57 protein-coding genes (2 of these 57 only partly in view) are annotated in these 55,774 nt (G+C 73.8%); 29 read left to right on the forward strand and 28 right to left on the reverse strand.

The annotated features are described in order from the left end of the window. Window positions 1-819: the 5' portion of an acyl-CoA dehydrogenase family protein gene (locus tag ACFSHS_RS00330; RefSeq protein WP_376870361.1), read on the reverse strand. 366 nt of this gene lie to the left of the window's left edge; 819 of the gene's 1,185 nt are visible here — the first part of the coding sequence; its start codon is at window positions 817-819; its stop codon lies off the left edge, out of view. A gap of 105 nt (window positions 820-924) precedes the next feature. On the opposite strand from ACFSHS_RS00330, the gene ACFSHS_RS00335 reads away from it, so the two are divergent. Then, complete coding sequence (locus ACFSHS_RS00335; RefSeq protein WP_376870364.1) at window positions 925-1,632, forward strand: hemerythrin domain-containing protein; 708 nt, start codon at window positions 925-927, stop codon at window positions 1,630-1,632. Between the two features lie 125 nt (window positions 1,633-1,757). Here the strand turns inward: ACFSHS_RS00335 and ACFSHS_RS00340 are convergent, their stop codons facing one another. Both ACFSHS_RS00340 and ACFSHS_RS00345 read right to left on the reverse strand, forming a co-directional pair. Continuing rightward, a complete protein-coding gene (locus ACFSHS_RS00340) occupies window positions 1,758-2,798 on the reverse strand; it encodes a YihY/virulence factor BrkB family protein (RefSeq protein ID WP_376870366.1) in 1,041 nt (346 codons plus the stop codon). Window positions 2,799-2,912: 114 nt separating this feature from the next. Then, window positions 2,913-4,418, reverse strand: a complete 1,506-nt coding sequence (locus ACFSHS_RS00345) for an MFS transporter (protein WP_376870369.1) — start codon at window positions 4,416-4,418, stop codon at window positions 2,913-2,915. Window positions 4,419-4,596: 178 nt separating this feature from the next. Between ACFSHS_RS00345 and ACFSHS_RS00350 the strand changes: the two genes are divergently transcribed. Next, window positions 4,597-4,776, forward strand: coding sequence for a hypothetical protein (locus ACFSHS_RS00350; RefSeq protein WP_376870371.1), 180 nt, complete (start codon window positions 4,597-4,599; stop codon window positions 4,774-4,776). Window positions 4,777-4,950: 174 nt separating this feature from the next. Here the strand turns inward: ACFSHS_RS00350 and ACFSHS_RS00355 are convergent, their stop codons facing one another. Continuing rightward, the gene (locus ACFSHS_RS00355; protein WP_376870374.1) at window positions 4,951-6,744 is read right to left on the reverse strand and encodes an acyl-CoA dehydrogenase; all 1,794 of its coding nucleotides are present in this window, start codon (window positions 6,742-6,744) and stop codon (window positions 4,951-4,953) included. A 20-nt stretch (window positions 6,745-6,764) separates the two neighbouring features. After that, entirely contained in the window at window positions 6,765-7,658 is an 894-nt protein-coding gene (locus tag ACFSHS_RS00360; RefSeq protein WP_376870376.1) for an alpha/beta fold hydrolase, read from the reverse strand. Window positions 7,659-8,004: 346 nt separating this feature from the next. On the opposite strand from ACFSHS_RS00360, the gene ACFSHS_RS00365 reads away from it, so the two are divergent. Next, the gene (locus ACFSHS_RS00365) at window positions 8,005-9,210 is read left to right on the forward strand and encodes an HNH endonuclease (RefSeq protein WP_376870378.1); all 1,206 of its coding nucleotides are present in this window, start codon (window positions 8,005-8,007) and stop codon (window positions 9,208-9,210) included. Between the two features lie 191 nt (window positions 9,211-9,401). Here the strand turns inward: ACFSHS_RS00365 and ACFSHS_RS00370 are convergent, their stop codons facing one another. Together ACFSHS_RS00370 and ACFSHS_RS00375 are read right to left on the reverse strand one after the other, a co-directional pair. Further along, window positions 9,402-11,147, reverse strand: coding sequence for an MDR family MFS transporter (locus tag ACFSHS_RS00370; protein ID WP_376870381.1), 1,746 nt, complete (start codon window positions 11,145-11,147; stop codon window positions 9,402-9,404). Next, on the reverse strand, window positions 11,144-11,689 hold the full coding sequence (locus ACFSHS_RS00375; protein ID WP_376870384.1) for a MarR family winged helix-turn-helix transcriptional regulator: 546 nt from the start codon (window positions 11,687-11,689) through the stop codon (window positions 11,144-11,146). Before ACFSHS_RS00375 ends, ACFSHS_RS00370 begins: the two co-directional genes overlap by 4 nt. Before the next feature lie 171 nt (window positions 11,690-11,860). Here ACFSHS_RS00375 and hrpA point away from each other — a divergent pair, with 171 nt between their 5' ends. Together hrpA and ACFSHS_RS00385 are read left to right on the forward strand one after the other, a co-directional pair. Continuing rightward, window positions 11,861-15,829, forward strand: a complete 3,969-nt coding sequence (hrpA, locus tag ACFSHS_RS00380; protein WP_376870387.1) for an ATP-dependent RNA helicase HrpA — start codon at window positions 11,861-11,863, stop codon at window positions 15,827-15,829. Window positions 15,830-15,891: 62 nt separating this feature from the next. Next, entirely contained in the window at window positions 15,892-16,536 is a 645-nt protein-coding gene (locus tag ACFSHS_RS00385) for a hypothetical protein (RefSeq protein ID WP_376870391.1), read from the forward strand. A gap of 11 nt (window positions 16,537-16,547) precedes the next feature. Here the strand turns inward: ACFSHS_RS00385 and ACFSHS_RS00390 are convergent, their stop codons facing one another. Further along, window positions 16,548-16,937, reverse strand: a complete 390-nt coding sequence (locus ACFSHS_RS00390; RefSeq protein ID WP_376870393.1) for a hypothetical protein — start codon at window positions 16,935-16,937, stop codon at window positions 16,548-16,550. 208 nt (window positions 16,938-17,145) lie between these two features. Between ACFSHS_RS00390 and ACFSHS_RS00395 the strand changes: the two genes are divergently transcribed. From ACFSHS_RS00395 to ACFSHS_RS00405, 3 genes are all read left to right on the forward strand, one after another. Then, on the forward strand, window positions 17,146-17,535 hold the full coding sequence (locus tag ACFSHS_RS00395) for an ATP-binding protein (protein WP_376870396.1): 390 nt from the start codon (window positions 17,146-17,148) through the stop codon (window positions 17,533-17,535). A gap of 93 nt (window positions 17,536-17,628) precedes the next feature. Next, the gene (locus tag ACFSHS_RS00400; RefSeq protein WP_376870398.1) at window positions 17,629-17,799 is read left to right on the forward strand and encodes a hypothetical protein; all 171 of its coding nucleotides are present in this window, start codon (window positions 17,629-17,631) and stop codon (window positions 17,797-17,799) included. A gap of 115 nt (window positions 17,800-17,914) precedes the next feature. Next, window positions 17,915-19,261, forward strand: coding sequence for a cytochrome P450 (locus tag ACFSHS_RS00405; protein WP_376870400.1), 1,347 nt, complete (start codon window positions 17,915-17,917; stop codon window positions 19,259-19,261). Here the strand turns inward: ACFSHS_RS00405 and ACFSHS_RS00410 are convergent. Next, window positions 19,188-20,372: an MFS transporter gene (locus tag ACFSHS_RS00410; protein WP_376870402.1), complete on the reverse strand. Its 1,185-nt coding sequence runs from the start codon at window positions 20,370-20,372 to the stop codon at window positions 19,188-19,190. The two genes, ACFSHS_RS00405 and ACFSHS_RS00410, sit on opposite strands and share 74 nt — an antisense overlap. Window positions 20,373-20,490: 118 nt before the next feature. Beyond that, entirely contained in the window at window positions 20,491-21,795 is a 1,305-nt protein-coding gene (locus ACFSHS_RS00415; RefSeq protein ID WP_376870405.1) for a sulfate adenylyltransferase subunit 1, read from the reverse strand. 86 nt (window positions 21,796-21,881) lie between these two features. On the opposite strand from ACFSHS_RS00415, the gene ACFSHS_RS00420 reads away from it, so the two are divergent. Then, on the forward strand, window positions 21,882-22,115 hold the full coding sequence (locus tag ACFSHS_RS00420) for a hypothetical protein (RefSeq protein ID WP_376870408.1): 234 nt from the start codon (window positions 21,882-21,884) through the stop codon (window positions 22,113-22,115). Here the strand turns inward: ACFSHS_RS00420 and cysD are convergent. From cysD to ACFSHS_RS00450, 6 genes are all read right to left on the reverse strand, one after another. Next, window positions 22,106-23,014, reverse strand: coding sequence for a sulfate adenylyltransferase subunit CysD (gene cysD / locus ACFSHS_RS00425; protein ID WP_458199644.1), 909 nt, complete (start codon window positions 23,012-23,014; stop codon window positions 22,106-22,108). The two genes, ACFSHS_RS00420 and cysD, sit on opposite strands and share 10 nt — an antisense overlap. A 104-nt stretch (window positions 23,015-23,118) precedes the next feature. Continuing rightward, a complete protein-coding gene (locus ACFSHS_RS00430) occupies window positions 23,119-23,859 on the reverse strand; it encodes an inositol monophosphatase family protein (protein ID WP_376870411.1) in 741 nt (246 codons plus the stop codon). 3 nt (window positions 23,860-23,862) lie between these two features. Then, a complete protein-coding gene (locus tag ACFSHS_RS00435; RefSeq protein WP_376870413.1) occupies window positions 23,863-24,594 on the reverse strand; it encodes a PaaI family thioesterase in 732 nt (243 codons plus the stop codon). Window positions 24,595-24,616: 22 nt separating this feature from the next. After that, entirely contained in the window at window positions 24,617-26,173 is a 1,557-nt protein-coding gene (locus ACFSHS_RS00440; RefSeq protein WP_376870416.1) for a sensor histidine kinase, read from the reverse strand. Between the two features lie 3 nt (window positions 26,174-26,176). Beyond that, window positions 26,177-26,938 carry a response regulator transcription factor gene (locus ACFSHS_RS00445; RefSeq protein ID WP_376870420.1) on the reverse strand — a complete coding sequence of 254 codons (762 nt, stop codon included), beginning with the start codon at window positions 26,936-26,938 and terminating at the stop codon, window positions 26,177-26,179. Between the two features lie 82 nt (window positions 26,939-27,020). Further along, window positions 27,021-27,827, reverse strand: coding sequence for a siderophore-interacting protein (locus ACFSHS_RS00450; protein WP_376870423.1), 807 nt, complete (start codon window positions 27,825-27,827; stop codon window positions 27,021-27,023). Between the two features lie 311 nt (window positions 27,828-28,138). Between ACFSHS_RS00450 and ACFSHS_RS00455 the strand changes: the two genes are divergently transcribed. Both ACFSHS_RS00455 and ACFSHS_RS00460 read left to right on the forward strand, forming a co-directional pair. Continuing rightward, window positions 28,139-28,360 carry a hypervirulence associated TUDOR domain-containing protein gene (locus ACFSHS_RS00455; protein WP_376870425.1) on the forward strand — a complete coding sequence of 74 codons (222 nt, stop codon included), beginning with the start codon at window positions 28,139-28,141 and terminating at the stop codon, window positions 28,358-28,360. A gap of 49 nt (window positions 28,361-28,409) precedes the next feature. After that, the gene (locus tag ACFSHS_RS00460; RefSeq protein ID WP_376870428.1) at window positions 28,410-28,841 is read left to right on the forward strand and encodes a DUF2795 domain-containing protein; all 432 of its coding nucleotides are present in this window, start codon (window positions 28,410-28,412) and stop codon (window positions 28,839-28,841) included. A gap of 26 nt (window positions 28,842-28,867) precedes the next feature. Here the strand turns inward: ACFSHS_RS00460 and ACFSHS_RS00465 are convergent, their stop codons facing one another. Then, a complete protein-coding gene (locus tag ACFSHS_RS00465; RefSeq protein ID WP_376870431.1) occupies window positions 28,868-29,626 on the reverse strand; it encodes a hypothetical protein in 759 nt (252 codons plus the stop codon). Between the two features lie 156 nt (window positions 29,627-29,782). Between ACFSHS_RS00465 and ACFSHS_RS00470 the strand changes: the two genes are divergently transcribed. Together ACFSHS_RS00470 and ACFSHS_RS00475 are read left to right on the forward strand one after the other, a co-directional pair. Beyond that, window positions 29,783-31,816: an LCP family protein gene (locus ACFSHS_RS00470; protein ID WP_376870433.1), complete on the forward strand. Its 2,034-nt coding sequence runs from the start codon at window positions 29,783-29,785 to the stop codon at window positions 31,814-31,816. A gap of 71 nt (window positions 31,817-31,887) precedes the next feature. Beyond that, window positions 31,888-32,130 (forward strand): hypothetical protein, encoded by a 243-nt coding sequence (locus ACFSHS_RS00475; protein WP_376870435.1) that lies wholly within the window; start codon window positions 31,888-31,890, stop codon window positions 32,128-32,130. Window positions 32,131-32,136: 6 nt separating this feature from the next. Here ACFSHS_RS00475 and pstB read toward each other — a convergent pair whose 3' ends face one another. The 6 genes from pstB to ACFSHS_RS00505 form a co-directional block, all read right to left on the reverse strand. Next, on the reverse strand, window positions 32,137-32,916 hold the full coding sequence (pstB, locus tag ACFSHS_RS00480; RefSeq protein ID WP_376870438.1) for a phosphate ABC transporter ATP-binding protein PstB: 780 nt from the start codon (window positions 32,914-32,916) through the stop codon (window positions 32,137-32,139). A gap of 23 nt (window positions 32,917-32,939) precedes the next feature. Further along, entirely contained in the window at window positions 32,940-34,016 is a 1,077-nt protein-coding gene (gene pstA / locus ACFSHS_RS00485; RefSeq protein WP_376870441.1) for a phosphate ABC transporter permease PstA, read from the reverse strand. After that, window positions 34,016-34,969 (reverse strand): phosphate ABC transporter permease subunit PstC, encoded by a 954-nt coding sequence (gene pstC, locus ACFSHS_RS00490; RefSeq protein ID WP_376870443.1) that lies wholly within the window; start codon window positions 34,967-34,969, stop codon window positions 34,016-34,018. The genes pstA and pstC overlap by 1 nt, the downstream gene beginning before the upstream one ends. 163 nt (window positions 34,970-35,132) lie before the next feature. Continuing rightward, on the reverse strand, window positions 35,133-36,245 hold the full coding sequence (gene pstS, locus ACFSHS_RS00495) for a phosphate ABC transporter substrate-binding protein PstS (protein ID WP_376870445.1): 1,113 nt from the start codon (window positions 36,243-36,245) through the stop codon (window positions 35,133-35,135). A gap of 196 nt (window positions 36,246-36,441) precedes the next feature. After that, window positions 36,442-37,374, reverse strand: a complete 933-nt coding sequence (mshD, locus tag ACFSHS_RS00500; RefSeq protein WP_376870447.1) for a mycothiol synthase — start codon at window positions 37,372-37,374, stop codon at window positions 36,442-36,444. Window positions 37,375-37,381: 7 nt separating this feature from the next. Next, window positions 37,382-38,149 carry a winged helix-turn-helix transcriptional regulator gene (locus tag ACFSHS_RS00505; RefSeq protein ID WP_376870449.1) on the reverse strand — a complete coding sequence of 256 codons (768 nt, stop codon included), beginning with the start codon at window positions 38,147-38,149 and terminating at the stop codon, window positions 37,382-37,384. Window positions 38,150-38,359: 210 nt separating this feature from the next. On the opposite strand from ACFSHS_RS00505, the gene ACFSHS_RS00510 reads away from it, so the two are divergent. The 6 genes from ACFSHS_RS00510 to ACFSHS_RS00535 all read left to right on the forward strand — a co-directional run bounded on the left by ACFSHS_RS00510 (window position 38,360) and on the right by ACFSHS_RS00535 (window position 42,188). Next, a complete protein-coding gene (locus tag ACFSHS_RS00510; protein WP_376870452.1) occupies window positions 38,360-39,226 on the forward strand; it encodes a hypothetical protein in 867 nt (288 codons plus the stop codon). A 10-nt stretch (window positions 39,227-39,236) separates the two neighbouring features. Next, window positions 39,237-39,932 carry an LmeA family phospholipid-binding protein gene (locus ACFSHS_RS00515; protein ID WP_376870455.1) on the forward strand — a complete coding sequence of 232 codons (696 nt, stop codon included), beginning with the start codon at window positions 39,237-39,239 and terminating at the stop codon, window positions 39,930-39,932. Window positions 39,933-39,993: 61 nt separating this feature from the next. Beyond that, entirely contained in the window at window positions 39,994-40,449 is a 456-nt protein-coding gene (locus tag ACFSHS_RS00520; protein ID WP_376870457.1) for a TlpA family protein disulfide reductase, read from the forward strand. Window positions 40,450-40,596: 147 nt separating this feature from the next. After that, window positions 40,597-41,028: a DUF4395 domain-containing protein gene (locus tag ACFSHS_RS00525; RefSeq protein WP_376870459.1), complete on the forward strand. Its 432-nt coding sequence runs from the start codon at window positions 40,597-40,599 to the stop codon at window positions 41,026-41,028. Between the two features lie 30 nt (window positions 41,029-41,058). Continuing rightward, a complete protein-coding gene (locus ACFSHS_RS00530; protein WP_376870462.1) occupies window positions 41,059-41,892 on the forward strand; it encodes a sulfurtransferase in 834 nt (277 codons plus the stop codon). Window positions 41,893-41,894: 2 nt separating this feature from the next. Beyond that, window positions 41,895-42,188, forward strand: coding sequence for a DUF1416 domain-containing protein (locus tag ACFSHS_RS00535; protein WP_376870464.1), 294 nt, complete (start codon window positions 41,895-41,897; stop codon window positions 42,186-42,188). A gap of 54 nt (window positions 42,189-42,242) precedes the next feature. Here the strand turns inward: ACFSHS_RS00535 and ACFSHS_RS00540 are convergent, their stop codons facing one another. From ACFSHS_RS00540 to ACFSHS_RS00550, 3 genes are read right to left on the reverse strand one after another with little or no spacing between them, the layout of a single operon-like run. After that, window positions 42,243-43,856 carry a SpoIIE family protein phosphatase gene (locus tag ACFSHS_RS00540; protein WP_376870467.1) on the reverse strand — a complete coding sequence of 538 codons (1,614 nt, stop codon included), beginning with the start codon at window positions 43,854-43,856 and terminating at the stop codon, window positions 42,243-42,245. A 10-nt stretch (window positions 43,857-43,866) separates the two neighbouring features. Then, window positions 43,867-44,016, reverse strand: coding sequence for a hypothetical protein (locus tag ACFSHS_RS00545; protein WP_376870469.1), 150 nt, complete (start codon window positions 44,014-44,016; stop codon window positions 43,867-43,869). Further along, window positions 44,013-44,714: a TetR/AcrR family transcriptional regulator gene (locus ACFSHS_RS00550; RefSeq protein WP_376870471.1), complete on the reverse strand. Its 702-nt coding sequence runs from the start codon at window positions 44,712-44,714 to the stop codon at window positions 44,013-44,015. Before ACFSHS_RS00550 ends, ACFSHS_RS00545 begins: the two co-directional genes overlap by 4 nt. A gap of 128 nt (window positions 44,715-44,842) precedes the next feature. Between ACFSHS_RS00550 and ACFSHS_RS00555 the strand changes: the two genes are divergently transcribed. The 3 genes from ACFSHS_RS00555 to ACFSHS_RS00565 all read left to right on the forward strand — a co-directional run bounded on the left by ACFSHS_RS00555 (window position 44,843) and on the right by ACFSHS_RS00565 (window position 48,167). Further along, entirely contained in the window at window positions 44,843-45,787 is a 945-nt protein-coding gene (locus tag ACFSHS_RS00555; RefSeq protein WP_376870474.1) for an NAD-dependent epimerase/dehydratase family protein, read from the forward strand. 134 nt (window positions 45,788-45,921) lie between these two features. Further along, window positions 45,922-46,455, forward strand: a complete 534-nt coding sequence (locus ACFSHS_RS00560; RefSeq protein WP_376870476.1) for a heme-binding beta-barrel domain-containing protein — start codon at window positions 45,922-45,924, stop codon at window positions 46,453-46,455. Beyond that, entirely contained in the window at window positions 46,452-48,167 is a 1,716-nt protein-coding gene (locus ACFSHS_RS00565; RefSeq protein ID WP_376870478.1) for a DUF885 domain-containing protein, read from the forward strand. The genes ACFSHS_RS00560 and ACFSHS_RS00565 overlap by 4 nt, the downstream gene beginning before the upstream one ends. On the opposite strand, the gene ACFSHS_RS00570 is transcribed toward ACFSHS_RS00565, so the two are convergent. Together ACFSHS_RS00570 and nhaA are read right to left on the reverse strand one after the other, a co-directional pair. Continuing rightward, window positions 48,164-48,883, reverse strand: a complete 720-nt coding sequence (locus ACFSHS_RS00570; RefSeq protein ID WP_376870480.1) for a hypothetical protein — start codon at window positions 48,881-48,883, stop codon at window positions 48,164-48,166. The genes ACFSHS_RS00565 and ACFSHS_RS00570 overlap by 4 nt on opposite strands. A 315-nt stretch (window positions 48,884-49,198) precedes the next feature. After that, complete coding sequence (gene nhaA / locus ACFSHS_RS00575; RefSeq protein ID WP_376870482.1) at window positions 49,199-50,554, reverse strand: Na+/H+ antiporter NhaA; 1,356 nt, start codon at window positions 50,552-50,554, stop codon at window positions 49,199-49,201. Between the two features lie 94 nt (window positions 50,555-50,648). Here nhaA and ACFSHS_RS00580 point away from each other — a divergent pair, with 94 nt between their 5' ends. The 7 genes from ACFSHS_RS00580 to ACFSHS_RS00610 form a co-directional block, all read left to right on the forward strand. Continuing rightward, window positions 50,649-51,119, forward strand: a complete 471-nt coding sequence (locus tag ACFSHS_RS00580; protein WP_376870484.1) for a Fur family transcriptional regulator — start codon at window positions 50,649-50,651, stop codon at window positions 51,117-51,119. After that, window positions 51,116-52,228: a CAF17-like 4Fe-4S cluster assembly/insertion protein YgfZ gene (ygfZ, locus tag ACFSHS_RS00585; RefSeq protein WP_376870486.1), complete on the forward strand. Its 1,113-nt coding sequence runs from the start codon at window positions 51,116-51,118 to the stop codon at window positions 52,226-52,228. Before ACFSHS_RS00580 ends, ygfZ begins: the two co-directional genes overlap by 4 nt. Beyond that, entirely contained in the window at window positions 52,225-53,079 is an 855-nt protein-coding gene (locus tag ACFSHS_RS00590) for a beta-keto acid cleavage family enzyme (protein ID WP_376870488.1), read from the forward strand. The genes ygfZ and ACFSHS_RS00590 overlap by 4 nt, the downstream gene beginning before the upstream one ends. Beyond that, complete coding sequence (locus ACFSHS_RS00595; protein WP_376870490.1) at window positions 53,076-53,636, forward strand: RsiG family protein; 561 nt, start codon at window positions 53,076-53,078, stop codon at window positions 53,634-53,636. Before ACFSHS_RS00590 ends, ACFSHS_RS00595 begins: the two co-directional genes overlap by 4 nt. Then, window positions 53,636-54,673, forward strand: a complete 1,038-nt coding sequence (locus tag ACFSHS_RS00600; protein ID WP_376870492.1) for an asparaginase — start codon at window positions 53,636-53,638, stop codon at window positions 54,671-54,673. The genes ACFSHS_RS00595 and ACFSHS_RS00600 overlap by 1 nt, the downstream gene beginning before the upstream one ends. A gap of 87 nt (window positions 54,674-54,760) precedes the next feature. Then, window positions 54,761-55,267, forward strand: coding sequence for a helix-turn-helix domain-containing protein (locus tag ACFSHS_RS00605; RefSeq protein WP_376870495.1), 507 nt, complete (start codon window positions 54,761-54,763; stop codon window positions 55,265-55,267). Next, window positions 55,264-55,774 carry the 5' portion of a hypothetical protein gene (locus ACFSHS_RS00610; RefSeq protein ID WP_376870498.1) on the forward strand. Its footprint extends 254 nt past the window's final position, so the window shows 511 of its 765 coding nt (coding positions 1-511); the start codon lies at window positions 55,264-55,266; its stop codon lies off the right edge, out of view. Before ACFSHS_RS00605 ends, ACFSHS_RS00610 begins: the two co-directional genes overlap by 4 nt.

The following is a 55,774-nucleotide window of genomic DNA, read 5'->3' on the forward strand; positions in this document are numbered from 1 at the left end:
GCGCAACGCGTGCTCGTAGGCGCCCCGCGAGCAGCCGACCGCCGACCAGGCGACGCCGGCGCGGGTCATCCGGAGCACGTTCGCCGTCTCCCGGAAGCTGCGCGCCTCCTGCAGCCGGTTCTCCTCCGGCACCCGCACGTCCTCGAGCGTGATCAGCGCGTTCTGCACTGCCCGCAGCGCGATCTTGTCCTCGAGGTCGACCGTGGTGAACCCCGGGGTGTCCTTCTCGACGACGAAACCGAGGACCCGGTCGGTCTCCTCGTCGCGGGCCCAGATGATGACCAGGTCGGCGAAGCTGGCGTTCCCGATCCACTTCTTCTGCCCGTTGAGCAGCCACCCGTCGCCGTCGCGGCGGGCCGTCGTCTGGATGCCGCGGGCCACGTCGGAGCCGTGGTCGGGCTCGGTCAGCCCGAAGGCCCCGATCATCTCCAGGCGGGCCATCGGCGGCAGCCAGCGCTCCTTCTGCTCCTCGGAGCCGCACAGGTAGAGCGTGCCCATGGCCAGCCCGCCGTGGACGCCCATGAACGTGGCCATCGACGGATCGCCCCGGGAGAGCTCCATGGCGACCATGCCGTCGATGAGGGGTGACCGGCCCGGACAGCCGTAGCCGGTGTACTGGAGGCCGGCGATGCCCAGTTTCGCGAGGCCGGGGACCAGTTCCATCGGGAACCTGCCCCGGGTCCAGTAGTCGTTGATGACGGGCTGGACCTGCTCGTCCATGAACGCACGGACCCGGAGCAGCAGCGCCCGGTCCTCCTCGTCGAGGAGCGCCTCGAGGTCGTAGAAGTCCGATGTGACGATCTTCGCTTCGGCGGTCACGCGCCCCATCTACCCCCGGCTGCCCGGCCGCCAACCCGAGGCATGCAGGTGGCGCCTGGCGGGCACTGGACGGGCTCACCCGAGCCCACCCCGGAGGTCCGCGCCGTGCCCCGTTCCATCGCCCACCAGACCGTCGACGAGCTGGGCGGGCCGGGCAGCGTCCTGGCGCGCCAGCGGGCCGACCACATCGAGCTCGACCGGCTCCTGCACGAGCTCGACGGCACCACCGGCACGGCGCAGGAGGCTGTGCTCTCGCGCGTCGACCGGCTGGTGTTCAGCCACGCGTTCGCCGAGGAGACGGTGCTGTGGCCGGTCGTGCGCCGTGTGCTCCCCGACGGGGACGCCCTCACGCTGCGGATCGAGAAGGAGCACCAGGAGGTCAACGAGCTGGTCAGCGCCCTGGAGGCCGACGGGCCCGATGATCCCCGCCGGCCCGGCCGGCTGGCCCGCCTGGTGGAGGTCCTGCGCGAGGACGTCCGTGACGAGGAGGACGAGTTGTTCCCGCGGCTGCAGGCGGCGGTCGGTGTCGAGGAGCTGCGGCGGCTGGGCCGGCGCTGGGAGCTGATGCGGCGGCTCTCGCCGACCCGCCCGCACCCCACCGTGTCCCGCCGGCCCCTGGGCAACGCCCTCTCCGGTCTGCCGTTGTCGCTCCTGGACCGGACCCGCGACCTGGTCGACGCCGGGGTGCGCCGCGCACCGGAGCAGCTGGTGCCGGTCGGGAAGGCGGTCAGCACGGGCCTGGCCGGCCTGGCGGGCCTGGTGGAGCGCGCGCCGCTGTCCCGCAGGGGGGACCGGCCTCCGACGAGCCGCTGAGGCCGCGAACCGGACCGCTTCCTGCACCGAAGGCCCCAGCTCTCGGTACGGGAAGCCGCACACGCAACGGTGGCCCTCTCCCGGAGCGGGAGAGGGCCACCGCGTGGTGTCGTGCAGGCCGGGTGTTACGTCGTCTGCTTGTCCTTCGGGTTCTCGCGGGCGTCGAGCTGGATCTCCTTATCCGCCCGGGGCACGCCCTCCTTGAGCTCCTTGGTGCGTTCCATCTCGGCGTCCATCTCGATGCCGAACAGCAGCGCCAGGTTGATCAGCCAGAACCAGATCAGGAAGATCACGACGCCGGCGAGCGCGCCGTAGGTCTTGTTGTAGCTGCCGAAGTTCGCGACGTAGAACGCGAACGCGGCCGAGGCGACCACGGCCACCAGGATCGCGACGCCCGCACCCGGGCTCACCCACTTGAAGCCGCGCAGCTTCACGTTGGGCGTCGAGTAGTAGAGGACGGCGATCATCAGGGCCAGGAGGACGACCATGACCGGCCACTTGACGACGTTCCAGATCGTCATGGCGGTCTCGCCCAGCCCGATCGCCCGGCCGATGGCGCCGACGACCGGCCCGCTCAGCACCAGCATCGAGACGATCACGGCGGCGAAGAGGATGCCGATGAGCGTGACGAGCAGCTGCAGCGGCTTGAGCTTCCAGATCTTGCGGCCTTCGGGCGTCTCGTAGACCACGTTGGCGGCGCGGGTGAACGCGCCGACGTAGCCCGACGCCGACCAGACGGCGCCCGCGAGACCGAGGACGAGGCCGAAGCCCACGGGTGCGGTGTTGCCGGCGAGCTGCTCGATGACCGGGTTGAGCGTGTTGGCGGCGCTCTCGGGCACGACCGCGGTGAGCGCGTCGGTGAGCGTCCGAGGATCGGTCAGCAGGCCGATGATCGACAGCAGCGCGATCAGCGCGGGGAAGAGCGCCAGGACGCCGTAGTAGGTGAGCGCCGCGGCCCAGTCGGTGAGGCCGTCCTCGCTGAACTCCTTGAGCGTCCGCTTGATCGTGCCGCCGGTCGTGGGGCTCGGGTCGGCACCCTTCGGCGCGAAGTCGGCGCGGGTGCCGCTGATCTCGTCGGTCTCGGGCGCCGGGTCGCCCGCCTTGGCGGTGTTGCCGTGGAACTGGGTCTCCGCGGTGCGGCTGTGCGAGCCGGGGGCTCGGGCCATGTGGTCCTCCAATGGCGGGTGGCGGGCGGAGATGGATACCGCCGACGGGAAGTCGGCTCTCCGATTCCCCGAACGGACCGGTTCCATGCCGCGCCACCTGATCGGGCGTGTCGCTCAGCGGATGCCCGACACCGGCGACCACTCCCCGGCCCGCGCCGTCGCCTCTTCCATGGCGGCCAGCGGATCGGGGCGGCGGCCGGTGCCCCAGCGCCGGTCGGCGACCAGCCCGACGGCGGCCGCGACCACCACCGCCAGCGTGGCGAGGGCACCGATCAGGGCCACCCCGGTGAAGGCCATCGCCCGGGGGAACCCGGTGGCCGGGTCCAGCGTGGCCGCGATCAGGGTCACCGCCACCGTGCTGCCGAGAGCCTGCCCGACCGACCGCGCGATGGAATTCACGGCGTTGGCCACACCGGTCTCGTCCTCGCGCACCGCCTGGACGACGAGCGCCGGGAGGGCGGCGTAGGCCACCGTCACCGACAGCTGGGTCAGCACCCCGGCGGCGACGACCAGCCAGGGCTCGCCGCGGAGGAAGGCCAGCAGCAGGAACCCGGCGACGCCGGAGCCGGCACCGGCCAGCAGCGTCGGCAGCGCGCCCAGGCGGGTCACCACCCGCCCGGCGAGCGGGGCCAGCACGATGCCGACGACACCCCCGGGCAGCAGGTACACCACCGACGCCTCCAGCACCGAGGCGCCGAAGCCGTACCCGGCGACCTCCGGCGGCGCCTGCACGTACTGCAGGACGGCGAGGAACGAGGCGAACAGCGCGATCCCGGTCATGAGCCCCGCGACGTTGGGCACGATCGTGCGCCGGTCGGCCAGCATCGCCGGCCGCACGAGCGGGTGCGCCGTCCGCCGCTGGAGGAGCACCCAGCCGGCGAGCACGACCGCCGAGCCGGCCAGGCAGCCCAGCACCCCTGGTGACCCCCAACCCCAGGCGTTGCCCTGCGAGACCGGCAGCAGGAGGAGGACCAGGCCCGCGCCCAGGACGGCGGCTCCCCACCAGTCGACGCGGCCGGAGCCGGAGGACGCCCGGCGCGGGAGCAGTCGCCAGGCCAGCAGCAGCGACGCCAGCGTGACCCCGAGCCCGATCCAGAACGGCGGTCGGTAGTCCCCGCCGTCGCCGATCAGCAGGCCGGTCGCGACGAGGCCGACCACTCCGCCGACGGCGAGGGTGCTGCTCACCACCGACATGGCGACGCCGAGCCTCGCCTCGGGCAGCTCACGGCGGAGCACGCTGATCGACAGGGGGAAGAGCCCGTACGACGCGCCCTGCAGGATCCGCCCGAGCAGCAGCAGCGGCAGGGACTCGGTGACGATGGCGAGCAGGGTGCCGAGGGCGACGACGGCCAGGATCCCGAGGATGACCGGTCGCTCGCCGCGCAGGTCGCCCAGGCGGCCGAGGACCGGGGTGAGCACGGCGGCGGCGAGCAGGTTGGCCGTCAGCACCCAGCCGGCGGCGCCGGGGGAGACGCCGAGCTGGTCCTCGATGGTCCCGAGGACAGGCACGACGAGACTCTGCAGCAGCGACAGCGTGGTGACCCCGAGCGCCAGCGCCAGGACCAGCAGCCCGGGGCGGACGGCGACGTCCTCGGCTGCTGCATCGGGACGCGGGGGCACGCCGTCGATCAGACCACGGCGCCGGAGAACTCAAGTGGGTGCGGTCACCAGCCGATATGGGTGAAGCCGGTCACACTCCGTCAGGTGAAGTACCCAACTCGACGATTGAGACCTCGACGTGCGGGGGACACAGTTCCCACGACGTGTTCCGCGCTGTCCCGGCGGTGCACACGACAGCATGGGGGAGAACAAGATGATGGTGTGGCCGACCGTGACCCTGCTCGGGTTCCTGGTCCTGACGGCCCTGGTCATCGCGATGGGCACCCGGTCCACCGCTCGCTACGAAGCCGAGCGCGCCGAGCTGGCCTCCGGTTCCCGGCCGGCCACCGCCGAGCCCGTGGGTGCCGCAACCGCCTGACCGACCGTCGACGCACGACAGCGCGCCCCGCGCCCTCCTCCCGAGGGCCGGGGCGCTGTCATGTCCAGCGGCCCCGTTCCATGTCCCGCCCTGACATCGTGAAGGCCTGAGGTCCCGTCCAGAGGCTCACCGCGAGCGGGCGAGCGGTGGGGCAACGGGGTTCAGGCATCCTCTTCAGAGCCATCGTTCGGGCGTGTCGAGCACCGTGCGGTCCAGCGACTCCAGCAGGTCGAGGCGCCGGTGCACCCGCGGCAGCTCCCACCGCCAGAAGAACCGGGCCGCCTGCCGCTTGCCCTGGTGGAAGTCCGAGTCGGCGGTCCCGGTGGCGAGCGCCTGCTCCAGCCACAGCCAGGCGACGACGAGGTGCCCGGCCGCCTCCAGGTACACGTGCGAGTTGGCCAAGGTGACCTCGGGGTCGCCGGCCCCCCACAGCGTCGCGGTCACCGAGCGCAGCCGGGCGACCGCGTCGTCGAGGTCGGCGGCGAAGCCCGCCCACTCCGTGCCGGCGGCCCGGGCCGTGGTGGCGGTGATCGTCTCCCCGAGCAGCGTCAGCCCCGCACCCCCCTGCATCACCACCTTGCGGCCCAGCAGGTCCAGCGACTGGATGCCCTGGGTCCCCTCGTGGATCGGGTTGAGCCGGTTGTCCCGGTAGAACTGCTCGACGGGGTAGTCGCGGGTGTAGCCGTACCCGCCGTGCACCTGGATGGCGAGGTCGTCGGCGACCGGGCCCCACTGCGAGGGCCACGCCTTCGCGATCGGGGTCAGCACGTCGAGGAGGAGATGGGCGCGCGCCCGCTCCTCCGCGGAATCGGCGGTCTGCTCCTCGTCCACCAGGCGGGCGCAGTACAGGCCGAGCGCCAGCCCGCCTTCCACGTAGGCCTTGGCGGTGAGCAGCATCCGGCGGACGTCGGCGTGCTCGACGATCGGCACCGGCGGCGACGACGGGTCCTTGGCACCCGGCGGCCGGCCCTGTGTGCGCGTGCGGGCGTACTCGAGGGCGTGCAGGTACCCGGTGTAGCCGAGCACGGTCGCGCCCATGCCGACGCCGATCCGCGCCTCGTTCATCATGTGGAACATGTAGGACAGGCCGCGGTGCTGCTCACCGACGAGGTAGCCGACGGCACCGGCCCGCCCACCGGGGGTGTGCACGCCCTCGCCGAAGTTCAGCAGCGTGTTCGTCGTCCCCCGGTAGCCCATCTTGTGGTTCAGGCCCGCGAGGACGACGTCGTTGCGCTCGCCCAGCGAGCCGTCGGCGTTCACCAGGAACTTCGGGACGATGAACAGCGAGATGCCCTTCACCCCGGGCGGTCCCCCGGGGATCTTGGCCAGGACCAGGTGGACGATGTTCTCGGTGAGCTCGTGGTCGCCGCCCGAGATCCACATCTTGTTGCCGGTGAGCCGGTAGGTGCCGTCGTCCTGCGGAACGGCCTTGGTGGTGATGTCGGCGAGCGAGGAGCCGGCCTGCGGCTCGGACAGGGCCATCGTGCCGAACCAGCGGCCCTCCAGCTCCGGCCGCACGTAGGTGTCGATCTGCTCCCGGCTGCCGTGGGCGAGCAGCAGCCTGGCGTTGCCCATGGTCAGGAACGGATAGGCCGAGGTGCCGACGTTGGCCGCCTTGAACCAGGCGAACACCGCCTGGCCGACGGTGTGCGGCAGCTGGAGGCCGCCGAACTCCTCGTCGAAGCTGCCGGCCATGAGCCCGGCGTCGGTGAACACCTTCAGCGCCCGGCCCACCTCCGGGATCATCTCGACCCTGCCGTCGACCATCCGCGGCTCGTTCTCGTCGGCCTTCCGGTTGTGCGGCGCGAAGTGCTCGGTGGCGATCTGCTCGGCGAGGTCGAGCACGGCGTCGAACGTCTCGCGGGAGTGCTCGGTGAACCGCGGCCGCTTGGTCAGCGACTCCACGTCCAGCCACTCGTGGAGCAGGAAGTCGAGATCGCGGCGGGACAGGATCAGCGAGGAGGCCACGCGCGTCAGGGTAGGCCCCGCTACGGACGGAGGAACTGCTGCAGCGCGGCGAGGGTCTCGGCGGGCCGCTCCTCGGCCAGGAAGTGGCCCGCGGCGACGGGAGATCCGGAGACCTCCCGGCCCCGCGACCGCCACACCGCCAGCGGGTCGTCCGGGCCTCTCCCGACGACGCTGCGGCTGCCCCACAGCACGAGCAGCGGCGCCTCGACCCGGCGTGCGGCCGCGGCGTCGGCGCGGTCGAGGTCGTAGTCGACCGAGGCGCCGGCCCGGTAGTCCTCGAGCATGGCGTGGCGGGCGTCGGGGTCGGCGAAGCAACGTTCGTACTCGGCGAGGGCAGCCGGGTCGTACATGTCCAGGGCGCTGCCCCAGCCGGCGAGCAGGCTGTGCAGGTAACCGATGGGATCGCCGGCGATCAGTCGCTCGGGCACCGGAGCCGGCTGGATGAAGAAGAACCAGTGGTAGTACGCGGTGGCGAGCCGGCGGTCCACGGAGTCGTAGACGTGCGCGGTCGGCAGGATGTCGAGCAGCACGGCATGGGTGACGGCGTCCCGCGCGTCGAGGGCGAGGCGGTGGGCGACCCGGGCACCCCGGTCGTGCCCGACCACGGCGTAGCGCTCGTGGCCGAGCTCGGTCATGAGGGCGTGCTGGTCCGCCGCCATCGCGCGGAACGAGTAGCCCGCGTGGTCGTCGCCGGCCGGCGGCCTCGAGGAGTCGCCGTAGCCCCGCAGGTCCGCGGCGACCACGGTGTGGGACCGGGCCAGGTCGGGCGCGACGCGGTGCCACATCACGTGCGTCTGCGGAAAGCCGTGCAGCAGGAGGACCGGCGGCCCGTCGCCCCCGACCGCGGCGTGCACCGTCACCTCGCCGGCGTCGCTGCTGACCGGGACGTCCACGGTGCGGAAGCCGTCGAGCACTCGACGACCGTGGCAGCGTCGGGCTCCTCGCGCCACCCCGTGCCCCGTCCTTCGCGGGGGGACGTGTCGCTGGCTTTGCCGAGGAGGTGGTGGCCACCGTCCTGGAGGTGTTCTGGAGGTGTTCGGCCATGGGCCCGCAAGGCGGCCGCGGCGTCTCCACCGCTACCAGCATCTTCTCCGCAGTGCCCGCGAGGCAGCGAGGTCAAGGCCCCATCGAGCTCACCGACTGCGTCCCGTCCAGAAAGTGCAAGATCTGTGGACCCGGCTCTGAGCTGGGGAAACGGTGCTGTTCGTGTCGCACGTCGCCTCTATTCTTCGATCACTCGTTCGATTGATCGGAGGCGTGATGAGCGAGCTGCGGTCGGCGCTGGACGCGCTCGCGATGACCGATCTCGAAGGGCTGTCCGACGGCGAGCTGCTCGCTCATGTCGGCGACCTCCTCGTCGCGAGCAACCGCATCAGCGCCCAGCTGACCCGGGCGGTGCGGCGGGCTGATGCGCGCGCCTCCGCCGAGCACGACGGGGCCAAGACGATGAGTTCGTGGCTGCGGGGGCATGGCCGGGTCTCCGGCGCCCTGGCCGGGCGCCTGGTCACCCAGGGTCGGCGCCTGGAACAGCTCCCCGCCACCGAGCGCGCCTTCGCCGAAGGGCTGATCGGCGCCGACCAGGTCGAGGTGATCGCCGAGATCGCCAAGCCCGAGAACCTCGACCGTGCCGCCACCCAAGGCATCGACATCGGCGACATCGAAGTCGTGCTGGTGCAGCTGGCCACTATCGGCACCCACCGGGATCTGCAGATCGGAGTGGGTGACTACCTGGACAAGCTGGACCCCGACGGGCCGGAACCCGATCCGACCCAGGAGCGGGCCGTGACGTTGGTCCAGCATCCCGATGGGTCCTGGACCATCGGAGGCACCCTCGACGCCGTCGGCGGGGAGAAGGTCGCCACGGCGCTGGAGTCCATCGCTGCCGCCGGTCGTTGCGCCGGCGACACCCGCACGCGCGCCCAGCGCGCCGGAGATGCCCTCGTGCAGCTCTGCGATCTGGGGCTGGCCTCGGGGCAACTCCCGGTGCTGCGGACGGTCAAGCCGCACGTCATCGTCACCGTCGGGCTCGACGACCTCGCCGATCCCACGACCGGGCACGGCGCCGCCACCACCGGGCTGGGCGCAACGCTGTCCGCAGCCCGCGCGGGATGGGTCGCCTGCGACGCCGCCATCACCCGCATCGTCCTGGATGCCGACGGGTTACCGCTGGACGTCGGCCGCGAGGAGCGGATCTTCCCGCCGCACATCCGCAAGGCGGTCGAGCACCGCGACCGGCACTGCATCTTCACCGGCTGGGAGGCGCCGCGGTGGTTCTGCGACGTCCACCACCTCGTCGAGTGGATCAACGGTGGCGAGACCACGCTCGACAACGCGGCGTTGTTGTGCGAGCGGCACCACACGAAGGTTCACCACGGTTTCCGGGTCGAGCGACAACCGGACGGCCGATGGCGCACCTACCGGCCCGACGGCACGGAGATCGTCCTCCACCCACCGCTCCTGACCTGAGTACCTGACGCCTGGGGAATCGGACGCGCCGGACTGGGGCGGATCCCGCCGACCTGCCGGCGCCGGGAGTCACCCCGAGATCGTCGAGGACCTCACCGCTGCCCTGGCTGAGTGCGAGGCCGTCGCCGCGGCGCCGGAGGCCGGCGGCGCGGGCGGTGACGTCGACCCGGCGTCGCCCGTCGGCGAGCAGCTCAGCTGGGCGCGTCCCCGGGGCGACCGGCCGGGGGCGGGACCGACGTCGGCGCCGCTGTTCCCGCCGCGTGCACGGCCTGGCCGGCGGCGTCGTCCTCGGCCGGGGTCCCGGCCTCCTGCCGCGCCTGGATGCCCGACTTGGTGCTCAGCGCGAGCTGGGGCAGGAACAGGAACACGAAGAAGCCGACGGCGACCACGCAGGCGGCGATGAGGAACACCGCGTCCATCGAGTCGGAGAACCCGGCCTTGAACGGCTGCGCCACTGCGGCGGGGAGCTCCTGGATGAAGGAGGTGTCCGACAGGTCGGGGGAGCCGCCGCCCAGCTGCTGGAACTGCGGCGCCAGGTCGGGGTTCGTCCGGACCGTGCTCTCGATCTCGGCACCGATGTCCTGCGGCAGGCGGGTGAACAGGATGGACAGGAACGCCGCCGTCCCGATCGTGCCGCCCATCTGCCGGAAGAAGGTGACCGACGAGGTGGCCACCCCCATCTCCCTCGGGGAGACGGCGTTCTGGACGGCGAGGATGACCGGCTGGAAGTTGAAGCCCAGGCCCAGGCCCAGCAGCACCATGAACGGCACGAGCGTCCACACTGACGTGTCGGCCTCGACGACCACCGACATCGACAGCAGCGCGATGACCATCAGTGCGATCCCGATGAGCGGGAACACCTTGTACCTGCCGGTCCGGGAGATGGCGATGCCCGAGCTCATCGCGCCGGTCATGATACCGGCGACCAGCGGGATCATCTGGAGCCCGGCGACGGTCGCGCTCGAGCCCTTCACGATCTGCAGGTACTGGGGGAGCAGCAGGAGACCGCCGAACATGCCGGCGCCCATCACGACGCTGCCGATACCGCTGACGGCGAAGCTGCGGTTGCGGAACAGGCGCAGGGGCAGCAGCGCCTCGTCGCCGTAGGCCCGCTCGGCCAGGACGAACAGCGCGAACCCCACGGCGCCGACGGCGTAGCAGGTGAGCGCCCGGCCCGACGTCCAGCCCCAGGTGCGGCCCTGCTCGGCGATGATCAGCAGCGGGACCAGGAAGGTGATCAGCGCCAGGGCGCCCGGCCAGTCGATGCGGTGGTCGCGGCGTTCGTGGGGCAGGTGCAGCACCCGCCAGACGGCGACGAACGCCAGCGCACCGAGGGGCACGTTGATCCAGAAGATCCAGCGCCAGCCGTCGAGGCCGAGCAGCGAGCCCTGCCCCGCGAAGAACCCGCCGATGACCGGCCCGAGCACGCTGGAGGTGCCGAACACCGCCATGAAGTAGCCCTGGTACCGCGAGCGCTCCCGCGGCGGCACGATGTCGCCGATGATCGCCAGGGCCAGCGACATCAGGCCGCCGGCGCCGATGCCCTGGACCGCCCGGAACGCGGCCAGCTGGTACATGGTGTCGGCGATCCCGCAGAGGACTGAGCCGATCACGAAGACGCCGATCGCGAACAGGTAGAAGGGCCGGCGCCCGTAGATGTCGGAGAGCTTGCCGTAGAGCGGGGTGGCGATCGTCGAGGTGATGAGGAACGCCGTCGTCGCCCAGGCCTGGAGGTCGTAGCCCCGGAGGTCGTCGGCGATCGTGCGGATCGCCGTCGAGACGACGGTCTGGTCCAGCGCCGCCAGGAACATCGCGACCATGAGCCCGACGAGGATCGTGACGATCTGTCGGTGGGTGAAACCACCGCTGGCGTCGGGTGCGGCCGCGGCCGCGCGGGCGCCGCTCCGGCCGGCAGCGGTACGGGTGGACGGGCTCATCGAATCTCTCTCGTGGCGTCGGGGCCGGCGGAGCCGGGCTGGGGGAGACCGGAGTCGGGAGTTCCCGGCAGGGTGGTGGCGATGTCGTCGAGCAGGCGGCCCAGGAGGCGGGTGAGGGTGGCCAGGTCGGCCCGGTCCCAGTCGGCGGTGACCCGCTCCAGCTGGGCTTCCCGCTCGCGGCGCAGGGTCTCCAGGGCGGCGTGGCCGGCGTCGGTGACAACCAGCCGGCTCGCCCGGCCGTCGGACTCGTCGGCGACCCGGCGGACCAGGCCCTGCTCCACCAGTGCCGCCACGTGCCGGCTGACGGTCGAGGGATCGGCGTGCAGGAGCTCGGCGAGCGCGACCTGGCGCAAGGGCCCCAGCCGGGCGAGCGGATGGAGCAGGACGAGGGCGGCCCGGTCGCGGGCGTCGGCCCGGATCAACTGGGTCTTCGCCGCCTGAACCAGGCGCAGGAAGCGGGGGAGCTGCTCCGACAGGGCGCGCAGCTGCGCCGGCCGGTCGAGGGGGTCGACCGGGCCGGGGGCGACGTGGGTGGTGGACATACGACTCCGGGGGTGCGGGAACAGGTGCACGCTACAACCGGTTGTACGGCACAAGCAATCCGTTGCACGGTGCACCGGATGTGATCCGCCCTACGTGCGCCGCACTGCGCGGTGGGATCCTGGATCCGCCCGTCCGGTACCCCGCCCTCCGAGAGGAACACGAGCCCCACCGTGAGCGCCCCTCCCCTGCCTCCCGAGGAGCGCGCCCTCCGGGACCGGCTGCCGGCGCTCACGCTCCTCGACGAGCACCGGCTCCGCCGGCGGATCGACGGTCTGCGGAAGACCCGGGACGCCCAGGCCCGGGCGCGCCAGCGGGAGCGGATCGCCGCCGACGTCGCCGCCGCCGAGGAACGCATCGCCCGTCGCCGGGCCGCTGTCCCCGTCGTCACCTACCCCGACGAGCTCCCGGTCAGCGCCCGCCGCGACGACATCGCCGCCGCCCTGCGGGACGCCCAGGTCGTGATCGTGGCGGGTGAGACGGGTTCGGGGAAGACCACCCAGCTGCCCAAGATCGCCCTGGAGCTCGGCCGCGGCGTCCGAGGCCGGATCGGCCACACCCAGCCGCGACGGATTGCCGCCCGCAGTGTCGCCGAGCGGATCGCCGAGGAGCTGGACACCCCGCTGGGCGAGGTCGTCGGCTTCAAGATGCGCTTCACCGACCAGGTGGGCGACTCGACGCTGGTCAAGCTCATGACCGACGGCGTCCTGCTCGCCGAGATCGCGCACGACCGGCTGCTGCGGCAGTACGACACGATCATCCTCGACGAGGCGCACGAGCGGAGCCTCAACATCGACTTCCTGCTGGGCTACCTCGCCCAGCTGCTGCCCCGACGCCCTGACCTGAAGCTGGTCATCACCTCGGCAACCATCGACGTCGAGCGGGTGGCCGGCCACTTCAGCGGCGCGCCCGTCGTCGAGGTCAGCGGCCGCACCTACCCGGTGGAGGTGCGCTACCGCCCCGTCGTCGACCCGGACGACCCGGAGGCCGACCCGGATCGCGACCAGGTCACCGCGATCGTCGATGCCGTCGACGAGCTGGTCGCCGAGGGCCCGGGCGACATCCTGGTGTTCCTCGCCGGCGAGCGCGAGATCCGCGACACCCAGGACGCGCTGGAGGAGCGCGGCCAGGGCGACCGCCCTTCCGATGCCGTGGAGATCGTGCCGCTCTACTCGCGTCTCTCGGCCGCCGAGCAGCACCGCGTCTTCGCGCCGCACACCGGCCGGCGCATCGTGCTGGCCACGAACGTCGCCGAGACGTCGCTGACCGTCCCGGGCATCCGTTACGTCGTCGACCCCGGCACGGCGCGGATCTCCCGGTACAGCCATCGGACCAAGGTGCAGCGGCTGCCGATCGAGCCGGTCAGCCAGGCGTCGGCGCGCCAGCGGTCCGGACGCTGCGGCCGCCTGGGTCCGGGCATCGCCATCCGCCTCTACACGGAGGAGGACTTCGGGTCGCGACCCGAGTTCACCGACCCGGAGATCCTGCGCACCAATCTCGCGTCGGTGCTGCTGCAGATGGCGGCCCTCGACCTGGGGGACGTCGCCGACTTCCCGTTCGTGGACCCGCCGGACCGCCGGGCGATCGCCGACGGCCTCGCCCTGCTCGAGGAGCTGCACGCCCTCGACCAGCACGGGAAGCTGACCTCGACCGGTCGGGCGCTGGCCGCGCTACCGCTGGACCCCCGCATGGCGCGGATGGTCGTGGAGGCCGACCGGCGGGGTGTGCTGGAGGAGGTGCTGGTCATCGCGGCCGGCCTCACCATCCAGGACCCCCGCGAGCGGCCGAGCGAGCACCAGCAGGCCGCCGATCAGATGCACGCCCGGTTCGCCGACGAGAACTCCGACTTCCTCGCGCTGCTCAACCTCTGGCGCTACCTCACCGAGCAGCAGGAGGCCCTGTCGGGCAACCAGTTCCGCCGGACCGTGAAGCGGGAGTTCCTGCACTACCTGCGCATCCGCGAGTGGCAGGACCTGCACGGCCAGCTGCGGGGCACCGCACGGCGCCTCGGGATGACGGTGGGGGAGCCCGCCGCCGAGCCCGACGAGAAGGGCATCCATGCCGCGCTCCTCGCGGGCCTGCTCTCGCACGTCGGCCTCCAGCTGGAGCCGCAGAAGGGCAGGGACGGCAAGCCAGGCCGCTCGGGTCGCGAGTACCTCGGCACGCGCAACACCCGGTTCGTGATCGCACCCGGCACGCCGCTGGCGAAGAAGCCGCCGCGTTGGGTGGTGGCTGCGGAGCTCGTCGAGACCAGCCGGTTGTTCGCCCGCACCGTGGCGCGCATCGACCCGGAGACGGTGGAGAGGCTGGCCGGGCACCTGGTGAAGCGGCAGTACTCGGAGCCGCGCTGGGACGCCAAGCGGGGATCCGTGGTCGCCACCGAGCGGGTCACGCTCTACGGGCTGCCGCTGGTCGTGGGACGGCGGGTGCAGTACGGCTCGATCGACCCGGTGGTCTCCCGCGAGCTGTTCATCCGGCACGCGCTGGTCCAGGGCGAGTGGACGACGCACCACCGGTTCTGGACCGACAACCAGCGGGCGATCGAGCAGGTGGCGGCCCTGGAGGAACGCGCCCGCCGCCGCGACATCAGGGTGGACGAGGAGACGCTGTTCGAGCTCTACGACGCCCGCGTCCCCGCCGACGTCGTCTCGACCCGGCACTTCGACCGCTGGTGGAAGTCCGCCCGCCGCGACCGGCCGGACCTGCTCACCTTCACGCCCGAGATGCTCACCAACGCCGTGGCCGCCGGGCAGGTGCGCGCCGAGGACTACCCCGACGAGGTGCGGCTCTCGCAGGGGCTGACCCTGCCGCTGTCGTACGCCTTCGCGCCCGGGGCGGCCGAGGACGGCGTCACCGTCGACGTCCCCCTCGCCGTCCTGGACGGGGTGGCGCAGCAGACCTCCGGGGAGTCCCTGGCCTTCACCGTGCCCGGGCTGCGCGAGGAGCTGGTGACGGCGCTGCTGCGCACGCTGCCCAAGCAGCTGCGGCGCGGCCTGGTGCCGATCCCCGACCGGGTCCGCGAGGTCCTACCGCACATCGATCCGGGCGAGCCCCTGCTGCCGGCGCTGGAGCGCGAGCTGCGCCGCGCCACCGCGGTGACCATCCCGCCGGACGCCTGGGCGCCCGACCAGGTCCCCGACCACCTCCGGGCCACCTTCCGCGTGCTCGACGACCAGCACCGCCCCCTCGCCACCGGCAAGGACCTCGCCGCCCTGAGGACGCAGGTGGCGCCGAAGGCGCGGGCCAGCCTGGCCCGGGCCGCCTCCGACCTCGAACGGACCGGCCTGACCGCGTGGGAGTTCGGGACCCTGCCGCGCACCGTGGACGTGCAGCGCGGCGCGCACGTGGTCACCGCCTACCCGGCGCTGGTCGACGAGGGCGAGACCGTCGGCGTCCGGGTCGTACCCACGGAGGCGGAGGCCGAGCGCCTCACCCGGCGTGGCGCACGGCGGCTGCTGATCCTGGTGGCCGGCTCGCCGGTCCGGCAGGTCGTGCGGGCGCTCTCCCCGCGGTCCCGCCTGGCGCTGCAGTTCAATCCCGACGGCGAGATCCCCGACCTCGTCGCCGACTGCGTCGACGCCGCCGCCGACGAGCTCCTCGCCGCCGCGGGCGGTCCGCCGCGCGACGAGGCGGCGTTCACCGCCCTCGTCGGGACCGCGAAGGCGGAGCTGCACCGGCTGACCGTCGACGCGGTGCAGAAGGTCGAGGAGGTACTGACCCAGGCCCGTGAGGTCGCCGTCGCGATCGGCGCGGCGCCCGGCCGTCGGGTCCCGGATGCCGCGGTGGCCGACCTCCGCCGTCAGATGACCGGGCTGCTGCACCGCGGGTTCGTGGCGGCGGCCGGACGCCGTCGGCTGCCCGACCTCGTCCGCTACCTGCGCGCGATGGCCTACCGGCTGGAGAAGCTGCCGGCCAACGCGGTCCGGGACGAGCTGTGGATGCGGCAGGTGGAGGCCGTCACCGCCGAGTACGAGCAGCTGCGGGCGCGGATCCCGGGGACGGGTGCGCCCGACGATCCCGTGGCCCGCGTCCGCTGGATGATCGAGGAACTGCGCGTGGGGCTCTTCGCCCAGGGCGTCGGCACTCCCCGTCCGGTGTCGGAGCAGCGGGTCTACAAGGCGATCGATGCGCTGACCGCCTGAGGCCTGGTGCCTCGGGTATCCGCCCGCGAGGATGGGGTCTCTCCCGGCCGAGGGGAGGAGCCGTGGACACCTTCATCCGCTGGTCCGGGCGCGGCCTGGTGATGGCGGGCGTGCTGACCCTGTCGGTCCTGTGGCACCCCGACATCTTCGAGACCGGGTTCGCGGCGGCCTCCAGAGAGCCGCTCTGGGGCCCCGGGCACGCGGCCGGCCTCCTGGTCGTGGTGCTCACCCTGCTGGGGCTGGCCGGCTGGGCTGCGCGGCTCGGGCGCCGGATGGGCCGGCTGGGCGCGGTCGGGGTGGTGCTCGCGGTAGTGGGCCTGGTGCTCACCGCCGGCCTGGCCGCCCTCGAGGCGTTCGCCTTCCCGGTTCTCGCGCGCGAGGCTCCGGAACTGCTGGAGCTGGACGGCCCCCTGCTCGGGTCGGCGACCATCCGCGTGCTCGGCGGGCTCGCGCTGCTCTGGTTGATCGGACTCGCCTGCGTCGGTCTCGCGACCGAGCGGTCGGGGGCATTGCCGCGCGGGGCCGGATGGCTGCTCGCCCTGGGCGCGGTCTCCTTCGCCGCCTTCGAGGGGCCCTTCGTGCCCGTCCTCGGCCCGCTGTCGGTGGTCGTCTTCGCGGCCGGGCAGGCCTGGTTCGGCCTCGCGCTCTCGTTCGCGCTCCCGTCCGAGCACCCGACTGCCGGGGCGCCGCAGCACCAGCCGGCGTGAGCCCGGAAGCGTCAGCCGCCGGCGACGGGTGGGCGGTCGCCGGCAGCCGGCTCCTTGAGCAGCGCGGAGATCCGCTGGCGGGTGACGCCGAACAGCGCCGCGATCCGGTTGATGCTCACCTGCTCGCCCTGCAGTGCCGCTGCCTGTTCCCGGCGCCAGTCGTGCCCCGCCGCGGAGAGGGAGGCCAGAACCGTGGAGATCCGCTCCACGATCAACGGGCGGGCCTCGCCGGTGACGATGTCGAGCCAGGCCCGGCCGGAGCGGCGTTGCAGCAGCAGCCTCTCGGCCCGTGCCCGGGCCTGCACGAGCTCGTCCACGCACCTGTCGAGCTCGGTGACCAGGTTTTCGAGCGCCCGCTCGGCAGCCTCGTCGGACGGGGCCCTGGGCGCGTCCGTGGCCATGTCGTCTCCTTCGCGCCGTGAACCGGTTGCACCCTACCAACTGAACGGTTGTTGCATGCAATAGGGGTGACACGCAATGACCGTGACACGCAATGAGTGTGACATGCAATGGCGGTTGCACTCCGGAAGGAGTCAGGGTTTAGTTGGGCGCAACGGAGTTGCACTCCATGGAGTGCGGCCCTCTTCCCACGGCAGAAACGGAACCGCCATGTCCAGCCGCAACGCGAGCATCGACCTGCCGCCGATCCCGCCCAGCGTCACCGTCTCCCGTCACCTGGTGCTGGAGCTGCTGCGCGCCTGGGACGCACCGCACGACCGCGAGGACGCGGCGCTGCTGGTGACCGAGCTCGTCGCCAACGTCGTCGACCACGTGCAGGGCGAGGGGGTCCTCACGTTGGAACTGGCCCTCTCCGACGACTGGCTGCGCATCGCGGTGGTCGACGGCTCCTCCGTGCGCCCGGTCGTCCACGAGCTGGCGCTGGACCGGCCGCGGGGCCGCGGGATGCGGATGGTGCAGGCCATCGCCGACCGCTGGGGTGCAGAGGACCACGGGGGCGGCAAGCGGGTGTGGTTCGAGCTGCGGCCGCCGGGCCGGTGAGCCGCCGCATGTGAGGTGCCCGCTGGTTTGGCGCCGTCGGTGACCGGGGACGGGCCAGCGGACGACACGTTCGCGAGAGAGAGGAACCGCGTGATGAGCCAGCCCACCGGAGACGTCCACGCAGCTGGGGAAGGTCTCTCCGACCAGGAGATGGTCGAGGCCGTCGCGGGTCAGACCGACAGCGCCTCGGAGAACGCCGACGAGGCGGGCAAGGACTGGAACGGCGACCCCGGCAACGCCCCCGCTCCCACCGACGAGGCCTGACCGGCACGATGCCGTCCCGACGGCCCCCGCGCGGCCGGGACGGCGTCGGCAGGTGGGGGCCCGCCACTGCCACGCTGCTCCACCACCGCACGGCCGCCACTGCCACACTGCGCCGGTGGACACGCGAACCGCCGGCACCGCCAGGCCCGCCCGGCGCACGGTCCGCCCGTCGCGCCCCGCGCGGACCGTCGTCCGCTGGGCTGTGCGTCACGGGATCCCCGCGGTGCTGCTGGAACGCGGCGCGCGCAGCGGCGACCTCGTCGGGCGCCTGCTCCGCGACCGGTCGGTGCGGGACGAGCCCTTCGCGCTGTACGAGCAGCTCCGGGCGCGGGGCCCGGTGTCGCCAGGGAGCATCGGCCTGGTCACGCCGTCGCACCGGATCGCCTCGGAGGTCCTGCGCTCGGACCGTTTCGGCGTCGGCTGGGACCCGTCGTCGGCGCCGCGGCTGATCCGCTGGGCGCTGGCATTCGGCGACGACCCGGACGTCAGTGGCGTGGCCGAGCCGCCGTCCATGCTCGTCGTCGACCCGCCGGACCACACCCGTTTCCGCCGGCTGGTGAGCCGCGCGTTCACCCCGCGGGCCACCGCCGGCTTCGAGCCGGTCGTCCAGCGCACCGCCGACGCCCTGCTCGACGCGCTCGAGCTCCGCAGCGGCCCGGTCGACCTCGTCGACACCTTCGCCGCGCAGCTGCCGGTGCTCGTCATCGCCGACCTCCTGGGTGTGCCGACCGACCGGCGCGAGGACTTCCTCCGCTGGGGCGCCGCGGCGGCCGCCACCCTCGACCCCGGGCTGCCCTTCCGGCGCTACCTCGCCGCCGAGCGGGCGCTGCGCGCGATGAACGCCTTCCTGCGGGAACACTTCGCCCGTCTGCGGAGGGAACCGGGCGACGACCTCGTCAGCCGGCTCGTCGGCCTGCCGGAGGAGGAGGCGCTCACCGAGCGGGAGCTGCACGCCACCGTGATGCTGCTGCTGGGTGCCGGGTTCGAGACCACCGTGAACCTCCTCGGCAACGGCGTCGTGCTGCTCGACGCCCATCCGGAGCAGTGGGACGTCCTGCGCGCCAACCCCTCGGGCTGGGACGGCGCCGTCGAGGAGATCCTGCGCCACGACAGCCCGGTCCAGATCACCGGCCGGACGGCGACGGCGCAGGGAACCCTGGCCGGCCGCCCGGTGCGTCCGGGCACCCGGGTGACGGTTCTGCTGGGGGCCGCCAACCGCGATCCCGAGGTGTTCGACGACCCCGCCCGCTTCGACGTCCGCCGCCCCAACGCCCGCGAGCACCTGGCCTTCTCGGCCGGCATCCACTACTGCCTGGGGGCGGGACTGGCCCGCCTGGAGGGCATCGTGGGCCTGCGGAGCCTGAGCGAGCGGTTCCCGGGCCTGCGGGTCAGCGGCCCGCCGGTCCGGCGGGACCTGCAGACCCTGCGGGGCTTCGAGCGCCTGCCGGTGACGCTCCGCTGACCGACCCGCTGCGGAGCACGGCGCGCCGGCCCGCGCCCCACCCGGCCGCCGTCATGGGCACGAGAGCGCCCAGGAGCAGGGCCAGTGGCCAGGTCCAGCCGCCGGTCGCGTCGTACAGCGCGCCCAGGACCAGCGGTCCGAACGCCGCCAGCAGGTAGCCCACGCACTGTGCGACACCGCCGAGCCGGGCGGCCACCAGTGGCGTGGGGCTGCGGAGGACGACCAGCGTGAGCGCGAGGGCGAACCCGCCGCCCTGGGCCAGCCCGAAGGCGACGACCCACACGAGGGTGCCGTCGGCCGGCGCGACGAGGAGGCCGCCGAGACCCACCAGATAGGCGACGCCGACGGCGAGGACCAGCGGCCGTTGCGTGATCATCCGCCCCGCCTGCGCCGGTGCCAGCAGCGCAGCGGCGGCGCCGACCACGTTGCACAGGCCGAGGAGCAGACCGCCCTCCCGGACGGGCACCCCGGCATCGGCGAGCAGCGTGGGCAGCCAGGCCCCCAGCGAGTAGAACTGCACGCTCTGCAACCCGAGGTAGGCCGTCACCCACCGGGCGAGGGGCTGGCGGAGCAGCGACCAGGACCCCTGACCGGCCGGCATGGGCTCGCTCGTCCGGGAGGCCCGGCCGGTGCCCGCGACCGGCAGCCAGAGGGCGAGCGCCGCGAGCGCGAGGACGAGCCACAGGCCGAGCGCGGTCCGCCAGTCCACCCCCAGCGCCGCGGCCAGGGGCACCGTCGCCGCCGCCCCCGCGGCGGCGCCGACGTTGAGCGAGGCCGAGTAGAGGCCCATGACCGGTCCCGGGCGGCGGAACTCCCGCTTCACGTAGGCCGGCAGCAGCACGTTCGCCAGGGCGATGGCCGCCCCCGCGATCAGGCTCCCGGCGAAGAGCAGGGCGACGGGCGACAGGATCCGCAGGCCGATACCGGCGGCGAGCAGCACCAGTGACAGCGCGACGGCCGTCTCGAGGCCGATCCGCCGCGCGAGCCGCGGCGCGAACGGCGCGAAGGCCCCGAAGCTGAGGACCGGGAGGGTTGTCAGCAGTCCCGCGAGCGCCGACGAGAGGCCGGTGTCCGCGCGCAGCTCGCCGACCACCGGGGCGACGGCGACCACCGCGGGTCGCTGGTTCAGCGCGACGGCGACGATCGCCGCGCCGAGCAGGACGCCAGCGGCCCCCCTGCAGGGACCCGTCGCGAGTCTGCGAGTGGTGGGGGGCAGGGGGTCCTCTTTCTCAGCCGGCGGGGGTGAGCATCCCGGCGCCGACGGTGGCGTTGGTGGCCTCGTCGATCAGGATGAAGCGGCCGGTCGCCCGGTTGCGCGTGTAGTCGTCGACGAACAGCGGCTGGGTGGCACGCAGCCGGACCCGTCCGATGTCGTTGAGCCCGAGCTGGCCGGCCTCGGGGTCGCGGTGCAGCGTGTTGACGTCGAGCCGGTAGGCCAGTTCCTTGACCATCCCGCGCACCGTGCGGGTGGTGTGCTTGATCGCCAGCCGCTGCCGGGGCCGCAGCGGCTCCTCGGCCATCCAGCAGACCAGCGCGTCGATGTCCTGGGTGGGGACCGGGGCGTTGGCCGGGCGGCAGATCATGTCGCCGCGCGAGACGTCGACGTCGTCCTCCAGCCGGATGGTGACCGCCATGGGCGCGAACGCCTCCTCCACCGGACCCCGGGGACCGTCGATGGCGGCGATCCTCGTGGTCAGGCCGCTGGGGAGCACCTGGACCTCGTCGCCGGGCCGGAGGACGCCGCTGGCCATCGTCCCCGCGTACCCGCGGTAGTCGTGGAAGGCGTCGGACTGCGGCCGGATCACGTACTGCACCGGGAAGCGCGGGTCGACCAGGTTGCGGTCGCTGGCGACGTGCACGTGCTCGAGGTGGTGCAGCAGCGTCGTGCCCTCGTACCAGGGCGTGTTCGGTGAGTGGGTGACGACGTTGTCACCGTGCAGCGCGGAGATCGGGACGACGGTCAGGTCGGGCACGTTGAGCTTCGTGGCGAACGCGCTGAACTCGTCGCGGATGGCCTCGAAGGTGTCCTCCGACCAGTCGACGAGGTCCATCTTGTTGACCGCGACCACCACGTGCGGCACGCGCAGCAGCGAGGCCAGGAAGGCGTGCCGACGGCTCTGCTCGAGCATCCCCCTGCGGGCGTCGACGAGCACGATGGCCAGGTCGGCGGTCGAGGCACCGGTGACCATGTTGCGCGTGTACTGCACGTGGCCGGGGGTGTCGGCGAGGATGAACGTGCGCCGCGGGGTGCTGAAGTACCGGTAGGCGACGTCGATGGTGATGCCCTGCTCGCGCTCGGCCCGCAGGCCGTCGGTCAGCAGTGCCAGGTCGACGTAGTCGCCCTTGCTGGCCCGCTCGACGGCCTCGTACTGGTCCTCGAAGACCGCCTTGCTGTCGTAGAGCAGCCGGCCGATCAGCGTGCTCTTGCCGTCGTCGACCGAGCCGGCTGTGGCGATCCGCAGGATGTCCCTGCGTGCCGTCGCGATCTCGGCCGCCTGGTCGGCGACGGGGGAGTGGACGTCGACGGGGGTCATCGTGTTCCTCTGTGGGATCGGTGGGCTCGATGGCGGAGGGCGGCGCCCGGGCGGACGCTGGAGCGGCTCCGGAGAGGAAGGGCCGCATGTTCCTGCTGGTCTTCGCCGTGCCTGCGCTGCTGGTCGTGGTCGTGGGCTACGTGGCCGGTTACGCCGTGGCGGAGTGGTTCTGCGCCCTGATCGGCGCCGACCCGGCGCGGACGCCGGAGGTGGCGGGCTGGACGACGGGGCTGGTGCTGCTCGCCGTCCTCCTGTGGCTGGCGGCCGGTCGGTGGCGACGCCGTGGGGCGGTCCGCCGGGGCCGGGGCCATCAGAAGTAGCCCTCCTTCTTCCGGTCCTCCATGGCGGCGTCGCTGACCTTGTCGTCGCCGCGGGTGGCGCCGCGCTCGGTCATCCGGGTCACCGCGATCTCGGCGATGACGTCCTCCACGGTGGTGGCCGTGGACCGCACGGCCGCGGTGAGATTGGCGTCACCCACCGTGCGGTAGCGCACCGTCTCGCGGCGCACCTGCTCGCCGTCGCGCGGCCGGATGAACTCGTTGACCGCGTAGAGCATGCCCTGGCGCTCGACGACGTCCCGCTCCTGCGCGAGGTACAGCGGCGGGATCGCGATCTCCTCGCGGGAGATGTACTGCCAGATGTCGAGCTCGGTCCAGTTCGACAGCGGGAACACCCGGATCGACTCGCCGAGGTGGATCCGGCCGTTGTACAGGTCCCAGAGCTCGGGCCGCTGGTTCTTCGGGTCCCACTGGCCGAACTCGTCGCGGAAGGAGAACACCCGCTCCTTCGCCCGGGCCTTGTCCTCGTCCCGCCGGGCGCCGCCGAACAGCGCGGTGAAGCCGTGCTCCTCCACGGCGTCGAGCAGGACCGGGGTCTGGATCCGGTTGCGGGAGCCGTTGGGCTCCTCCTTGACCGTGCCGGCGGCGATCGCGTCGGGGACCGAGGCGACGATCAGCTGCACGCCGAGCTCCGCGACCCGCTTGTCGCGGAACTCGAGCACCTCGGGGAAGTTGAGCCCGGTGTCGACGTGCATCACGGGAAAGGGGATGCGGGCCGGCGCGAACGCCTTGCGGGCCAGCTCCAGCATCACGATCGAGTCCTTGCCGCCGGAGAAGAGCAGCACCGGGCGCTCGAGCTCCGCGACGACCTCGCGCATCACGTGGATGGACTCGGCCTCCAGCGTCTCCAGCTGGCTGAGCCGGTAGTCGGGCGTGATCACAGGCAAGCGCTCCGCGGGTCGACGTCAGGACGTTCTCCGCTGCGCAACCCGATCGGGCCGGTGCGGATTCCGCTCCAGTGTCCGCTATTCCGCCGGGCGCCCCGCTATGACCTCTCCCGCACTGCCGCCAGGACCCGGTCGGCCAGCTCCGGGCGGCAGACGACGAGGTCCGGCAGCCAGGGGTCCGGCGCGTTGTAGACCAGCGGCGATCCGTCCAGGCGACAGGCGGTCAGCCCGGCCGCGCGGGCGACGGCCACCGGGGCCGCGGAGTCCCACTGGTACATCCCGCCGGCGTGCACGTAGGCGTCGGCCTCGCCGCGGGCGACCGCGACGGTCTTGTACCCGGCCGAGCCCAGCGGCAGCAGCTCGCCGTCCAGGGCGGCGGCGACCGCGTCCGCCTCGACCGGCGGCCGGGTCCGGCTGACCGCGATGCGCACCGGGCCGTCGCCCGGAGCGGGGAGGGCCGGGGCGGGATCGGTCAGCAGCACCTCGCCGAGGGCGGGCAGCGCGACGGCCGCCGCCGCCAGGGCACCGTCGGCCCACAGCGCGACGTGCACCGCCCAGTCGTGCCGCCCGGGCTCCCCGTACTCCCGCGTGCCGTCGAGGGGGTCGACGATCCACACCCGGTCGGCGCTCAGGCGGTGCCGGTCGTCGACGGCCTCCTCGCTGAACACCACGTCGCCGGGTCGCTCGTCCCGCAGGACGCCGAGGATCGCCTCCTGGGCCGCCGCGTCCCCCGCGTCGCCCAGCGGACGCCCGAGCAGGCCGCCGGTCCGCAGGCCGACGAGGACGGCCGCGGCGGCGCGGGCAGCCGTGGCGGCAACGCCGACGTCGTCCAGGGGCACCCCTCAGTCCCGCTCGTCGACCGAGGTGGCGTCGCCCGGCCGCCGCGGCGGGGTGTGCCGGCCCGACGCGTCGGTGATCGCGCCGAAGTACGCCTGCACCTTCTCCGGCCGCGGCATGACGAAGATCCCGCGCGCCTCGACGAGGACGCGACCCGGGTCGTCGGCCAGGGCGATCGTACCGGTGATCACGGACTTGCGGCCCTCGTTCTCGGCGACCCGGGCGCGCAGGAGCAGCTTCGTCTCCAGCGGCAGCGGTCCGCGGTAGTCCAGCTCCAGGTGCGCGGTCATGCCCCACAGCCCGGCTGCACCCGCCGCGGACCCCAGCATCTGGTCCATGAACAGCGCGCTCATCCCGCCGTGCACGTAGCTGGGCGGGCCCTCGTACGCCACGCCGAGGGTCACCTCGGCGACGACGCCGCCGTCCTCGCGACGGATGAGCAGCGGCGGGGCGAGGGCGCTGGCGACGCCGCTGACCGGGTTGAAGACGCGGCGGCCGCGGGCGGGGTCGTCGAGAGCGGGGAGCTGGGACGTCGGCCGGCGGGCGACCGCGAGCCGCTCGGTGGCCTGGCGGACCAGCTCCGCGGCGGCCCGCACCTCGGCGGCGGCCACGGTGGTGGTCACCGACGACTCGATCAGCTCGCGCAGCGCCGCCGCCAGGTCGGTCGCGGCCGCCAGCGGCTCGGCGTCCGGGATGGTTCCGCTGCCGGTCCGCGGCCCGCTGGAGTTCTCGGTCACCTCGGGATCGTGACACCGACCCCTACTGCCCCTCCCGGGCACCCCCGTCGGGCGGTGGCTGCGGCGGGCCGGAACGGGGCAGTCGGACGGTGAACGTCGCCCCCTGCCCCGGCGCGGTGTCCAGGTCGACCGAGCCGCCGTGCGCCGCCACGAGGGAGGAGACGATCGCCAGCCCCAGACCGGTGCCGCCGGCGGCGCGCGTGCGGGAGGTGTCGGCCCGGTAGAAGCGCTCGAAGGCCCGCGCGGCGTCGGCGGGGTCCATGCCGGGGCCCTCGTCGGCCACCCGCAGGACGAGCACGCCGGGGTCGTCGGCCGCCTGCGAGACGGTCACCGTCACCCGGACGTCGGGCGGGGTGTGCGTCAGGGCGTTGGTGACGAGGTTGCCGACGACCTGACGCAGGCGGCCCTCGTCCCCGATCACGACGGGGACGTCGGTGAGGGACTCGTCCAGGTGCAGGGAGATCGGCCGCTCCGGCTGGGTCGCCTCGGCGTCGTGCACCGCGTCCCCGGCCACCGCGGCGAGGTCCACCGGCGAGAACGTGAGCGGGCGTTGCTGGTCCATCCGGGCGAGCAGCAGGAGGTCTTCCACCAGCAGGCTCATGCGGCCGCCCTCGGCCTCGATGCGCTCCATGAGCCGGCGCACGTCCTCGTCGGAGCGCACGGCTCCCTGGCGGTACAGCTCGGCGAAGCCGCGGATGGAGGTGAGCGGCGTCCGGAGCTCGTGGCTGGCGTCCGCGACGAAGCGGCGCATCCGGTGCTCGGACCCGCGGGCGGCCTCCTCCGAGGCCTGCTGGGCGCGGAAGGCCGCCTCGATGCGGGCCAGCATCCCGTTGAGGGCCGTGGACAGGCGGCCCACCTCGGTGCGCTCGTCACCGACCGGCACGCGCCGGGAGAGGTCGCCCGCGGCGATCGCTCGGGCGGTTCCCTCCACCTCGGCCAGCGGCCGCAGGCTGTTGCGCACGAGGACGTGGCCGGCGGCGCCGAGGAGGGTGAGGACGATCAGCCCCACGATCACCTCGATCGCCACCAGCCGGCCGATCACCCGCGCGTCCTCGTCGAGGTCCACGCCGACGACCGCGGTCCAGCCACCGGGCAGTTCCGTGGCGGTCACCCGCCAGCGGGTGTCGCCGTCGCCGGACGGGACGGTGACGAAGCCGCCGTCGGGGCCGGGGGGGCCGCCGTCGGGTGCGCCGGTCGAGGCCGCGAGCAACTGGTCGCGCATGCCGGCCAGGCGTGCGAGGTCCGGCGTGGCCTGCTTCTCGTGCCGAGGGCCCCAGACGAAGGCGAGCGACTGCTGGCCGCTGCCGGCCGGCGCCAGGCAGGCCAGGTAGCCGTACGGGGTCGTGGGAGGGCTGTGGCGCTGGCAGACGGCGAGCACCTCGCCGGGGTCGTCCCGCACGTCCTGGAGCAGGGACCGCAGCTCGCTGTCCCGCTGCTCGCCCAGGTAGTCCTTGAGCAGTGACGTCGCGGCCACCCCGGTGGCCAGGAGGGCCAGGGTCACGAGCCCGATGAGCAGGGCGACCAGCGTGATCCGCAGCGGGATCCGCGACGTTCGTCCCAGCAGAGGGGAGGGGCGCACCGCTCAGGAACCGCGGGGGAGCCGCAGGGTGTAGCCCACTCCGCGGATGGTGTGCAGCAGGCGTGGCTCCGTGGTGTCGATCTTGCGGCGGAGGTAGGAGATGTAGGACTCCACGACGTTTGCCTCGCCGTTGAAGTCGTAGTTCCAGACGTGGTCCAGGATCTGCGCCTTGGACAGCACCCGCCCGGCATTGGCCATGAGGTAGCGGAGCAGCTTGAACTCGGTCGGGGACAGGCTGATCAGGGTGCCCGCCTTGATGACCTCGTGGCTCTCCTCGTCGAGCTCGATGTCGGCGAAGGTCAGCCGCGGTGCGTCGGCGGCCTGCTGGGCGCCGGCCGTGCGCCGCAGCACCGCCCGGATGCGGGCGATCACCTCGTCCAGGCTGAACGGCTTGGTCACGTAGTCGTCGCCACCCAGGGTCAGCCCCGAGACCTTGTCCTCTGCGGCGTCGCGGGCGGTGAGGAAGAGGACCGGCGTGTGCCGCCCGGACTGGCGCAGCCGGCGTACGACGCCGAACCCGTCCAGCCCCGGCATCATCACGTCGAGAACCAGCAGGTCGGGCCGGAAGGAGTCGGCGAGCGCGAGCGCCTCCTGCCCGTCGGCGGCGGTGGCCACCTCGAAGCCGGCGTACCGCAGGCTCGCCGACAGCAGCTCGCGGATGTTGGGCTCGTCGTCCACGACGAGGAGACGCGCCTCCGGGCTGGTGCGGGTGGTCGCGGTACCGGCCACGGTTCCTCCGGTCGGGCGAGCAGCTGCCGTCGTCATGGTTCGAGACTGATCCAGCGGGCTGAGGTCGTACTGGACGGTACCTGTGAGTTGTCTGGACGACGGGGCGCCGGTGAACGACTCAGCCGGCCGGCGACATGGCCCGGCCGCGGCGCCAGTAGCCGATGGCATGGTGCTGCGCCCGCCCCAGTCCCCAGCGGCCGCGCAGGTCCGCGCGGATGGTGCGGACGGCGGCGGACTCGGCCGCCACCCAGGCGAAGACGTCGTCCGTCCCGGGCCGGTCGAGGGCCGCCACCGCCTCGGGCAGCAGCGTGCTCTCCCCCGGAGCTGTGCTCCCGCGGTGCAGCCAGCGGACGGCGATCCCCGGAGGCGCCGTCAGGGGCTGTTCCTCCTCGGGACCGGCGACCTCGAGCAGTGCGGTTCCCACGGTGTCCGGAGATGCCTCGCCGAGGATGCGGCTGATCGCCGGGAGCGCCGTCTCGTCGCCGGCCAGCAGCAGGTGCCCGGCCGGCCGGTCGCCGAGCGTGCCCGCCCCGGCGACGGCCAGCGGTGCCCCCGGCGCGGCCGCGGCGGCCCAGGTGGCGGCTGGACCGTCACCGTGCAGGACGAAGTCGATCTCCACCACCCCGGCGCCCGGGTCCTGCCGGCGGGCGGTGTAGCTGCGCAGGGCGACGCCGTGGCTGCCCTGGGGCCAGACGATCCGGCCGTCCTTGGCGACCCGGGGCCACCGCGGCGCCGGGTCGCCGACGCGTGGCACGAGGAGGTTCACCGTGGGCCCGGCCGCGGCGACCGCGGACGGCGTCCCGGAGAGGACGACCCGGCGCACGGACGGCGTCACGTCCGCCACGGAGACGACGGTCAGGACGTCGACCGCTCGGAGTCCATCAGCGGGCCCATCGGGTCCGTCGGGCGCCGGTCCGGTCGTCACGGGATCCCAGCCTAAACGGGCCGACCCGGCCGACTCCGGGGGAATGGAGTCGACCGGGCCGGCGATCGAGGACGGACCCGACCGTCACACTCGGTAGTCGTGTTGCGACTCCTACCAGCGGGGACGCCGATCGGTGCTCCGTCGCGGTACACGCTACGTGACGATCCGCCTCTTGCCATGGCTCCTTGGAGTGAGGTCGCTTCCCGATCGGGTGATCGTGCCCGGATGACCGCCATGTGTGTGCGGCCGCACCGGCGGGCACGGCAGGGCGGACAGGACGCGGGGCCGCACGGCCCGGGAGGGAGGCGGCCATGGCCGATAAGGAGTCCGACGAGTTCGCGAAGGGTGACCACGTCACCTGGAAGAGCCACGGGGGCACGGCCGAGGGCACCGTCGAACGGAAGATCACCTCCGACACGGAGGCATCCGGTCGCACCGTCCGGGCCAGCGAGGACGAGCCGCAGTACGAGGTCCGGAGCGAGAAGAGCGGCCGTACCGCGGTGCACAAGCCCGGTGCGCTGCACGAGGACTGATCACTGACCTGGCCCGGCCCCGTCCGGGCCCGACACCGAAGGAGACACCGTGACCGAGGCCGGAGACCAGTTCGCCGGGACGTCCGCGCGCAGCACCAAGCACAACGCCCGGGTCGACGAGGAGCTCGAGCACGAGATCCAGGGCATGTTGAAGGCCGAGCGCGCCACGCGCTCCGAGGAGTGGCGGGAGGTGGAGCCCGTCGCCGAGGGGGATCCGGACATCACCGCCGACCCGGCCGGCACACTGGTGGGCGGCGTGCCGGTGGGCATGACCGAGGACGCTGTCGTCGCCCGCGCCGAGCTCGCCCGGTGGCTCACCCGTGAGCCGTTCCCCGGGACGCGGGAGGACCTGGTGGAGGCCGCGCGCGACCACCGTGCCCCGGATGCCGTCGTGGCCGAGCTCGAGCGGCTGCCCGAGGGGGAGACCTTCGAGCGGATCGGGGACGTGGCACGCGCCCTCGGGTACCCGACCGAGACCTGACCGGCTGACGCGGGGGAGGCGCCGGTTCAGCGACCGGCGCCCTCCCGGGCCTCGTCCTCCGCGATCTCCTCCGCGCCGCGGCGGCGGAACAGCCGCGAGCCGGGGAAGCCCTTCACGATCTGCCGCATGTCCCGGACGGTGTCGACCAGGTCATGGACGTCGGTGCCCACCGTCCCGAGGGTCTCCAGCACCGGCAGGATGTCCTCGTCCAGGTGCGTCACGAGCCGGGGCAGCCGGTCGATCAGCGTGATCAGGGCCTGCACCTCGGACGGGTCGAACGAGACCGCCAGCTGCCGCACCGACGGCGCGAGCGCGGTCAGCGCCGGCTCGTAGTCGTCCAGCAGCGGGGGGAGCCGCTCGACCAGGCCCTCGGTCCGCGCCACGATCCCGTCGGCCTGGGTCGTCGTCCGCCCCACCCGCTCGATGGCGTGGTCGGCCTTGGCCTGCGTGCGGCCGACCGCCTCGATGGCGCCGTCGGCCTTGGTCTGGGTGACGCCGATGCGCCGGATCGCCTCGTCGGCCTCGGCCTGGGTGCGGGCCAGCCCCGCGATCGCGTCGTCGGCGCGGGTGCGCGTGGTGTCCAGCCGGGTGATCGCCGCGTCGGCGCGGTCGACGATCGAGTCCACCCGGTCGAGCAAGCCCGACACCCGGGCGAGCAGCTCCTCCATCCGGCCGACCGCCGCGGTCACCCGCGGCACCAGGTCGAGGGCGTCGGCGATCCCGTCGCGCAGCCCTCCCACCGCCTGCAGGAGATCGGACGGTCCCGGTACCGACGGCAGTCGCACCCGGCGGAGCCTACGGCCACAGAGGGTCGACCACTATTCGGTTGTGTCCTCTCCGCGCAGCCGAGGGCAGCTGCGGTGCCGCGCGTCCGGCGCTCTCCCCGCCGTCGCCCCCGTATCGTCGTGGGGCAGGCCGCATCCACGGTCAGCGACGGGGCAGTGACGAACGAGAAGGTGTCGACACCGGTGGGGGAAGAGCCGACGCGCGACGCGGATGGCTCCGGCATCGCCCGGCGTTCCCGACGCGTCCGGGACGGCGAGCGGGAGAGCCGGCCGGTCACCGTCGAGCAGCTGCTCGCGCGCCAGGGCAGCGCCGTCGGCAGGCGCCGGGCGGCCCGACGCGTCGAGGAGCCCCCCGCCCGCGTGCCCGACGACGCGTCGCCCGCCGTCCGTGCCGGGTTGCCGCCCGTGCCCGGGGGAGGAGCGGCCGGGCTGCCGCCCGTTCCCGGGGCAGAGGCGGCCGGGTTGCCGCCCGTTTCCGGCGTGGGGGCGGCCGTGCGGCAGCCGGGCCTGCCGCCCGTGCCGACCCCCGGACGCCCCGCGGCGCAGCCGGGACTGCCGCCGGTCCCTGCCGCCCCCCGGCCGCCGGCCACCTGGGAGCCCGACAGCCGCCCCTCCCGCCGGAGCGGCCCCATCCCGCCCCTGCCCGGCACCGTGCCGCCGCCCGGCCCGGCCGACCGCCGGCGGCCACGCACCCGCCGTCCCGAACGCGCCCCGCTCACTCCCGGCCGACGGAGGCTGGCCAGGGCGCTGATGGCGCTGGGTGCGGTGCTGGGCGTGCTGCTGCTCTACCACCTGGGCCTCTACTTCTACGTCGACCAGAAGATCGGCCGGGTCGACGCCCTGGCCGTCGACGGGCCGGAGATCCTCGCCCCTGCGCTGCAGGCCGGCGACGAGACCTACCTCGTCGTCGGCAGCGGCGTCCCCGGCCAGACGGGTGCGGCCTCGGTCGCGACCCTGCTGGCCTCGGTGTCCGCCGACGGCGACCGCGCGGTGCTGGTCAGCTTCCCGCCCACGGCGCTGGTGGACACGCCCGCCTGCCGCACCGCGGACGGCGCGCTGCGCAGCCCGGTGACGGAGGCCTTCGCGTCGTCCCTGCTCGACGGCGGGCCCGGGTGCATGGTGCGCGCGGTCCAGCAGCTCTCGGGCCTGCGCGTCGACCACTACCTCGGCGTCGACCTGACCGGCCTGCCCGGGATGGTCGACGCCCTGGGTGGCGTGCCGGTCTGCGTCATCCCCTCCCCGGCGACCGCCGCCGCGGCCACCCCGCTGCCGGCCGGGCTCTCGCAGGTCTCGGGCCAGGCCGCGGCGGGGTACCTCCAGCCCGGCGACAGCGGGGCGGACGTGACCGGGACGGCCGTGGCCGAGCGGGCCCAGCGGCTGCTCACCTCCACCCTGCGCGCCGCGATGTCGACGAGCACGCTGGTCGACCCGCTCGCCCTGAACCGCTTCCTCAACCGCGCCGCCGACGCGCTGACCGTGGACGAGCAGACGACCCTCGGCGACCTACGGGTGCTGGCCGGCAGCCTCGGTGACCTCTCCGGCGACGCGGTGCAGCGGGCGAGCCTGCCCGTGGCGCAGGTGGGCTACGTGCCGGTGGGGACCGACCAGGCCTACGTCCTCCTCGACGGCGCGGGCACCCGGTCGCTCTTCGACGCCGTCATCGAGGGCACCCAGGTTCCCGAGGAGTTCCTGATCGGCCCGGTGGAGCCGGCCGCGCCGGCCGAGGAGGTCCCGGCCGGGGATGCCCCGCCCGCCGACGTGCCGCCCGCCGACGTGCCGCCCGCCGCTGCGGCGGCCCCGACGGCCGACGCGCTCACCGTGCCGCCGTCGTCGGTGACGGTGGACGTGCTGAACGGCACCGGGACGACGGGGCTGGCGGCGACGGTCGCCGACCTGATGCGGGCGCAGGGCTTCACGGTGGGCGCCGTGGGCAACGAGACCGGCACGGCGAACGAGAGCGTCGTCCGCCACGGCCCGGGTGCGCTGGAGCAGGCCCGGACCGTGGCGGCGGCGGTACCGGGATCGGTGCTCGAGCCCAGCGACGCCATCGGCGACACGGTGCAGCTCGTCATCGGCCCCGGCTACTCGACCGTCGTCCCGGTGACGGTCGGAGCGCCGGTCGAGGTTCCGGCCGCGGACACCGCCGGGCCGGCGGCCCCGGAGCCGCAGGCCGGTCCGGTCAGCTGCTGAGGTCGCCGCCGGAACTGTTCACCCGTCCGTCGCTGGGACGGCACGCGAGCGGGTAGGGGTCGGGAGTGTCGATGATGCCGCCGCCGTTCAATGCCGACCCCTCGGACGAGGGGATCCCCGCCGCCGATCCCGGAACCGGTGCCCCCGAGCCGGCCCCGGGCTTCGGCATCGGCGGTGAGGACCCGGACGTGGTCGCCAGCGAGGACCCACGACCCGAGGAGGCGGCGAAGGCCGAGGAAGCCGATCCCCGGGAACCCGGCGCGACGTTCCGCACGCCTGATCCGCGGGACATCGGCCCCCGGTCCGCGGACTGAACGGGCTCAGCCGAAGCGGCCGGAGATGTAGTCCTCGGTCGCCTTCTCGTCCGGGTTGCTGAAGATCTTCTCGGTGGGGTTGAACTCGATCAGCCGTCCCGGCTGGCCCACCCCGTTGAGGTTGAAGAAGCCGGTGGACTCGCTCACCCGCGCGGCCTGCTGCATGTTGTGGGTGACGATGACGATCGTGTACTTCTCCTTGAGCTCGATCATCAGGTCCTCGATGGCGAGCGTGGAGATGGGGTCGAGGGCCGAGCACGGCTCGTCCATGAGGAGCACGTCCGGCTCGACGGCGATCGCGCGCGCGATGCACAGCCGCTGCTGCTGACCACCGGAGAGGCCGGAGCCCGGCCGGGTGAGACGGTCCTTGACCTCGTTCCAGAGGTTGGCGCCGCGCAGCGACCTCTCGACCAGGTCGTCGAGGTCGGCCTTCTTCATCTTGATGGCGTTGAGCCGGACCCCCGCGGCGACGTTGTCGTAGATCGACATCGTCGGGAACGGGTTGGGCCGCTGGAACACCATCCCGATCTGACGGCGGACGTCCACCGGGTCGACGTCCGGACCGTAGAGGTCCTGGCCGTCCATGACGACCTTGCCCTCGACCCGGGCGCCGGGGATCACCTCGTGCATCCGGTTCAGCGAGCGCAGGAAGGTGGACTTGCCGCAGCCCGAGGGCCCGATGAGGGCGGTGATGCTGCGCGGCTCGATGGAGACGGTCACGCCCTCCACGGCGAGGAAGTTGCCGTAGTAGATGTTCAGGTCGGAGACGTCGATGCGCTTGGCCACAGGTTCCTCCTGGGTCGGCCCGGTCAGCGACCGGTCTTGGGGGCGAGGAAACGGCTGATCAGGCGGGCGACGACGTTGAGCGCCATGACCAGGATGATGAGCACCAGGGCTGCCGTCCAGGCGCGGTCGAGGAACGCCTGGGTCGCCGTTCCGGGCTGGGTCAGCTGGTAGTACGCGAACACGGGAAGGGTCGCCATCCGCCCGTCGAACGGGTTCAGGTTCGTGCCGGTGATCAGACCGACGGTCACCAGCAGCGGCGCGGTCTCGCCGACGACGCGGGCCACGGCGAGCGTGACCCCGGTCCCGAGACCGGCGATCGCGGTGGGCAGGACCACCTTGACGACCGTCCGCCACTTCGGCACGCCCAGCGCGTAGCTGGCCTCCCGCAGCTCGTTCGGGACGAGCTTGAGGACCTCCTCGCAGGAGCGGACGACGACCGGGATCATCAGCACGGAGAGCGCCACCGCGCCCATGACGCCGAGCCGGACGTCGTTGCCGAAGAGCAGGGTGAACAGCGCGAAGGCGAACAGGCCGGCGACGATCGACGGGATGCCGGTCATGACGTCGACGAAGAACGTGATGGCCCGCTTGAGCCGGCCGGTTCCGTACTCGACCAGGTAGACGGCGGTCATCAAGCCGATGGGCACCGAGATCACCGTGGTCAGCGCCGTGATGATCAGCGTGCCCAGGATCGCGTGGTACGCGCCGCCGCCCTCGCCGACGACGCGGAACATGGAGTTGGTGAAGAAGGTGCTGTCGAAGCGGTCCAGGCCGTTGTCGAGGACGGTGTAGACCAGCGAGACCAGCGGGATCATGGCGACCGCGAAGGCGGTGGTCACCAGGCAGGTCACCAGCCGGTCGGTGGCCTTGCGGTGACCCTCGACGGTCCGCGTGGCGACGTAGACCAGCAGCGTGCCCAGGACGACGCCGTAGACGACGGTGGACGTGACGGCGAAGCCGGTCGCGGCGGAGACCGCGGCCCCCAGCACGATGCCGGCCAGGTACAGGCCGGGGGGAGCCAGGCGGGGCAGTCTGCGGTGGACCCGGACGGGCCCCTGCTGCTGCGGCAGCGGCGGCGCGGCCTGCGTGTCGATGCTCATCAGTTGGCTCCGGAGAAGTCGGCGCGCCGGTCGACGATCCAGCGGGCGAGCATGTTGACCGCGAGCGTGATGACGAACAGCACCAGACCGCTGGCGATCAGGGTGTTCACCCCCAGGCCGGTGGCCTCGGGGAACCTCAGCGCGATGTTGGACGCAATCGTGGAGGGGTTCGAGCTGCTGATCAGGTTCAGCGTGGCGCCGGCGCCGCCGGACAGGACGATCGCGACCGCCATCGTCTCGCCGAGCGCCCGGCCCAGGCCCAGCATGGCGCCGCCGATGACGCCGGACTTGCCGTAGGGGAGGACGGCCATCCTGATCATCTCCCAGCGGGTCGCCCCCAGCGCGAGCGCCGCCTCGCGGTGCAGCGCCGGAGCCTGGCTGAACACCTCCCGGGAGATGGCCGAGATGATCGGCAGGATCATCACCGCGAGCACGAGGCCGACGGTGAACATCGTGCGGCCGCTCGTGGAGGCGGGACCGGCGAAGAACGGGACGAAGCCGAGCGTGTCGGCCGCCCACACGTGGAACGGCACGAGGGCCGGTGCCAGGACCGCCAGGCCCCAGAAGCCGTAGACGACGCTGGGGATCGCCGCCAGCAGGTCGATCAGGTAACCCATGGCGGCAGCGACCCGCCGCGGGGCGTAGTACGTGACGTACAGGGCGATGGCCACGGCCAGCGGCGTCGCGACCAGGAGCGCGAGCACCGCGCCGAGCAGGGTGCCGAGCACGAGGGGGCCGACGTAGCCGCCCAGGCCCTCGCCTCCGGGGATGTCCGCTGCCGGAGCCGTGAGGGCGGGGATCGCCTCGCTGATGAGGAAGACGGCCACCCCGGCGAGGACGACCAGGATGAAGATGCCCGAGGCCTTGGCGCTGCCGGCGAAGATGCGGTCCCCCGGCCGGCGGACGGGGCGCTGCTTCGGCGGGGGTTCGGTCGGGGCCTTCGTGGCGGTCACCGGTGCTCCGTGGAAGTTGTTCGTGGATGCCGTTTCGGGGTGCGATGGCCCGTCTCCGGGCGGTGCGATGGCCGGTCTCCGGGCGGTGCGATGGCCGGTCTCCGGGCGGTGCGATGGCCCGGGACGTCGTCGCCGCGTCCCGGGCCATCGTGGCGGACCGGTGTCAACCGGCGGTGATCGCCTCGACCGCGCCCCGGGCCTGCTCACGGAGCGTGTCCGAGATCGGGGCGTTGCCGGCGTTCTCCGCCGCGGCCTGCTGGCCGTCCTCGCTGATCACGTACTCCATGAACGCGCGGACGTTGTCCGCGCTCTCCTCGTCGTCGTACTGGATGCAGCCGATGTGGTAGCTGACCAGGACGATCGGGTACTCGCCGGACCCCTCGGTCTGCCGGTTGACCTCGATGGCGAAGTCGTACTCGCCGCGGCCCTCGACGGCCGGGGAGTTCTCCACGACCGCCGCGGCCGACTCCGGCGTCGGCGCGACGAACTCGTCACCGACCGCGACGCTCACCACGCCCAGGTCACCGGCCCGGCTGGCGTCCGCATAGGTGATGGCGCCGACCGTGCTCTCCACCACGCCGACGACGCCGGAGGTGCCGTTGGCGGCCTCGCCTCCCGGTAGCGGCCACACGCCGTCGGGCTCGGAGGTCCACACGTCGCCGGCGGCCTGGAACAGGTAGTCGGTGAAGTTGTCCGTGGTGCCCGAGTCGTCGGCGCGGTGCACCGGCGTGATCGGCTGGTCCGGCAGCGTGGCGCCGGGGTTGTCCGCCGCGATCGCGGGGTCGTTCCAGTTGCTGATGGAACCGGCGAAGATGCCCGCGATCGTCGCGGGGGTGAGGTTCAGCTCGTCGACGCCCTCGAGGTTGAAGATGACGGCGATCGGTGAGATGTAGTTGGGCAGCTCGAAGACCTCACCGCCCGCGCAGCGCTCCTGGGCCGCGGTGAGCTCCTCGTCGTCGAGCGGGGCGTCGGAGCCGGCGAAGTCGGTCGCCCCGGCGATGAACTGCTCGCGCCCGCCGCCGGAGCCGACCGGGTCGTAGCTGAAGTTCACGTCGGGGTACTCGCCCTGGAAGCCGGCCTGCCACGCCTCCATGGCGGCCTGCTGGCTGCTCGCGCCGGCGCCGACGAGGTCGCCGCTCAACCCCTGGCTCGTGCCGCCACCGCCGCCGCTCCCCCCGGAACCCGATTCGTTGGCGGCACCGCACGCAGAGAGCGCGAGGGTGCCGGCGAGCGCCACGGAGAGCGTGGCGGCGCGCGTCTTGGTGCTGAGCTTCAACTCAGTGCCTCTCGACAGTTGCCCGGACGTCTTCCGGGCAGCATGGGACCGACGAGAGGAAGTTAGGGAGCCGAGGTGGCCGCGGTCCGGTCGATCGGTGAACGCCAGATGAACGGCGCCTGAGGCTTGGGTCACGCCGAGGCGGCCGCCGTGAGGCCATCGGGTGAACCAGGGCGTGGCAGCTGCCCGGCCGGGCTCAGGCGGTCGCGCGGCGCCACGAGACGTCGACGGCGTGGCGCCGGAAGCCGCGGCTCTCGTACAGCCGGACGGCGGCGGTGTTGTCCTCCTCCACGTACAGCAGCACCTGGCCCAGCCCGCGGGAGCGCAGGTGCGCCAGCCCCAGGTCGGTGAGCGCCCGGCCCAGGGACATCCCCTGGGCGTCGGGGTCGATACCGAGCACGTAAACCTCGCCGACCGGCTCGTCGGCGACGTCGCCCGCCGGGTGGGTCTTGGTCCAGTGGGAGCCCAGCAGCTGCCCGCCCTCGTCGGGGTCCCCGCGCCAGGCGAGCAGGAAGCCCTCGGGGTCGAACCACGGCTCCTGCTCCCGCAGCCGGAGGTCCTCCGCCGTCCAGCTGCCCTGTTCGGGGTGGGTGGCGAACGCGCGGGCGTTGACCCGCAGCCAGGCGGCCTCGTCCCGGCCGGGACGGAAGGGCTCGACGTGCACCCCGTCGGGCAGCGCCGGCCGTGGGTCGGGGTCGATCCGGGCGAGGTCCCCCTCGTCGAGGTGCCGGCGCATCTGCAGCAGCACCCGGGCGCGGGAGAAGCCCCGCGGTGCGAGCAGCTCCGCGGAACCGGGCAGGTCGCCGTGCGCCCAGATGCTCACCGGTCGCGGGCCGGCCCGCTCGAGGAGGCGGCTCAGCAGGGTGCTGCCGTGTCCCCGCCGGCGGAAGGCGGGGTGCACCACGAGCTCGGCCTCGACGCCCCCGTCCCGTCCGGTGTCGAAGCGGGCGTAGCCGGCGAGGTCGTCGCCGTCCCGGACCACGAGGTTGCCGCCGCCGGGCGGGCCACCGTGCTGGAGCCGGAGCTCGCTCTCCTCGGACAGCGGCCGCACACCGTCGGCGGTGGTGGCGGCGCGCAGCAGCGCGAGGACGTCCGCGACGTCGAGATCGGCCTGGCTGTCGGTGCTCACCCGGCCATCAGACCAGCTCGGCGTCGGCCCTGTCGTCCGAGGTGGTGGCCCTGTCGTCCGAGGTGGTGGCCCGGGCGGCCTTGGCGGTGGCGTCGGCGACCTGCTGGTCGAGCTTGTAGCCCACGTTCCGCACGGTGCCGATCAGCGCCTCGTGCTCGGTGCCGAGCTTGGCCCGCAGTCGCCGCACGTGGACGTCGACGGTGCGGGTGCCGCCGAAGTAGTCGTAGCCCCAGATCTCCTGCAGCAGCTGTGCCCGCGAGAAGACCCGGCCCGGGTGCTGGGCCAGGTACTTCAGCAGCTCGAACTCCTTGTAGGTGAGGTCGAGCGGGCGGCCGCGGAGCTTGGCCGAGTAGCTGTGCTCGTCGATGACCAGCTCGCCGGCCTGGGTGACGCCACCGTCGCCGCCGTCGGCCGGCGTGCTGGCGGCCAGCCGGCGGGCGGTGGCCCACTTGAGCCGGGCGTCGACCTCGGCCGGCCCGGCGGTGTCGAGGAGGACGTCGTCGACGCCCCAGTCGGCCGACAGCGCGACCAGCCCGCCCTCGGAGAGGACGGCGACCAGCGCGGCGGCCACGCCGGTGGAGGACAGCAGCCCGCACAGGGTGCGCGCCTGGATGAGGTCGTGGCGGGCGTCGACGAGGACGACGTCCCCGGAGTCGCCGTCGAGCAGGCTGGAGAGCTCGGGGGCCACCACGCGTACCTGGTGGCCCAGCAGCCCCAGGGCGGGCAGCACCTCGGTGGTGGCCTGGCGTGCCGCGGTCATGAGTACGAGTCGCATGTCGTCTCCTCACGGGGCCGTGGGACGACGGCGTCGTCCCCGGACCTTCGACGGCACTGTCGAGGTGGGTGTGCAGGATAACCGACGTGCCGCCGGCCGAGGCCGGAGGCGACGAATTCGTCGGTCCGCCCTCCGAAGGACACCGGACCCGCCGGCCGCCGTTCCGCTCGTCGAGGCGATCGGACGCCGCGCGTCTGCCACGATCGACCTGTGACCTCCCCGGCCCTCACCTCCGCGCTCCCCGCGCGGGTGCACCACCTGCAGCCGGCGGGGCTCACCGCGCTGGCCGTGGCGCTGGTGGTGGTGCTGCCCGACCTCTTCGGCGACGAGGGCCGGCTGGCGGCGGTGCTGGTCCTGCAGCTGGGACTGGTTCTCACCTGGGTGGTCGTGACCGGGATCGAGGGGTTCGGCGGCTCGCTCGCCGTGGGTGCCGCCGCCGCGGTCGCTGCCGACCTGGTCCTCGTTCTGCCGGGGCGGCCGTCGCTGGGCGGCCTGCTGGTGGTGCTGGGCGTCGGCTTCCTCGCCGCCGTCCTCCAGCAGATGCTCCGCCGGCCCCGCGAGGACCTCGTCGCCTCCCTCTCGGGTGCCGTGCTGCTCCTCTGCGCCGTCACCGCCCTCGCCGCGCTCCTCCTGCTGGGCCGGTCGCCGGCCGGGTCCGGCCGGGCGCTCGTCGCGCTCCTGGCCGTCGGCGCGGCCCTGGTCGTCGGTCACCTGGTGGACCTGGTCCTGCCGCGGCCGTCCCTGGCGACCGGGGTCCCGCGGGGCCTGCTCGGGCTGGTCCTGGCGGTCGTCGCCGGCGCGCTGGTCGCTTACCTGGGCAGGGGCGTCAGCGGGATCTCCGGCGCCCTGCCCGCGCTCGTGGCCGGGGCCGTGCTCGCCGGTGTGACGGCGATGGTGGCGCTGGTGGCCAGCTACGTCGTGGTGGAGGCGACGGGGGTCGACGAGGAGGAGCCCGCGCCGCGCCGTGCCGCCCACGCAGACCCGTCCCTGTCCCCGTGGGCGCTGTCGGTGGTCCAGGCGGTCCTGCCGCTCGCCGCCTGCGCGCCCGTGGCGCTGGCCCTGCAGGCGGTGCTGTGAGACAGCCGGCGTGAGAGCCCTGCTCGTCGTCGTCGCGCTCCTCCTGGGCCTGGTGGTGGTCCTCGACCGGGTCGCGGCCGGCTTCGCCGAGGACCGGGTCGCCGAGCAGGTTGCCGAGGAGGGCGGCCTGGCCGGGGTCCCGGAGGTCGACATCGAGGGCTTCCCGTTCCTGACCCAGGCCGTCGATGGCCGCTACGACGAGGTGCGCATCGCGCTCACCGCCGAGCAGCTCGGGCAGCCGGAGGGCACCCGCGCCGACGTCGTCCTGCGAGGCGTCGAGGTGCCGCTGTCCAGCGTGCTCTCCGGCTCGGTGCAGGAGGTGCCGGTGGAGCGCATCGACGGGACGGCGACCCTCTCGTACGCGCTCCTGTCGGCGCAGCTGGGGCCCGACACCGAGCTGGAACGCGACGGCGACGGGCTGCGGATCACCCGCACGGTGGAGCTGCTGGGACGGCAGCTGCCCCTCACCGCCACCGGCCAGGTGACCCTGGAGGGCAACGACGTGGTCGTCGACGTCGAGCAGGCGTCGGGTGCCGGTATCGACGTCCCCGACTTCCTGCTGGAGCGGGCCGCCGACCTGCTGGACCTGCGCTACGCGGTCCCGCCGCTGCCGTTCGGCCTGCAGCTGACCGGGGTCAGCCCGGCAGCCGGCGGCGTCGACGTCCGGATCGAGGCGGTCGACACGGTGCTGCGGGCGGCGGACTAGCGCCGCGGAGGGCGGCACGGTCTGCGGAATAGGGCCGCGACGGCCCCGGTTCCAGCCGGGGATGAGTGGGATCGGAGCGGTCGTCGTGGTGGCCGCGCTGGCGATCACCGCCGTCGCGGCGTGGTGGCTGCGCAGCCGGAGCGGTGCCGTGCATTCCCCGGCGTCGGAGGGGAAGAGGGTGGATCACGCGTCGGTGTTCGACCGTCTCGGCGTGCGCCCCGGCGACGCCGACCTGACGGTGGTGCAGTTCTCCTCCGCGTTCTGCGGACCCTGCCGGGCGACCAGGGCCCGGCTGCAGCAGCTGCAGGCCACCCGGCCCGGACTGGCGACCCTGCACGTCGACGCGGAGAGCCACCTCGACGAGGTGCGCGAGCTCGACGTCCGGCGGACGCCGACGTTGTTCTACCTGGACCGCGACGGGCGGCTGGTCGGGCGCAGCAGCGGCGCCCCGCGGCCCGATGAGCTGACCGCTCTGGTCGACGCGCACGTGGGCGGCCGCGCGGGCGGGCCGGTGTGATCGGTTACCCTCGCCCCATGGGCACCATGCTGACCTGCCGCCGCACAGTCGACCTGTGCCGCGTCGGCAGCTGCCTGTGTCCGACCTTCTGAGGGCGGCTGCCGACCGTCCAGACGTGCCCTGTCCGCCGTCCGAAGGTCTTCCCTGATGACTGCTCCGTCCGCGCAGGTCGACGTGCGCGGTCCGCGGTTCGCCGCGGGCCTCACCTCGGTCGTCCTGGCCGTCGCCCTGCTCACCGCCAGCGGCTGGCTCGTCGCCGCCCAGGCGGCGGTCTTCGCCGTCGGCGCGCTGGCCGGCCTGCGGGTGTCCCCGTACGGCCTGCTGTTCCGGCTGCTGGTCGCGCCGCGGCTGGGGCCGGTGCGCGAGCGGGAGCCGGAGGCGCCGCCCCGGTTCGCCCAGTTCGTCGGCCTCGTCTTCGCCGTCGTGGGGGCCTCGGGCTACCTGCTCGGCGCACCACTGCTCGGCGCCGTCGCCACCGGGCTCGCCCTGGTGGCGGCCCTGCTCAACGCGGCCGCGGGCTTCTGCCTGGGCTGCGAGCTCTACGTGATCGCCCGGCGGGCCCTGCCGGCCCGCGCCTGACCACCCGCACACCGACAACGGAGGAAACCCATGAGCCGCACCGACGTGCTCGTCACCGCCGACTGGGCCCAGGAGAACATCGGGACCCCCGGCATCGTCTTCGTCGAGGTCGACGAGGACGCCAGCGCCTACGACAAGGGACACATCGAGGGCGCGGTCAAGCTGGACTGGAAGACCGACCTGCAGGACCCGCTGCGACGCGACTTCGTCAACCGCGAGCAGTTCGAGAAGCTGCTCTCCGAGCGCGGCATCAGCAACGACGACACCGTCGTCCTCTACGGCGGCAACAACAACTGGTTCGCCGCCTACGCGTACTGGTACTTCAAGCTCTACGGCCACGAGAACGTGAAGCTGATCGACGGCGGCCGCAAGAAGTGGGAGCTCGACAGCCGGCCCCTCTCGACCGACGCCGTCTCCCGGCCCGCCACCCAGTACAAGGCCAAGGACCAGGACGTCTCCATCCGGGCCTTCCGCGACGAGGTCGTCGCCGCCATCGGCGAGAAGAACCTGGTCGACGTCCGCTCGCCCGACGAGTTCGCCGGCAAGCTGGTGGCCCCGGCCCACCTCCCGCAGGAGGGGGCGCAGCGCCCGGGCCACATCCCCACGGCGGTCAACGTGCCGTGGAGCAAGGCGGCCAACGAGGACGGCACGTTCAAGAGCGACGAGGAGCTGGCCACGCTCTACGCCGAGGCGGGTCTGGACACCAGCAAGGACACCATTGCCTACTGCCGGATCGGCGAGCGCTCGAGCCACACCTGGTTCGTGCTGCGCGAGCTGCTCGGTCACCAGAACGTCAAGAACTACGACGGCTCCTGGACCGAGTACGGCTCCCTGGTCGGCGTCCCGATCGCGAAGGGCGCCTGAGCATGTGCGGCGCCCCGAAGCAGGGCGGCGCTCTCGCCGGCGTCGACCTCACGACGCAGACGGTGATCCAGGGGTCGGTCTGGCACGACGGCGCTCCGGTGGCCGGTGCCTACGTCCGACTCCTGGACGCGACCGACGAGTTCACCGCCGAGGTGGTCACCAGCCCGGAGGGTGAGTTCCGGTTCTTCGCCGCTCCCGGTCAGTGGAAGGTGCGCACCCTCGCCCCGGTGGGCAGGGGCGAGCGGGTGATCTCCGCGGACGTGGGGCTCAACGAGACCACCGTCGCGATCGAGTAGGGACCCCCGCACAGCGCCCGTCCCGGTTCCGCCGGGGCGGGCGCTGTCGCGCGTTCAGTCGACGCTGGGCGGCAGGATGTTCGGCCCGGCCTCCGCAGGCCGCGGACGGTCCTCGGGATAGGCCCGGACGGCCACCAGCGCGACGTCGTCCGTGGTCCCGCCCGGGACGAGCCGGCGGAGCACGGCGTCGCAGAGCTCCTCGAGTGGTGCCTCGCCGAGGTCGAGGAGCGCCTTCTGGAGCGCGGCCAGCCCCTCGTCCAGGTCGGCGCCGTGCCGCTCGACCAAGCCGTCGGTGAACAGCAGCAGCGTCGAGCCGTCGGGCAGGTCGGCGGTGTGATCGGCGCGGCGGGCGTCGGGGGTGACGCCCAGCATCAGGTCCGGCCGGGTCGTGAGCAGCCTGCTCGTGCCGTCGGGGGCGAGCAGCACCGGCGGGAGGTGACCGGCATTGCTCCAGCGCAGCACCCGCACGCCGGCGACCGGCACGTCGGGACGGCGCTCGATGCGCGCGAGGATGCCGGTGGCCAGGGTGCCCACCGCGAGTCCCTGGGCGGTGCGCTCCAGGCGGGAAAGGGTGGCCGCCGGCCCCTCGTCGTTGTCGTAGGCCAGCGCGCGCAGTACGCCGCGGAGCTGCCCCATGGCGGCCGCGGCGTCGCTGCCGTGGCCGACCACGTCGCCGATGACGAGCATCGTGGCGCCGTCGGGTTGCAGGAAGGCGTCGTACCAGTCACCGCCCACCTGGGCCTCGTGCGCCGCCGCGGCGTAGCGCACGGCCACGTGCAGGTGGTCGGGCTCCGGCGGCGGGGTCAGCAGCGCCTGCTGCAGGCGGTCGGACAGCGCGCGCTGCTCGGCGGCCTCCTCGGAGAGCCGGCGCAGCTCCGCGGCCTGCCGCTGGGCGGCCCGGCGGTCGGTGAGGTCGCGGAACGAGACGATGACCCCGGTGACGGTGCCGTCCTCGACGGTGGGCACGGCGATCAGGTCGATGGGGATGCCGGTCCCGTCGCGGTGCCAGAAGAGCTCGTCCTCGGCGACGACGGTGCGACCGGTCCGCAGCGACCGCCAGACGGGGCAGTCCTGCTTCGGGTAGTGGGAGCCGTCCGGGCGGCGACCGTGCAGCAGGGCGTGCTGGTCCTGCCCGCGCTGTTCGTCGGCCGCATGTCCGGTGATCCGCACGGCCGCCGGGTTCACGAATTCCACCCGCCCGTCCGCGTCGAGCCCGTAGATGCCGTCGGCGACGTTGGCCAGCACCCACTCGTAGCGCTCGAGGGTGCGGGACAGCCGGTCCCCGGCCGAGCCCTGCGCCCCCTCGTCCGCTCCCCGCGGTGGGGACGAGGGCTCCGGCAGCGGCACCGGGCTCTGCACGACCACGGCCACCATGCCGTCGTCGGAGCCGCTCGCGTGCTCCTCGCCCGGCTCCCACAGCACCGCTTCCCCGGCGGCCAGCGGGATCCGCACGTCGTCGGCCCCCGACGCCCACCCCGAGCCGCTCACCACGGCGAGCAGCTGCCACAGCCCGGTGGGGTGCCGACCATTGACGGCGCCCGGTGCGTACCGGGTGACGTCGACGGCGAAGCCGTCGACGGGCTCCTCCACGTGGGCCGTGCGCGAGACGGAGACACCGGAACTGCCGAACGCGTCCAACTCGCGGGTGGAAAGGGACAGCCGGCGCATGCTCGCGACCCTAGTTCGCGCGGATCCGCCGGACGTGCCAGGCCGGGGCGAGCAGGACGGCGAGCGCCAGCGCGGCTGCCCGCTCGTCGATCTCCAGCCGGACGGCCGCCCCGGTGTGCAGGTCCTCGAGGGAGGGGCCCCGGTAGAACAAGCCCCTCACGCGCCCGGCGTCCCCGGCGCGGGCAGCCCGATGAGGCCGGCCAGCTCGGACATCGCGCGGTCGAAATAGCGGTCGCCGTCCTCCACGGACCCCGCGAAGTGGCCGAACAGCTCGAAGCTGATCGTCCCGAACAGCGCGCTCCAGGCCAGGAGCGCCCGCACCCGCACGGTCTCGTCGAGCGCCGGGTGGTCCCCGCCGAGGACCGCCACTGCCGCCTCGCTGACCAGGCCGGGGTCCCGCTCCCCGGCGGCCGGGGGCAGGGTGCCGCTGCGCGCGGCGTCCCCCAGGATCCGGCCGAGCACGATTCCCACGCGCGAGGCCGCGGGCACCGTGTCCTCCGGCGCCCGGTAGCCGGGCACGGGCGAGCCGTAGAGCAGCGCGTACTCGTGCGGGTGGTCCCGCGCCCAGGCCCGCACCGCGCGGCAGACGGCCAGCCAGCGCTCCGCCGGCGAGGCCACGGGCTGGTCTGCGGCCTCCGCCGCGGCGCCCAGGTCGTCGTACCCGTCGATGATGAGCCGCGTCAGCAGCTCGTCGCGGCTGGGGAAGTAGCGGTAGACCGCCGAGGACACCATGCCGACCTCGCGGGCGACGGCGCGCAGGGAGAGGGCCGCCGCCCCCACCTCGGCGAGCTGGCGGCGGGCGGCGTCGGTGATCTCGGCGGTCAGCTCGGCGCGGACCCGTTCGCGTGCGGTGGGCACGGGCCCATGGTGCCGCATCGAGAGCGCCAATTGCAATTGCGAGCACCGCTCTTGACAGGTGGGTCGTCGAGCCGGAGCATCGATGTCGAACGAGAGCACCGCTCTCGTCCAACCCCGAGGAGCTCCCCATGGCACTGCACGTCATCGTCGGCAAGGGTTCGGTCGGTACGACGACGGCCGCCGAACTAGTCGCCCGGGGGCACGAGGTGCGAGTGCTGTCACGCAGCGGAGGCCGCTCCACCGACACCGTCGAGCACCGCCGGGTCGAGGCGTCCGACGCCGAGGCGGTGGCCGCGGCCGCACGGGGCGCGGCCGCGCTGTACAACGCCGTCAACCCGGCCTACCACCGGTGGGCCACCGACTGGCCGCCCGTCGCCGCGGCGCTGCTGACCGCCGCCGAGCGCACCGGCGCCGTGCTGGTGACGATGTCGAACCTCTACGGCTACGGCCGCCCGTCCGGGCCGATGACCCCCGAGAGCCCGCTGGCCGCCACGGACGTGAAGGGCCGGGTGCGGATCCGGATGTGGACCGACGCGCTCGCGGCGCACGAGGCCGGCCGGGTGCGGGTCACCGAGGCCCGGGCGGCGGACTTCGTCGGGCCGCAGGTGCCGGCAGCGCACTCGCACCTGGGCCGTCAGCTTTCCGCGCTGCGCGCCGGCCGGCGGGCCTGGGTCATCGGCGACCCCGACGCCCCGCGCAGCTGGGCCTACCTGCCCGACGTCGCCGCCACCCTGGCCACCCTCGGCACCGACGACCGGGCGCCGGGGCGGGCCTGGCACGTGCCCAGCGCCGCCCCGCGGTCGCAGCGCCAGGCGATGGGAGATCTCGCCGCGGCGATGTCGTCCCCCGCCCACCCGGTTCCGCGGCTCCGCGTGAGCGGCGTGCCGTGGCCCGTCCTCCGGGTCGTCGGTCTGGCCGTGCCGATGATGCGGGAGGTGGTCGCGGTCCGGCACCAGTTCGACCAGGAGTACGTCGTCGACGCGAGCGCCACCACGGCCGCGTTCGGCCTGACGGCGACGCCCTGGGAGGACGTCGTCCGGGCGACCGTGGGCGGGATGCCGGCGACCGCCTGACGGCCCGCGCGGCGTCGTCATTACCGTGGGCGCATGGTTTCTGCCTGGGTCGTGGCCGTCCTGGCCGCGCTCGCCTCGGCCGGCTGCGCCGTCGGCGCCTACCGGCTCGCGCGCGGGCCGCGGGAGGCCCGGCGTTGAGCGGGCCCACCGAGCTGCCGGTGCCCGACTCCGCCGACGTCCGCAGCGGCCCGGAGGTCTCCGAGGAGATCCTGTCGGTGCTGCCGCTGCTCGGGGAGTGGCACGGGGAGGGGCAGGCGGCGGGCGCCGCGGGTGACCACCGGTTCGGCCAGTGGGTGCGGTTCAGCCACGACGGCCGCGGGTTCCTCGCCTACGAGTCGCGCACCTGGCGGCTCACCGACGACGGAGCGATCGTCGGTCCCGGCACCCGCGAGTCGGGGTTCTGGCGCCCCCGCGGCCAGGACGACGTCGAGCTCCTGGTGACCAGCCCCGAGGGGATCGTGGAGCTCTACGTCGGCCGGGCCCGGACGACGACCAGCTGGGAGCTGACCGCCGACGTGCTGGCCCGGACGCCGGACGCCCCCGACGTGACCCGGGCGGTGCGGCTGTACGGGATCGTCGAGGGCGCGCTCATGTACGCCATCGACCGGGCGGGCCCCGACGGCCCCCTGCGCCCGCAGATGTCGGCCCGGCTGGAGCGGATCCGATGAACCCCGCTCCGCCGCCGACCCGCCCGACCACCCCGAGGCAGGTCGCCGACGCCTACGTCGAGGCCGTCTGCGACCTCGACCCGATCGTGGCCACGTCGCTGGGCACCCGCCCCGGCGACGACCGGCTGCCCGACTACAGCCCGGCCGGGCTGGAGGCGGAGGCGGCGACGGCCCGCGAGATGCTCGCCGAGCTCGACCGGGTGCTCGCGGCGGACCCCGCGCTCGCCGACGACCCGATCGAGCACAACTGCGCCCGCCTGCTGAGGGAACGGCTCGGTGCCGAGCTGGCGGTGCACGAGTCCGGTGAGGGCTACCGGGCGCTGTCGAACCTGTTCAGCCCCGTCCACTCGGTCCGCCAGGTCTTCATGATGATGCCGTCGGCCACCGAGGAGGACTGGGCGGTCATCGCCCGGCGCATGGCCCGGGTGCCGGAGGCCTACCGCGGCTACCGGGAGTCCCTCGAGGAGGGCGGCCGGCGCGGGCTGTTCGTCGCGCCCCGCCAGGTCCGCACCGTGGTCGGACAGCTGGGCGAGTGGCTGGCCGGCCCCTACTTCGCCACCTTCGCCGCCGCGGGCCCGGAGGCGCTCCGGGCGGACCTGGACGCAGCGGCCCGGGCGGCGGACGAGGCGGTCGCCGGGATCCGCGACTACCTGCGGGACGAGTACGCGCCGCGTGCGGAGGGGACGCCGGACGCCGTCGGACGGGACCGCTACGCCGTCGCCGTCCGCCGCTGGACCGGCTCCGACCTCGGTGCCGGGGAGGGGCTGGAGGAGGCCTACGCCTGGGGCTGGGCGGAGCACCGCCGCATCCTGGCCGAGCAGCGCGTGGAGGCCGGCAGGATCCTGCCCGGCGGCTCGCCCATGGAGGCGATGCGCTGGCTGACCGCCAACGGCCCCGCCGTGGAGGGCGTCGAGGCCGTCCGCGAGCGGCTGCAGGCGATGATGGACGAGGCCATCGAGGCGCTCGACGGCACGCACTTCGACCTGGCAGAGCCGGTGCGGAAGGTCGAGGCGATGATCGCCCCGCCCGGCAGCGCGGCGGCCCCGTACTACACCCGCCCGGCGCAGGACTTCTCCCGGCCCGGCCGGACGTGGCTGCCCACGCTGGGACGGACCCGCTTCCCTCTCTGGGACCTGGTGTCGATCTGGTACCACGAGGGCGTTCCGGGCCACCATCTGCAGCTGGCCCAGTGGGTCTACGTCTCCCAGCAGCTGTCCACCTACCAGACGTCGCTCGGCTCGGTCAGCGCGAACGTCGAGGGCTGGGCCCTGTACGCCGAGCGGCTCATGGACGAGCTGGGGTTCCTGCCCGACCCCGGGACCCGCCTCGGGTACCTCGACGCCCAGCAGCTGCGCGCGGTGCGCGTGGTCATCGACATCGGCATGCACCTCGAGCTGCCCGTCCCCGACGACGCCGAGGGCGTGCTCGCCGACCACCGGGGGAAGCCGTGGACCCCGGAGCTGGCGCGCGCGTTCCTCGGTGAGAACTCCGGCGCGGCGCCCGCCTTCCTCGACAGCGAACTGGTCCGCTACCTGGGCATCCCGGGGCAGGCGATCAGCTACAAGCTGGGGGAGCGCGCATGGCTGGACGGCCGTGCCGCGGCGCAGAAGGCGCGTGGCGCGGACTTCGACCTCAAGGCCTGGCACATGGCGGCGCTGTCCCAGGGGTCGCTCGGCCTCGACGACCTCGCCGCCGAGCTCGCCCGCCTCTAGGGAGCCGGGCGCGGGTGCACCGGGTCGCCGTCGTCGGAGACCGGGTCCGCGGGCGTCGACGGCAGCGCCTCGAGCGACGGGGAGGCGAGCAGCTCGGCGATGCACGCGGCGCTGCCGCCGACGTACGTGCTCACCAGGTCGATGTCGGTGACCACGCACCAGGCCCGGTCGGCCGGCCACCAGAGGTTGGCGCTCTGCTCGTGCGGTTCGGGCGCCAGGTTGCGGACGGAGTCGGCCACCGTGCCGTGGACGAGGACGACGTCCCGACCGCCCCGCAGCAGCAGTCGCGGTGGCACGTCGGGATGGGGCAGGTCGTACCCGAACCCGTCCCAGCGGCCGAAGAGACAATCCCCGGGTGTGGTGGTGTGCGCGCGGAGCACATCGCTCAGGCGCGAGGCGACCGCGACCGGAAGGTGCCCCTCGCTGGGGCCGTCGTCCCAGACCGGGGGCTGGCTGTCGACAGGCCCGTGGGTCAGCGCGTGCCACTGCGCGAGCGGGTGGACGACGGTGCCGTTGTACTCGGCGACCTCCGCCCAGCCGACCTCGACGTCGTCGTCCCCGTCGTAGCGGACGGCCGGGTGGAGGACGCGGGCGTAGGCGTCGAAGACGGCCGGCACGAGCGCGCCGACGGTGCCGGGAATGCCGCGGCGCCGGCCTGCCGAGACCCAGACGCCCGCGGAGACGTCCGTCTCGACCGGGAGGCCCCCGAGCTGCACGATCCTCCCCGGGAAACGGACAACCCCCGGGCTGCTCCGCGGCGCGTCCCTCCGGAGAGGGGGCTGCACGCGGGCCGACTGGACAAATGTCGGCGGCCCGGGGGTCGGGTGACTGTCCGGTTCTCGCTCGCCGCCGTACGACGGACGGGCGATCATGCCGTCGTTCGGATTCCACTCCGAACGGGCGGCCCATCTGGACGGCGGCTAGCGGACAGCCACCTCACGAGTCCTGTAGCTAAGCAAAGTTACGGACCACCTCCTCTCTCGTGTACCTCGACGGTACGTCGGCTCGGATGGGTCCTGCAACGAAGATTTTCAGCTCTCGGCGGACGGCGATGACCGGTGGTCCCCGGACGGGTCGATCCGCCGGTCGTCGACCGGGTCCCAGGCGTCGGGGATGCCGTCGTGGTCGACGTCGCGGTGCTCCTCGTCGTACATGCGCCGGTAGCGGCGGTTGCGCAGCCGGAGGACGACGGCGGCGAGCAGGGCCGCGGCCACCGTTCCCCCGAGGATCCCCACCTTCGCGTGGTCGTAGCTGGGGCTGCCCACCCCGTAGGCGAGCTCGGTGATCAGCAGGGAGACGGTGAAGCCCATGCCGCCCAGGAGGGAGAGCCCGATGACGTCGGGCCAGCCCAGGTCCTCGTCGAGCTGGGCCCGGGTGAAGCGGGAGACCAGCCAGGTGGAGCCGGTGATGCCGATCGCCTTGCCGAGCAGGAGGCCGACCGCGATGCCGAGCGCGATGGTGTTGCCGAGCGAGTCCCGCAGGCCCGACAGCCCCCCCACGGCGACGCCCGCGGAGAAGAAGGCGAAGACGGGGACGGCGACGCCGGCCGAGAGCGGGCGGAGGCGGTGCTCGAACTGCTCGGCGAGTCCCGGTCCGGCGTCCGGTCCGCCGGCGGCGTCGCTGCGGACGACGGGGACGGTGAAGGCGAGCAGGACGCCCGCGACCGTGGCATGGACCCCCGACTCGTGCATGAAGACCCAGGTGAGCGCGGCGAGCGGGAGCAGCAGCCACCAGGAGCTGATCCGCTTCTGCACGAGCAGGCCGAAGAGCGCCAGGGGCAGCAGGGACAGCAGCAGGGCCGGGACGGACAGCGTCTCGGTGTAGAAGATCGCGATGACGACGATCGCCAGGAGGTCGTCGACCACGGCCAGGGTGAGGAGGAACGTGCGCAGCCCGCTCGGCAGGTGGGTGCTGATCACCGCGAGCACGGCGAGGGCGAAGGCGATGTCGGTCGCCGAGGGGATCGCCCACCCGCGCAGCGCGCCCTCCGGCCCGCCGAGGTTGAAGAGCACGAAGACGAGCGCGGGTACCGCCATGCCGCCGATGGCGGCGGTGATCGGCAGCGCCGCCCGGCGTGGATCCCGGAGATCGCCGGCGACGAACTCCCGCTTGAGCTCGAGGCCGGCGACGAAGAAGAAGATCGCCAGGAGACCGTCGGCAGCCCAGGTGCCGAGCGTGAGGTCCAGGTGCAGCGACGCGGGTCCCACCCGGGTGTCCCGGAGCGTCTCGTAGACGTCGCCCCACGGGGAGTTCGCCCAGACGAAGGCGACCGCCGCCCCGGCGAGGAGCAGCGCCCCGCCGACGGTCTCCTTGCGCAGGACGGCGGCGATCCGCTGCGCCTCGGGCCACGAGCCGCGACCGAGGAGCTCGGGGGGAGGTGTCGTCATGGTGGCGGCTCCAGTGCAGGGGTCGGCTGGGACGTTGCCGACCAGACTTCCCGGCGCACCGCCGCCCACCGTAGCGGGGCATAGGCTCGTCCGCGTGGGACACGGGCACGGCGGGCAGGACGCGGCGCCGCTGGCCGAGCGGCTCCGGGCCCGCGGGCTGCGGCTGACCGCCCAGCGGCAGCGCGTCCTCGCGGCGGTCACCGCCCTGGAGCACGCGACGCCCGAGGCGATCGGGGCGCGGCTGCGGGAGGAGGCCGGCCCGGGCGGCGCGGCCCCTGACACGTCGACCGTCTACCGCAACCTCGAGCTGCTCGAGCGGCTCGGCCTCGTGTGGCACACCCACCTGGGCAAGGGGGCGCCGGTCTACCACGCCGCCGAGCACCCCCACCTGCACGTCGTCTGCCAGTCGTGCGGCGAGATCGCCTCGGCCGCCCCGGACCTCCTCGACAGCGCCGCGGAACGTCTGGCGGCCGACCTGGGTTTCACCGTGGACGTCGGGCACGTCGCCCTGTCCGGGACGTGCCGTGCGTGCCGCGAACGAGCCGGATCGGAGCCTTCCTCATGACCTCACCCCTGCTGTCCCGCCCCGGCGCGGTCGCCGTCGAGGGGGGCACCGTGGCCGGTCGCTCGATCGCCGCTCACTACGGCGATCCCCTCCGCGAGCAGCGGCTGCTCGCCGAGGGCGCCGGCCTGGTCGACCGCAGCGACCGCGACGTCGTCGCGATCCCGGGCGCCGACCGGCTGTCCTGGCTGCACAGCATCACCAGCCAGCACCTGGACCGGCTCGGCGACGGCTCCGGCAGCGAGGCGCTGGTCCTCTCGCCGAACGGCCACGTCGAGCACCACCTGGTGGTGGCCGATCTCGGCGGCACGACCTGGGCCGACGTCGAGGCCGGGACCGGGGCGGCGCTGCAGGCGTTCCTCGAGCGGATGCGGTTCATGCTCCGCGTCGAGCCGGCCCTCGTCACGGCGACCTGGGCGGTGCTGTCCCTCGTCGGGCCCACCGGCGCCGCGGTCCTGGCAGCCGCCGGACTCCCCGAGCCGGAGACCGGGTACGCGGTCCGCGCACTCGACGCCGGCTTCGCCCGCCGCATGCCCCCGATCGGCGACGGGACGCCCGTGGTCGACCTCGTCGTGCCGCGCGCCGACCTCGACGCGGTGGCCGCCCGTCTGGAGGCCGCGGGTGCACAGCTGGCGGGGGTCCAGGCGTTCGACGCGCTCCGGGTCCAGGCCCGCCGTCCCCGGCTGGGCGTGGACACCGACCACCGGACGATCCCGAACGAGCTGCCGTGGCTGCGCACCGCGGTGCACCTGGACAAGGGCTGCTACCGCGGGCAGGAGACGGTGGCGCGGGTGCACAACCTGGGGCGGCCACCGCGGCGGCTGGTCCTGCTCCACCTGGACGGCGTCAGCGAGGTGCTCGCGGAGCCGGGGACCCCGGTGCTGTCCGGCACCCGCGAGGTCGGCCGGGTCGGCAGCGTCGTGCGCCACCACGAGCTCGGCGTCGTGGCGCTGGCGCTGGTGAAGCAGTCGGTGGCGATGGACGCGGCCCTGACGGTCGCCGGTTCCACCGCGGCGATCGACCCGGACGACGCCCCGGCGGCGGCCGACGACACGGTCAGTGCCGCCCGTGAGCGTGTCCGCGCGGTCCGGTCTGCCACGATCGGCAGGTGATCCCGCCCACCTCGACCCGCAGCACGCTCATCACCGTCGCCCCGACCGGCGCCGAGTCGGCGAAGGCCGACGTCCCGGCGCTGCCGGTGACGGTGGAAGAGGTCGTGGCCACCGCGCGGGACTGCCAGGCGGTCGGCGCGTCGGTGATCCACCTGCACGTGCGCGACACCGACACCGTGCCGACGCTGGACCTCGGCCGGGTGCGTGAGGTGGTCGCCGCCGTCCGGGAGTCCACGGACCTGGTGGTCCAGCTCTCCAGCGGCGGGGCGGTCACCGACCCGTTCGACGCCCGGCTGGCCGTGCTGGAGGCGGCGCCCGACGCGGCGTCGTTGACGCTCGGCACGGTCAACTTCGGGCGCGACGTGTTCGCCAACCCGTGGGACCTCATCGTCGAGCTGCACACCCAGATGCAGCAGCGGGGCATCGTGCCGGAGTACGAGGTCTTCGACCTGGGCCACCTGGCGACGCTGCAGCGCCTGCTGGACCGCTACGGCCCGCCGCACGGCGGCCGCGTGCACGTGGACCTGGTGATGGGCGTGCCCGGTGGCATGCCGGGCACGGCCCAGGCCTTGACCTCCTGCCTGCCGTTCCTGCCGGAGGGCGCGACGTTCGCGGCCACGGGCGTGGGACGCACGTCCATCCCGGTGATGCTGGCGGCGCTGTCGGCGGGCGGGCACCTGCGCGTGGGCATGGAGGACACGCTCACCTACGCTCCCGGCGAGCCGGTGCGCGACAACGCCCAACTCGTCGCCCGTGCCGCCGGACTCGCCCGGATCGCCCAGCGCCCGCCGATGAGTACCCAGGACGCCCGAGGTTTCTTGGGCATCGAGCCGATGGAGGTCGCACGATGAGTCCCAAGCCCGCTCCCGCCGGTGGCGCCGCCGTCGACGCGATCCTGCGCCCGGACTTCCTCGAGAACGCCACGCGGCAGCCGATGTCGGAGGTGCGCCGGCTGCGCCGGGAGGCCGAGCAGCAGGAGGTCAACCTCTCCTACACGCGGCGGCTCCTGCAGGGCCGCCTCGACATCGTGCGGCGCGAGCTCCAGCGCCGGGCCGAGCACGACGGGCGGTCCCTGGTGGACCTGCTCCCGGAGATCCTCGCCGAGAAGGGGCGCGGCCCCGCGCACGGCCTCGGCCGGCACCAGACCGTGCAGCCGCACGCGCCGGAGGAGTACGAGTCCTGGGTCAACGGGCTGACCAAGGGCGTGGACATCTCCGCGATCGCCGACCTCAGCGACGCCAAGCTGGAGAAGGCCGCGCGTGCGCTGGCCGCGGCCGAGAGCGACCTGTCGGAGCGCCGGCGTGGGGTGCAGCAGGTGATGGACGGGCTGGCCGCCGAACTCGGCCGCCGGTACCGGGACGGCGAGGCCGACGTCGCCGCGCTCCTCGCCGACGAGGGCCGCCACTGATGAAGGACCCCCTTGCCCCCCACCACTCGCAGGCTCGCGGTGGGGCCCTGCAAGGGGGCCGTTCCCATCCGTCGCGTTGGCCGGACAACCCGGTCCTGGTCGAGGTGTGGCGTTCCGGTTTCCTGGAGTCGGCGCACCGGGGGTCGCTCGTCGTCCTCGACGCCTCCGGCTCGGTGACGTTCGCGGTGGGCGCCGTGGACCGGCCGACCCTGCCGCGCTCGTCGAACAAGCCGGTGCAGGCGACCGCCATGCTGGCCGCGGGCTGGTCGCCGCGCTCGGCGGCGGAGCTGGCGATCGGGGCCGGCTCGCACAACGGTGAGGACGGCCACCGCGAGCTGACCGCCGGGATGCTCGCCGCCGCGGGGCTCGGGCCCGACGACCTCGGCTGCCCGGCGGCGCTGCCGCAGTACGAGCCGACCAGGGCGAGCTGGCTGGTCGCCGGCCGGCCGGCGGAGCGGCTGGCCATGAACTGCTCGGGCAAGCACGCGGCGATGCTGTCGGCCTGCGTGGCCGCGGGATGGCCGACCGAGGGGTACCTGTCGCCCGACCATCCTCTGCAGCAGGCGATCGAGGCGCGGCTGGCCGAGGCCGCGGGTGAGCCGGTGTCCGCCGTCGTCGTCGACGGGTGCGGCGCCCCGCAGCACGCCCTGTCGGTGACGGGGCTGGCGCGGGGGGTGCTCTCGCTCGTGCAGGCGGCGGAGGGCACCCGGGACCGGGCGGTGGCGGACGCGATGCGGGCGCAGCCCTGGTTCGTGGCCGGCACCGGCCGGGAGGACACCGAGCTCATGCAGGCGGTCCCCGGCCTGCTGGTCAAGGGTGGGGCCGACGGTGTCCACGTGGCGGCGCTGCCCGGCCTCGGCGCGGTGGCGCTCAAGCTCGACGACGGCGGCGACCGCGGCCGCACGCCGGCGCTGGCGGCCGGTCTGCGGCGGCTGGGGGTGCCCGCGGAGGAGCTCTCGCGATGGTTGCTGACGCCGGTGCCGGGCGGCGACGGCGTCGTCGGACAGGTCCGCCCGGGGCCCTCGTTGACCGCCTGAGCTGCGCGTTCGGGTGTGATTGGACTCACTCCACTGTGCTAGCAGCTCTGCTTGCAGCAGCTAGCACCCGGGCCTATCGTTGGAACGGTGCAGACCCCGGGTGAGTTCGTCCGCGAGCAGGTGACACAGGTCCGCGAGAAGGTGGACCGCGTCGCCGGCAGCGTGGCGGAGTCGGTCGCGGAGGCGCCGGGCGTCGCCGCGGTCAGCTCGCAGGTGGGGGACTTCATCCGCGAGCAGCGCAATGCCGCCCGGGTGTCGCTGCGCGAGCTGGCCCGTACCGCCGGCGTCAGCAACCCGTACCTGTCCCAGGTGGAGCGGGGTCTCCGCAAGCCGTCGGCGGAGATCCTCGCGTCGATCGCCCGGGGCCTGAAGATCTCGGCCGAGTCGCTCTACGAGCGGGCCGGGATCCTCGACCGGCGTTCGGGAAATCCGGACACCGTGGCGGCGATCCGCTCGGACAGCGACCTGTCCGAGCGGCACAAGGCAGTCCTGCTGGAGCTCTACGAGACCTACGTCCGCGAGCACCGGGCGTCGTCCCAGGCCGCCACCCAGAACGTCCCTCCCGCAACCCGACCCTCCAAGGAGTCAGCGTGACCCGCATCGACACCGTGAAGCAGTACGGCGAGACCGCCGTGTCCGCCTACAAGACCCTCAACCTCGCCGTCATCGGCGCCGGTGACCTCGCCGTCGAGCGGGCCCGCACCGCCGTGGCGCAGTTCCGGTCCAAGGCCGAGACGCTGCCCGGCGAGGCCCAGGTCCAGGCCGACCTGGCCGTCAAGGAGGCCCGCACCCGGGCGACCGAGGCCGCCGGCAACGCCCGGACCGCCGCCCAGCAGCTGGCCACCGCGGTCCGGCCCGAGACGCTGCGCGGCACCGTCGCCGGCCTGGTCGAGACCGCCCGCACCCAGGCGCTGTCCACCATCGACGCGCTCGCCGAGCGCGGTGCCGAGGTCGTCGAGGACCTGCGTCGTCAGCCGGCCCTCCGCCGGGTTGTCCGCCGCGCCGAGCAGGCCGTGGACGCCGTCGAGGAGACCATCGACGAGGTCATCGAGGACGCCGCCGAGGCCGTGGTCGAGGCTTCCAACGAGATCACGTCGGTGA

Origin of the sequence: Blastococcus deserti, assembly GCF_042682525.1 — a bacterium.
Classification (GTDB): Bacteria; Actinomycetota; Actinomycetes; order Mycobacteriales; family Geodermatophilaceae; genus Blastococcus_B; species Blastococcus_B deserti.

Excerpts from the sequence above, each read along its gene's own strand:
- ACFSHS_RS00340 (WP_376870366.1), bottom strand. The coding sequence starts at position 2,798 with ATGGCCCGAGCCCCCGGCTCGCACAGCCGCACCGCGGAGACCCAGTTC.
- ACFSHS_RS00350 (WP_376870371.1), top strand. The coding sequence starts at position 4,597 with ATGGGGGAGAACAAGATGATGGTGTGGCCGACCGTGACCCTGCTCGGG.
- ACFSHS_RS00365 (WP_376870378.1), top strand. The coding sequence starts at position 8,005 with ATGAGCGAGCTGCGGTCGGCGCTGGACGCGCTCGCGATGACCGATCTC.
- ACFSHS_RS00370 (WP_376870381.1), bottom strand. The coding sequence starts at position 11,147 with ATGAGCCCGTCCACCCGTACCGCTGCCGGCCGGAGCGGCGCCCGCGCG.
- ACFSHS_RS00375 (WP_376870384.1), bottom strand. The coding sequence starts at position 11,689 with ATGTCCACCACCCACGTCGCCCCCGGCCCGGTCGACCCCCTCGACCGG.
- ACFSHS_RS00390 (WP_376870393.1), bottom strand. The coding sequence starts at position 16,937 with ATGGCCACGGACGCGCCCAGGGCCCCGTCCGACGAGGCTGCCGAGCGG.
- ACFSHS_RS00395 (WP_376870396.1), top strand. The coding sequence starts at position 17,146 with ATGTCCAGCCGCAACGCGAGCATCGACCTGCCGCCGATCCCGCCCAGC.
- ACFSHS_RS00400 (WP_376870398.1), top strand. The coding sequence starts at position 17,629 with ATGAGCCAGCCCACCGGAGACGTCCACGCAGCTGGGGAAGGTCTCTCC.
- ACFSHS_RS00415 (WP_376870405.1), bottom strand. The coding sequence starts at position 21,795 with ATGACCCCCGTCGACGTCCACTCCCCCGTCGCCGACCAGGCGGCCGAG.
- ACFSHS_RS00420 (WP_376870408.1), top strand. The coding sequence starts at position 21,882 with ATGTTCCTGCTGGTCTTCGCCGTGCCTGCGCTGCTGGTCGTGGTCGTG.
- ACFSHS_RS00445 (WP_376870420.1), bottom strand. The coding sequence starts at position 26,938 with ATGACGACGGCAGCTGCTCGCCCGACCGGAGGAACCGTGGCCGGTACC.
- ACFSHS_RS00455 (WP_376870425.1), top strand. The coding sequence starts at position 28,139 with ATGGCCGATAAGGAGTCCGACGAGTTCGCGAAGGGTGACCACGTCACC.
- ACFSHS_RS00475 (WP_376870435.1), top strand. The coding sequence starts at position 31,888 with ATGATGCCGCCGCCGTTCAATGCCGACCCCTCGGACGAGGGGATCCCC.
- pstA (WP_376870441.1), bottom strand. The coding sequence starts at position 34,016 with ATGAGCATCGACACGCAGGCCGCGCCGCCGCTGCCGCAGCAGCAGGGG.
- ACFSHS_RS00505 (WP_376870449.1), bottom strand. The coding sequence starts at position 38,149 with ATGCGACTCGTACTCATGACCGCGGCACGCCAGGCCACCACCGAGGTG.
- ACFSHS_RS00520 (WP_376870457.1), top strand. The coding sequence starts at position 39,994 with ATGAGTGGGATCGGAGCGGTCGTCGTGGTGGCCGCGCTGGCGATCACC.
- ACFSHS_RS00525 (WP_376870459.1), top strand. The coding sequence starts at position 40,597 with ATGACTGCTCCGTCCGCGCAGGTCGACGTGCGCGGTCCGCGGTTCGCC.
- ACFSHS_RS00530 (WP_376870462.1), top strand. The coding sequence starts at position 41,059 with ATGAGCCGCACCGACGTGCTCGTCACCGCCGACTGGGCCCAGGAGAAC.
- ACFSHS_RS00535 (WP_376870464.1), top strand. The coding sequence starts at position 41,895 with ATGTGCGGCGCCCCGAAGCAGGGCGGCGCTCTCGCCGGCGTCGACCTC.
- ACFSHS_RS00540 (WP_376870467.1), bottom strand. The coding sequence starts at position 43,856 with ATGCGCCGGCTGTCCCTTTCCACCCGCGAGTTGGACGCGTTCGGCAGT.
- ACFSHS_RS00555 (WP_376870474.1), top strand. The coding sequence starts at position 44,843 with ATGGCACTGCACGTCATCGTCGGCAAGGGTTCGGTCGGTACGACGACG.
- ACFSHS_RS00565 (WP_376870478.1), top strand. The coding sequence starts at position 46,452 with ATGAACCCCGCTCCGCCGCCGACCCGCCCGACCACCCCGAGGCAGGTC.
- nhaA (WP_376870482.1), bottom strand. The coding sequence starts at position 50,554 with ATGACGACACCTCCCCCCGAGCTCCTCGGTCGCGGCTCGTGGCCCGAG.
- ygfZ (WP_376870486.1), top strand. The coding sequence starts at position 51,116 with ATGACCTCACCCCTGCTGTCCCGCCCCGGCGCGGTCGCCGTCGAGGGG.
- ACFSHS_RS00595 (WP_376870490.1), top strand. The coding sequence starts at position 53,076 with ATGAGTCCCAAGCCCGCTCCCGCCGGTGGCGCCGCCGTCGACGCGATC.
- ACFSHS_RS00600 (WP_376870492.1), top strand. The coding sequence starts at position 53,636 with ATGAAGGACCCCCTTGCCCCCCACCACTCGCAGGCTCGCGGTGGGGCC.